Raw genomic sequence first — 54186 nt, 5'->3', positions numbered from 1 at the left:
GCCGCGCGATCGAACGCGCGCGCGGCAACGATCATCGCGTCGAAATGTTCGCGATCGGAGGATAGATGAGCCTTACGCACCTCGATGCCGAAGGTCGGCCGCGCATGGTCGACGTCGGCGACAAGGCCGTCACCGCGCGCCGCGCGGTGGCACAAGCGCGCGTGCGGTTTCCGCCCGACGTCGCCGCGGAACTGTTGCGCACCGGCATGCGCGGCAAGAAGGGCGCGATCGTCGATACCGCGATCGTCGCCGGCACGATGGCGGCCAAGCGCACGCACGAACTGATTCCTTTCTGCCATCCGCTCGCGATCGAGCGTTGCGATTTCACCGTCGAATTCGTGTCGGAAACCGAGCTGGCGATTCGCTGCGAGGTCGCGCTGACGCACAAGACCGGCGTCGAGATGGAAGCGCTGACGGGCGCGAGCGTCGCGGCGCTGACCGTGTACGACATGTGCAAGGCGCTGTCGCACGAGATCGTGATCGCCGAGGTGCGCCTCATCGAGAAAAGCGGCGGACGGCGCGACGTCGGAGCGAAGTCATGAAATTTAAACTCCTGTATTTTGCATCATTGCGCGACCGCGCCGGCCGCGACGCCGAAGCGGTGGAATCGCAGGCGGCCGATCCGCGCGCGTTGTACGCGGAAGTCGACGCGCGCCATGGTCTGGGGCTTGCGCCCGAACGTCTGCGCGTGGCCGTGAACGGGCAGTTCGCGACGTGGGACCGGGCGCTCGCCGACGGCGACGAAGTGGTGTTCCTGCCGCCGGTGTCGGGCGGATGAGCGGCGCCTTCGACCTGAGCGACGCGCCGCTCGACCTTGCGGCGCTCGCGGGCGCGCTCGACAGCGCGAGCGCGGGCGCCTGCGTGACGTTCGAAGGCCGCGTGCGCAATCACAACGAGGGCAAGCCCGTCGTGCGGCTCGCGTATCAGGCGTACGCGGCGCTCGCGCGTGCCGAGGGCGAGCGCATCGTCGCCGAAGCGCATGAACGCTACGCGATCGAGCATGCGGCCTGCGTGCATCGCGTCGGCACGCTCGCGATCGGCGACGTCGCGGTGTGGGTGGGCGCGAGCGCGGCGCATCGCGACGCGGCGTTCGCGGCGTGCCGCTACGTGATCGACGAAATCAAGCGGCGCGTGCCGATCTGGAAGAACGAGTTCTACGCCGACGGCGAGTCGGGCTGGCTGCATCCGGACGGCACGCCGGTCGACGACGGCGCGGCCCGATAGACTTCGCCGGGGCTTGATAGTATTCTCCGCGCCCCTCGGTCTGCTCGCATGGAAGCGCCTGCGTGCCGGGAACGGAGCGATGTCCGAGCGGTTGAAGGAGCACGCCTGGAAAGTGTGTATACGGCTTAACACCGTATCGAGGGTTCGAATCCCTCTCGCTCCGCCAGATTTGCGGTAACGGCTTGAAGCGTCCGCGTCAGGCCTCAAGGTTTATGGTGGTTCCGTCGGTCCCCTCGCGACGATAGCTTGCAAACCCCGCCAGGCCCGGAAGGGAGCAACGGTAGTGAGTGATTCGGGTGCCGGGGTGTGGCTGGCGGAACCGCCGCTTGTTTCGAATGTCCGGCCGATGCAACGCGAGCGGCTCCGATGCTCTCGTCGCCAAAGCGCGGTCCGCGATTTCCCCTCGTTCCGATCGACCGTGTCCGGTGCTGCGAGCGCGCGGCACGCGTCGGTCGCGTGGATGCGCCACGTTCCGGCGCCAGGCCCGGTCGTTGCGTGGCGCCGGGACTTCGCCGTCTGACAGCGCCCGGACGGCATTGACCGACCCGCACCGGATCGCGTTCGGCGAAATGCGCAAGAACCGCGGAAACCCGCTTTCCAACGCCGTCGCAAGAGCGCGTGCACGTCGACGAAGCGGCGAGTTCCGGCATTCGCTCGCTGAACACAAGTCGATGCGGGACCATGGCACAATCGTCGCTTGGTTCGAAGGATCGCGCGATGTCTTATCAGGTTCTTGCGCGCAAGTGGCGCCCGAAGAAATTCAGTGAACTCGTCGGTCAGGAGCACGTCGTGCGGGCGCTCAGCAACGCGCTCGACGGCGGGCGACTGCACCACGCGTTTCTGTTCACCGGCACGCGCGGCGTCGGCAAGACGACGATCGCGCGCATCTTCGCCAAATCGCTCAACTGCGAACGCGGCCAGTCGTCTCAGCCGTGCGGCGAATGCCGCGCGTGCCTGGACATCGACGCCGGCCGCTTCGTCGATCTTCTGGAAATCGACGCCGCGAGCCACACGGGCGTCGACGACGTGCGCGAGATGATCGAAAACGCGCAGTACGCGCCGGCGCGCGGACGCCAGAAGGTCTATCTCATCGACGAAGTGCACATGTTGTCGCGCAACGCGTTCAACGCGCTGCTCAAGACGCTCGAAGAGCCGCCCGAACACGTCAAGTTCCTGCTCGCCACGACCGATCCGCAGAAGCTTCCGGTCACCGTGCTGTCGCGCTGCCTGAAGTTCAATCTCAAGCGCCTGTTGCCCGACCAGATCGGCGGCCAGATGCGCCACATCCTCGATGCCGAAGGCATCGCCTTCGACGCTCCCGCCATCGCGATGCTCGCCAAGGGCGCCGACGGTTCGCTGCGCGACGGCCTGTCGCTGCTCGACCAGGCGATCGCGTACTCCGGCGGCGCCGTGCGCGCCGACGACGTGCGCGCGATGCTCGGCACGATCGAACGCGCGCAGGTCGCGCGTCTCGCCGACGCGATCGTCGCCGGCGACGGCGGCGCGCTGATGGGCGAGGTCGCCAAACTCGCTGAATTCTCGCCGGACTTCGGCATGGTGCTCGACGATCTGGCCGCGCTGCTGCACCGCGTGCAGTTGAAGCAGCTCGTACCGGACTACGCGAGCGACGACGGCGCCGAATCGGCCGATGTCGCGCGCCTGGCGGCCGCGCTCGGCGCCGAAGACGTCGCGTTGTACTACCAGCTGTGCGTCAGCGGCCGGCGCGATCTGCCGCTCGCGCCCACGCCGCGCGCCGGTTTCGAAATGGCGCTGTTGCGCCTGCTCGCGTTCGCGCCGGCAGCCGGCGGCGGTGCCGCGCCGCCCGCGCCGCGCTCGCCGTCCAGGCCGGTCGACATGCCGCCGCCGCCGACGGCGACCCCGACGACGCGCGCAGCGCCAATTGCGGCGCCCGCGCAGGCCGCCGCGACGGCGCCGACGCGCGGGTCGGGCATGCTCGGCGAGGCGCCGGCGCCGTACGGTGCGACGAGCTCGCTGCCGCCCTCGCGCGGGTCGGGCCTGCTGGCCGAAGCGCCCGCGCCGTATCACGCGGCACCGGAGCCTCCGGCGACCGTCGCGGCGCCACTGGAGGCGGCGACCGGTCCGCTCGTCGTCGACGACTGGATGCGCCTGATCGAGCAGGCCGGCCTCAAGGGACCGGTCGGTCAGCTGGCGCAGCATTCGGCGCTGCTCGGCGTCGAAGGCAACGCGCTCAGGCTTGGGTTGAAGCCCGAGCATGACCATCTCAACTCGGCGCCGATGGTGTCGATGCTCGAAGAGCGCATCGGCGCCGCGCTCGGGCGCCCGATCCGCGTGACGTTCGAGAAGACGCGCGCGGGTCTGCAAACGCCGGCCGATCTTGCCGCGCGCGCGCGCAGCGAACAGCAGCAGGAAGCCGAGCGCGCGCTCGAGGCCGATCCGTTCGTGCAGGCGGTCGTGCGCGATCTCGGCGGGCGCATCGTGCCGAATTCGGTGCGGCCGCCGGACGTCTGATTCCACTTTTGAGGGAGTTTTTTTATGCGTGGTCCGTTGGGCAACCTGATGCAGCAAGCGCAGAAGATGCAGGAAAATCTCAAGCGCGCGCAGGAAGAAATCGCGAAGCTCGAAGTCACCGGCAGCGCCGGCGGCGGCCTCGTCAGCGTCACGATGAACGGCCGCCACGAAGTGCGCCGCGTGCAGATCGACCGCAAGCTGATCGCCGACGACGCGGAAATGGCCGAAGACCTCGTCGCCGCCGCATTCAACGACGCGGCGAACAAGCTCGCGGCGCTGACGCAGGAGCGCATGGCCGGCGTCGCCGGCGGTCTGAACCTGCCGCCCGGAATGAATCTGCCGTTCTGACATGTCGACGTCGCCGCTGTTGGCAGAACTGATCGAAGCGCTGCGCTGCCTGCCCGGCGTCGGCGCGAAAAGCGCGCAGCGCATGGCGTTTCATGTGCTCGAACGCGATCGCGCGGGCGCGCGGCGGCTCGCCGAGCGGCTCGCCGCCGCGGTTGAGCGCATCGGCAACTGCCGGCGCTGCCGCGGCTTTTCGGAAACCGAGATCTGCACGTTCTGCGCGAGCGCGGCGCGCGATCGCGGTCTCCTGTGCGTCGTCGAAAGCCCGGTCGACCAGACGGCGGTGGAGCAGGCGACCGGCTACCGGGGGCTGTATTTCGTGCTGCTCGGACGCCTGAGCCCGCTCGACGGCCTCGGCCCGAAGGAACTCGGCATCGACCTTCTGACCGAGCGACTGGCCGAAGGCGAAGTGCGCGAGCTGATCGTCGCGACGAATCCGACGGTCGAGGGCGAGGCGACAGCGCACCTCTTGTCGCAGCTCGCGCGCGATGCCGGCGTTCGCGCGACGCGCCTCGCGCACGGCGTGCCGCTCGGCGGCGAACTCGAATTCATCGACCGCGGCACGCTCGCGCATGCGTTCGGCACGCGGCAGACGCTGCTGTAGATTCCGACGAGATCCCAAGGAACCGCGATGACCGATACGATTTTCGACAAGATCATCCGCCGCGAGATTCCCGCCGACGTCGTGTACGAAGACGACGACGTGCTCGCGTTCAAGGACATCGCGCCGCAGGCGCCGATCCACGTGCTGTTCATTCCCAAGCACGGCGCCGTGCCGACGCTCAACGACCTGACGCCGCAGAACGCCGGCATGGTCGCCAGGCTGTTTCTCGCGGCGTCGTCGTGGGCGCGTGCGCAGGGCTTCGCCGACGACGGCTACCGCTGCGTCATCAACTGCAACGCGCACGGCGGGCAGACGGTATTCCATCTGCACCTGCATCTGCTTGCCGGCAAGCCGCTCAAGTCCGGCTTCGCGTAGCCGATCGAGAATCCGCAACCCGGCATCTGCCGGGTTGTGGAGAACGCTACTTCGTGCGCGGCGGCGGTGCCGGATGCGGATGGTGCGGCCGCACCACGATGATCGGCGGGCCGAACGGGCGATACCAGAACGGATCCCAGCCGAAACCGTAGCCGTAGCCGAAACCGAAGCCCGGATACGGGTCGCTGTAGTAGGCGCGTGCGACGCGTTTTTCCCACAGATAGATCACGTCGGCGTCGACGCGCGGGTAGCGGTAGTCGTATTCGCCGACCTTGCGTTCTTCGGACCCGTCGAGCGTACCGGTGACGGTGACCTCGCGGCCCTTGGTGAACACTTCCGGATCGTAGAAGCCGCTGCGACAGGCCAGGAAGCGTCCGGCGCTCTCGTCGCGGCGGCGCGGCCTCGCGCTGTCGTCGAGTTCGCGGCCGAGAATTTCGAAGCAGCTGCGGTCGGCCGTGGTTTCGACGCGGATGATCTCGCCGCCCCAGCGTACGCGCTCGCCGCCGTTGCTCGCGGCGGCCGGCTTCGTGCTCGCGTATTCGCCTTGCAGCGGCTTGGGAACGGTCGCACACGCGCCCAGCGCGAGCGTGGACGCGGCGACGAGAACGGAAAGCGGACGCATAGGATTACCTCGCAGACTGACCTGAGTGACGTCCCGCAACGGTGTCGATCGCGTGGCGGTCGATCGCCGCTGCACTCGGAGCCATCACGCTCGTACGACGTTGGGGATTATCGGCGCGTCGCGCAAGTCCGGCCAGCCGATGCCGTTCGTTCAGCCGACCCTGAGCGTGGCGACGGCAACGGCGAACGCGCGCGCCGCGGCCGGATCGGGCTGTGCGCTCGCGTAGCGCAGCGCGACGTAGCGCGCGAACACCGCCTCGATCTCGCGCGCCGCCTGCGGAAAGCGCTGACGCAGGCGCTGCAGGTAGGCCTCCGGCCCTTCGGCCTCGTCGCGCGGCGCGCCGGCGCGCGCCAGACGCCGATTGAGCCTGCGATACGCGCGATCGACGGCATCGCCCGGGTCCCGGTCGCGCCGCAGCGCCCACAGCATCGCGAGCGTCACCAGCACGATCGAACCCGCGCCCAGCGCGATCGCCAGACTGCGCCACTGCGCGTGGTCGACGCCGAACTGCGCCAGCAGGTTCTGCTGATGCAGCGCGTTGAACTGCACGACGACCTTGTTCCACAGTTGATTGACGATGTCCCACTGATTGCGCAACGCGAGCAGCCATTCCGGACCGTGCCACGGCGCGTCGGCCGCGTTCGCGGCGCGGCTGCCGAGATTGACGCGCTCGGGGCTGACCGCGGCGGTCGGATCGACGCGCACCCAGCCCTGGCCGTCCTGCCAGATTTCCGACCAGGCGTGCGCGTCGGACTGGCGCACGACCATGTAGCCGCCGAGCGCGTTCCAGTAGCCGCCCTGGTAGCCGACGACGACACGCGCGGGAATGCCCGCCGCGCGCATCAGGAACGTGAACGACGACGAGAAGTGCTCGCAGTAGCCCGAGCGCGTCTCGAACATGAAATCGTCCATCGAGTCGCGGCCGAGCGGCGGCGGGTTGAGCGTGTACGAAAACCGCGCGTTGTACAGCGCGAGCGCGGCCTGCACGATCTCGCGGTCTTCGCCGTAGCGCGAGCGCCACTCGGCGGCGAGCGCGCGCAGGCGCGGGTTGTAGCCGGCGGGCAGCGACAGCGCGAGCTGGCGTTCATGCCGTGCCAGCGTGTCGTGGCGATACCGCAGCGCGGACGACACGCGGTACGGCGTCACGTCCATGACCGGCTTTTCGTTGACCAGCGTGAATTCGGCGTTGCGGTACGCGCCGTTCGGCGCGGCGAGCGGCAGGTCGAGCGCGAACAGCCAGCGCTGCTGCGTCGGTTCGAGCACGATTTCGTACGACAGCGGCGCCGAAAGCGCTTCGAAGCGCGGCGACGCGTCGCGCACCGGCGGCGACGGCATATGCGTCCACTCGGTGCCGTCGAAGTGGTACATCACGAGTCCGCGCCAATAGCGCTGCGTCGGCGGCGGCGGCGCGGGAGCGTCGAACGTGACGCGAAACGCCGGGCTGTCGTCGGCGATCAGTTCGGCGAGGCCGCCGGGCGTCATGGTGTCGCTGATGCCGGTGCGTCCCTGGTCGGGTGAGGGCGCGCCCCACAGCGGTTCGCCCAGGCGCGGCAGAAACAGGAACGCGACGAGCGCGAGCGGCGCGGCGCCGAGCACCGCGAACGCGGCCTGCGGCACGCCGCGGCGCAGGTCGGCGAGCGTCGCCGCCGCCGGCTTGAGCGCAAGGTCGTCGCGCGGTTCGAGCGCGCGCAGCAGGATGATCTGCGGCAGCAGCGCCAGCGCGACGAAGCCGCTCATCACGAGGCTCTGGTCGAACAGCAGCGCGGCCATCAGCACGAAGCACGCGAACGTCACGGCGGCGCGCGCGTCGCGCGGTTTTTCGCTCTCGGTGAACTTGAGCACCAGCATGCCGACCGCGAGCACGCTGCCGGGTTCGCGTCCGAACAGGTTGCCGTACTGCGCGACCACCGCGGCCGGCAGCGCGAGCGTCAACGGCAGCCGCACCCAGATCGGCACCGCGCCGAGATCGGCGCGCCGTGCGCGCTGCAGCCAGCGCGCGCCGAGCACGAACGCCATTGCCGCAATGATCCACAACGGCAGATGCGGCGCGTGCGCGGCGAGCGCGACCAGTATCGCGATCGCGAGCAGATTGAACTGGCGTGCGTCGAGCCTCACGGCAGCAGCGCCAGCGCTTCGAGACAGCGGTGCCGGTGCGCGGTGCCGACGTCGGGCCCGAGCCGTTCGTTCGGCGTCGCCAGCGTATACGGCCGGTGCTGTTCTTCGGCCGCGAGCACCCAGCGCGCGAGCCGCGCGATGCGCGCCTCGTGGTCGAGCCCTTCGAGCGCGGCGAAGTCGAACACGAGTTCGCGGCCGGCGATCTGCTCGGGCTCGCGCACGACCAGGCGGTCCAGACGCGCGCTCGCCTTCCACGCGATCATGCGGCGCGCGTCGGTTTCGCGGTACTCGCGCAGGCTGCCGTACTCGTCGCCGCTTTCGCGCAGATGACGGGGGCCGGCGTCGCGCGCGCTTTCCGGCGGCGGCGGTCCGAACGTTTCCGGACGCGGATACACCAGCAGCCGCACCTGCGGATTGAGCCAGCTCCACGGCCGGAACAGACCGTAGGGCCAGCTCGTCCACAGGCGCACGCGCGGCAGCGCGACGAGGCCGCGGCGCTGTGTCGGCAGACCCACCACGACGCGCGTCGGCGTCGCGCGCGCGGTCGCGAACGCGACGGTCGCGTCTTCCAGTTGCGCGCGCAGCGCTTCGCGCGCGCGGTTGCCGGGATCGAAATGCAGTTCCACCTGCAGCGCGTCGCCGGCGAAAACGGGCGCCGCGTGCACGCCGCGCAGCGTCAAGCCGTCGAGCGCGCGATAGCCGCCGAGCACCGAGAGAAACGCGATCGACCCGAGCAGGCACGTCAGCAGCAGCGCCGGATTGTTGCCGTAGTTCAGCGCGCCGAGCGCCATCACCGAGAGCATCGCGCCGAACACGCCGCCGAACAGCGTCGGCAGCACGTAGATGCGCCGCTGGTGCAGGCGGATCGGCAGCGCTTCGGGCCGGCGCAGGTGCGTCAGCGCCGGCAGCCGGCGTTCGGCGAACGCGACGAGCCGCAGCCGGCGCGCGCGCCACGCGGCGGCGAGCGCCATCAACGCACCGCGACGTCGGTCAGGAGCGCCCGCGCCAGCGTCTCGCGATCGCGGCTGCCGTGGCCCGCCGGCGTCAGGCGATGGCCGGCGACCGGCACGAACACGGCCTGCACGTCTTCGGGCAGGCAGTAGCCGCGTCCCGACAGCACCGCGTGCGCGCGCGCCGCGGCGAGCAGCGCGATGCCGGCGCGCGGCGACAGGCCGACGCGGATTTCCGGATGCGCGCGCGTCGCGCCGATCAGCGCCTGCAGATAGTCGATCAGCGCCGGGCTCGCCAGCACGCTCGCGCTGTGCTTGCGCAGCGCGACGATCTGGTTCGCGTCCATGCACGGCGCGAGCGTCGAGATGAGCTGCTGGCGGTCGGGCGCGGTCAGGAGCGCGCGTTCGGCCTCGCGGCTCGGATAGTCGAGGCTGATGCGCAACATGAAGCGGTCGAGCTGCGAATCGGGCAGCGGGTACGTGCCGGCGAGATCGAGCGGATTCTGCGTCGCGACGACGAAGAACGGCGCCGGCAGCGTGTGGCTGCGGCCGTCGACGGTGACCTGCTGCTCGGCCATGGCCTCGAGCAGCGCGCTCTGCGTCTTCGGCGTCGCGCGGTTGATTTCGTCGGCGAGCAGCAGCTGCGCGAACAGCGGCCCCGGGTGGAATTCGAAGCGGTTGCGGTCGCGTTCGAAGATGCTCACGCCGATAATGTCCGACGGCAGCAGGTCGCTCGTGAACTGGATGCGCTGGAACGAAAGGTCCAGCGTCGCGGCCAGCGCGTGCGCGAGCGTGGTCTTGCCGACGCCGGGCAGGTCTTCGATCAGGAGGTGCCCGCCGGCGAGAATGCTCGCGAACGCGAGCCGGATCTGCGCCGGTTTGCCGAGCACGACGCTGTTGACCTGCGCGACCGCGCGGTCGAGGCTGGTGGAGAGGGCCGCGTCGAGCGTGACGGCGGTGTCGGGCGAGGCATGGGTCATAGGCGAAGGATGCGGCGTGCAGGGTGATCCGAGTGTAGAGCGCAACGATGACGCGCGGCGAGACGCGGCGTTCTCGTTTTGGACGATTTGGGCGGCGTCGCTCGCGATCAAGGTGTGGATCGCCGCGACGCTCGCGCCGTTCGGCGACGAGGCGTTCTACTGGCAGGAGAGCCGCGCGCTCGCGTGGTCGTACACCGACCTGCCGCCGCTGACCGCGTGGCTGATCCGCTTCGGCGAAGCGGTCTGCGGCCACGGCGAGTTCGGCATGCGCAGCGCGTTCCTCGCGCTGGGCGCGGCGATACCGGTGCTCGTGTACCGCCTCGGCGCGCGCACGTTCGGCGAGCGCGCCGGCGCGCTCGCCGGCATCGCGTGGATGCTGCTGCCGCTCGGCGCCACGCTCGGCGCGCTCGCGCTGCCCGACGTGCCGCTGACGTTCGCGACCGTGCTCGCGCTCGGCGCACTCGTGCGCGCGCTGGGACGCGACGGGATCGGACGCGACCGGCCGGCCGACTGGCTGGTGCTGGGCGTCGCGCTCGCACTCGCGTGGCTCAGCCACTACCGCGCCGCGATGTTGCTGCCGGCCGGCCTCGCGGTGCTCGCGGCGAGCGCGTTCGGCCGTCCCGCCTGGCGCCGGCCCGGCCTGTGGCTCGCGCTCGCGCTCGGCGTGGTGGGGCTGGTTCCGCTCGTCGTGTTCAACGCGCGGCACCACTGGTCGGGTGCGACGTTCCAGCTCGTCGACCGGCATCCCTGGCGGTTCCAGCCCGACGCGCTCGTGCAGCCGCTCGAACAGGCGATCGTGTCGACGCCGCTGCTGTACGCGCTGATGCTTTACGCGCTGTGGCGGTGCTGGCGGCGGCGCGGCGAGGCCGCGCACTGGGCCGTGTTCGCGTGGACCGGCATCGTGCTCGTCGGCGGCTACTTCGCGTTCGGCCTGTTCGCCGACGACGTGCGCTTTCGCGTGCACTGGCCGCTGCCGGGCTACGTGCCGGCGCTCGTCGCGCTGCCGGTCGTGCTCGATTTGCGGCGTCGTGGAAACCGGTATTTGTTCGCCGCGGCGCTCGCGCTCGCGGCGGTCGGCAGCGCGGTCGCGCTCGGCTATCTCGCCGCCGCGGCGCAGCCGTCGCTCGCGGGGAAGCTCGCCGACGTCAAGGCGTTTCCGGAAAACTTCGTCGGCTGGCGCGAAGCCGCCGCGCGCACGCGCGTGCATCTCGACGCGCTGCGCGCCGAACACGGCGATGCCGCGCTCGTCGCCGACAATTTCCTGCTCGCGGCGGAACTCGACTTCCGCTACGACGGCGGCGAAACCGTCTACGCGCTCGACCACAAGCTCAACACGAAGCACGGTCGCGCGCCGCAGCTCGCGCTGTGGCGTCGCGACGAGGCGGCGCTCGCCGATGCGCCGGGCCGCGCGGTGCTGCTCGTGGTCGAGGAGTCGGCCGGCCGCGAACGCGACAAGCCGGCGTGGCTCGCGAGCCTGTGCCGCCGCGTCGCCGGACTGACGCCGGTCGAGCGGCTGACGATGTACGGCGGGCGCAAGGTGTTCGCGTGGTATCGCGGGCGGGTGCCGCGGGCAGGCGAGGCATCGTGCGGTACGGAAGTCGACCGGTCTGCGACGCAAACCGGTTCGCCGGAGCCTTAGCCGCCGAGATCCCCGATCGCCTGGTCGACGACAGCCTTGAGCTGCCGTGGCGTCAGATCGGCGCCGCGTGTGCCGCCCTTGAGCGGTTCGTTCGGGTCCGCGTTCGCGAGATCGGCCTGCAGCTGTCGCAGCGCCGTCAGCGCGGACTTGTCGCGCAGTTCGACCAGCGCGTAGACGATCGCAAACTGGATGCCTCGTCGGCTCGTCGGCAGCCGCTGGATCAGCGGCTCGAGCGCACGGGGCGAGCCCGAGGTACCGAGCGATTCGATCGCGCTGAGCTTGACGAGGTCGTCCGGGTCGTCGAGAAGGGCGATGAGTTTGTCGATCGTCGAAGACGGCAGGGGCGCCCCGATGCGGCCAATCGACAGCGCGGCGAAGTTGCGAATCTTCGGCGAAGCGTGTCCCAGCATCGCGTCGAGTTCCGGAAGCGCCTGGGCTGCCCGAAGTTCGCCGAGCGTGGAGGCGATGAGCGCGGCGTCCTCGTCTTTTGCCGTCCGCAACCGCTCGATCAGCACGGGTACCGCACGCGCGTCGCCAAGTTCTTGCGCATTTTGCAGGAACATCGAAAGCCGCCCGCCGCTGGCGTTGCGCAATCCGAGTTCGAGCTGGTGCCAGGCCACCTCCGCGGCGCGCCGTTCGCCGTCGAGCGCGTAGCGGTCGAACGCTTGCTTGACCAGGGTCGGCGATGCGTCGAGATGGCGTCCGTTGTAGCGGTAGCCGCCGTTGTCGTAGGCGGCGAGCGTTACCGCGAGCAGATGGCCGATTCCGCGATAGCGTATCGATCGATCGCCGTCCTCGGAAAAGTACCGCGCGATCGTCTGCGATCCGCCGCAATCGAGCAGGAGGTATTCCTTGGCGTCGAGCATCCCCAGCGGCAGGTGCGTGCGCAACCAACCGTCCTTGGACACCTTGTCCGCGTAGCGTCGCAGTCGCTTCGATTCCTGGACGACCTGATCGAGCGGCAGCCAGTCGTAGCCGGGAACGAAGTGTTCGATACCGTCACGCCATCCGTACATTGCGCGCAACGGCGTCGGAAGCGGGCATGGCAGTTCGCGTTCCAGCGCGTCGATGCGTTCCGGCGACAAGGCTTCGGCGCGTTTGCCGCGCGGATCGAAATGCCGGTCGAGTGCCGCAAGCGTCGCGGCGATGTCGATGACGGTGTCGGAACCGTTGACGTCGAGGGTCGGCTGCACTTGCGGGAACTCCACGGTCGAACCGTCGCACGCCTGCAGCAGCAGCGCGACAACGAGAATCAGGTTTCGCGCGTGCCTCACAGCACCTCCACACCCGCCTCGCGCAACAACCGCGCGAGCGCTATCAGCGGCAATCCCACGAGCGCGCTCGGATCGTCGTTCTCGATGCGTTCGAACAGCGCGATGCCGAGCCCTTCCGACTTGAAGCTGCCGGCGCAGTCGAGCGGGTTTTCGCGTTCGACGTAGCGTTCGATCTCGTGGGCCGTCAGCGCCCGAAACGCCACGCGCGTGACATCGAGCGCTTCGAACACGCGAGCCTCGCTGCCGCGCGCATCGACGAGCGCGAGCGCCGTGAAGAATTCGACGCTCCGGCCGCCGCACGCGGCGAGCTGCGCGCGCGCGTTTTCGACCGTGCCCGGCTTGCCGAGCACGCGATCGTCGAACGCCGCGACCTGGTCCGAGCCGATCACGAGCGCGCCGGGGCTCGTCTGCGCGACGGCATGCGCCTTCGCGCGCGCCAGCCGCGTCGCGAGCGCGCGCGGCGCTTCGCCGTCGAGGCGCGTCTCGTCGACGTGCGGCGCGACCTGGCGAAACCGCGGCGTCAGCCTGCGCAGCAGGTCGGCGCGATAGCGCGACGTCGAACCGAGCACGAGATCGACGTTGTCGAGCGATACCGGCGTCGTCATCGCCCCTGCGCCTCCTGCAGCGCCTGCGTGATGTCGGCCAGCCGGTCGAGCTGCTCGTCCATCGCGCGGTGCGACTGGCGCAGCGCGGCCACCGCGTTGTCGAGTTCGGGCTGGGCCGCGTCGACGGCGTGCTGCTTGATCCACAGCCGGTGCTGCAACAGGTCGCGCAGCGCGGCCTGGACCTTGTCGTCGGCGGTCAGCGCCTCGTCGGCGTCGACGATCATTTCCTCGGGCAGGTCCTGCAGCATGCCGCGCAGCGTCTGCATGCGTTCGCGGCAGGTCAGGAGCTGGCGTTCCAGCGCGTCGGCGCCGTCGAGCAGCGCGCGGATCGCCGTTTCGCGGCGGCGCCAGCGGCGCTCGCGCAGCGCGAACGCGATACCGCCCAGCGACAGCACCGCAGCGATTACAATGAAATACGTCATTCGTTCAGCCTGTACAATGCGCGCAGTCTGCCCGAACGCCCGACCGGGCGTAAACCGCCGCAATACGCGGCAAAACCGCCTAAGTTACGGGCCGGGCGCTGTTTTCGGTTGACTTCCGGGCGCGCGGAACCTATTCTCGCGCGCCCACTCTGCGCTACCGGCCGCGATCGTCACGCGTCCGCGCCCGCTGTTTGGCCGAGAGCGAGGTTGTAGCAATGCAAGCGATTCCTGACACGGTGGACGCCTGGCGCATGGTTACCGCGCGGCGCACGTTCCAGGGCAGCCTGCCGGTCGCCGGCCTCTCGCGTCTCGTCGAAGCCCTCGCGGACCCGACCGGAACGGTCGACTACGACGTGGAATTCGGCCGCGACGAGCTCGGTGTGGCGTTCTTCGCGATCCGTGCGCGAACCGAGTTGCGTTTGACGTGCCAGCGCTCGCTGGAGCCGTTTGCATTGCCCGTCGCGATCGACACCCGTCTGGGGCTGATCGTGCGGGAAGAGGAAGAGGCGGGACTGCCGCCGGGTTACGAGCCGCTGCTGCTCGAATCCGCCGAGTTCAATCCTGCCGACGTGATCGAGGACGAATTGCTGCTGGCCTTGCCGCTGATTGCGGTCAAGCCCGGTCTCGAAGAGTCCGAGGCAAGCTGGTCGACCGGGCCTGACGAAGCGCCCGAACCGGAGCGGGGCAATCCGTTCGCCGTTCTGGATCGACTGAAGAAAAGCGGGTAGGCGCGGCATCGGCCGCTCCGGACGCCCGGACCGAGCAACAGCGTTTTTGGAGAGTTCCCATGGCAGTTCAGAAATCCCGCAAGACCCCGTCGACCCGCGGCATGCGCCGTTCGCACGATGCGCTGACGGCCAAGCAGCTGTCGACCGACCCGACGTCGGGCGAGGTCCACATTCGTCATCACATCACGAAGGACGGCTACTACCGCGGCCGCAAGGTCATCGACACGAAGTCGACGGTTCCGTCCGAAGATTGATCGTTCGGGCCACACGGCCTGACCGATAAGATTCCGGCGCTGCGGCGCCGGAATTCGTTTGCGCCCGCGTGAAGGCGCGGCGCTTGCCCGGCACTCCGCTCGCGCGGAAATTTCCGAGGACACGGCTCTGATCCACTCACGCATCGCGGGCACCGGCAGCTATCTGCCGGAAAAGATCCTGACCAACGCCGATCTGGAAAAACTCGTCGACACGAGCGACGAATGGATCCAGACGCGCACCGGCATCCGCCAGCGCCACGTCGCCGCGGAAGGCCAGACCACGTGCGACCTCGCCGAGCAGGCGGCGCTCGCCGCGCTCGAGGCCGCCGGCGTCAAGGCGTCCGAGATCGATCTTCTGATCGTCGGCACGACCACGCCCGATCTCATCTTTCCGTCGACAGCGTGTCTCCTGCAGCATCGCCTGGGCGCGAACGGCTGCGCCGCGTTCGACGTCAACGCCGCGTGCTCGGGCTTCGTCTACGCGCTGTCCGTCGCCGACAAGTTCATCCGCTCCGGCGCCGCGCGCAAGGCGCTCGTCGTCGGCGCCGAAACGCTCACGCGCATGCTCGACTGGTCCGACCGCGCCACCTGCGTGCTGTTCGGCGACGGCGCCGGCGCCGTGGTGCTCACGGCCGACACCGAGCCCGGCATCATCTCCACGCACCTGCACGCCGACGGCGCGTACAAGGAGCTGTTGTGGAACCCCGTCGGCGTCTCGGTCGGTTTCAAGCCGGAAGAGAAGAACGCCGGCGTGCGCGTGCTGATGGCCGGCAGCGACGTGTTCAAGGTCGCGGTCAAGACGCTCGATGCGGTCGTCGAGGAAACGCTCGCGGCGAACGATCTTTCGAAGTCCGCGATCGACTGGCTGATTCCGCATCAGGCGAACCTGCGCATCATCCAGGCCACCGCCAAGCGCCTCGACATGCCGATGGATCGCGTCATCGTCACGGTCGACAAGCACGGCAACACGTCGTCCGGCTCGGTGCCGCTCGCGCTCGACTACGCGGTGCGCTCGGGCAAGGTGCAGCGCGGCCAGCTTCTGCTGATCGAAGCGTTCGGCGGCGGCTTCACCTGGGGCTCGGCGCTCGTTCGCTACTGAGCCGCGTCGGGTTTCGACAAAAACCAAAAGAATACTATGTCCGATAGTTCACTCGCGTTCGTTTTTCCGGGGCAGGGCTCGCAGTCGGTCGGCATGCTGGCCGAACTCGCGGCGGCCGAACCGCTCGTCGCGCAGACGTTCGAAGAGGCTTCCGCCGGCGTCGGCAAGGATCTGTGGGCGCTCGCGCAGGGCGGTCCCGACGACGAACTCAACCGCACCGAAAACACGCAGCCGGCACTCCTGGCCGCGTCGGTCGCCGTGTGGCGCATCTGGCGCGCGCGCGGCGGCGCCGCGCCGGCGCAGTTCGCCGGCCACAGCCTCGGCGAATATTCCGCGCTCGTGTGCGCCGGCGCGCTGTCGCTGGCCGACGCCGCGGCGCTCGTCGCCGAACGCGGCCGCCTGATGCAGGCCGCGGTGCCGGCCGGCGTCGGCGCGATGGCGGCGATCCTCGGCGGCGACGACGCGACGATCGCGGAAGTCTGCGCCGAAGTCGCCGGCGACGAGATCGTTTCCGCGGCGAACTACAACTCGCCGGGCCAGCTCGTCATTGCCGGCCATGCCGCGGCGGTCGATCGCGCGATCGCGCGCCTCGCCGAACTCGGCGTGAAGAAGGCCGTGAAACTCGCCGTGAGCGTGCCGTCGCATTGCGCGCTGATGACCGATGCGGCCGATCGACTCGCCGAACGCATGGCCTCGCTCGCGTGGTCGCTGCCGGCCATTCCAGTCGTGCAGAACGCCGACGCCGTCGCGCACGACACGCTCGACGCGATCCGCGATGCGCTGAAGCGCCAGCTGTTCCTGCCGGTGCGCTGGACGCAGTGCGTGCAGCGCCTCGCGGCGAACGGCGCGACGCGCGCGGCCGAATGCGGTCCGGGCAAGGTGCTCGGCGGTCTGATCAAACGCATCGACAAGAGCGTCGAATCGCGCGCGCTCGGTGCGCCCGCCGACCTCGAACAAGCGCTCGCCGACTGGCGCCAAGGAGACAACGGATGACCCAGCAGCAACTGCAAGGCGAAATCGCGCTCGTGACCGGCGCCAGCCGCGGCATCGGCGCGGCGATCGCGCAGCGTCTCGCGGCCGAAGGCGCGAAAGTGATCGGCACGGCGACGAGCGCCGCGGGCGCGGCCGCGATCGGCGAGGCGCTCGCCGCGCACGGCGGCGCGGGCCGCGTGCTCGACGTCACCGACGGCGCCGCCGTCGACGCGCTGATCGACGCGATCGGCAAGGAATTCGGCGCGGTCTCGATCCTCGTCAACAACGCCGGCATCACGCGCGACCAGCTGCTGATGCGCATGAAGGACGACGACTGGAACGCGATCCTCGACACCAACCTGAGCTCGGTCTACCGCACGTCCAAAGCGGTGATGCGCGGCATGATGAAGGCGCGCAAGGGGCGCATCGTCAACATCGCCTCGGTGATCGGCGTGACCGGCAATCCCGGTCAGGCGAACTACGCGGCGGCGAAGGCCGGCATCATCGCGTTCTCGAAATCGCTCGCGCGCGAAATCGGTTCGCGCGGCGTGACCGTCAACGTCGTCGCGCCGGGCTTCATCGATACCGACATGACGCGCGCGCTGCCGGAAGAACAGCGCACGGCGCTGCTCGGCCAGATCGCGCTCGGCCGCCTCGGCCAGCCCGACGACATCGCCAACGCGGTGGCGTTCCTGGCGTCGCCGGGCGCGGCGTGGATCACCGGCGAAACCCTGCACGTCAACGGCGGCATGTACATGGCGTGACGGATTCGCGGCGTTCAGGCGGCCGATCGCGGCGTTGAGCCGCGCTGGCGCGGCCTGACGAAACAACAAGTTGCGACAATGCAGGCTTCAAACGCCCGTACCTAGCTGCACCGTCCCGATTCCTCTACAATCCGCGCGGTTTCATGACGCCATGGAAGCGCGGCCGCAGTCAGACGCGGCGCGCCCCGGGGGTGAAGACCGGAGCGGTAATGCGCCACACGCCGGGCGCGAAGATACATTGGCAGGAAGCCACTTCTTTCCTTTTGGATCAATTCCCTGTCGGGAGGTAGTCGCACACATGAGCAGCATCGAAGAACGCGTCAAGAAGATCGTCGTCGAACAACTCGGCGTCAAAGAAGACGAAGTCACCCAGAACGCCTCGTTCGTGGACGATCTCGGCGCCGACTCCCTCGATACCGTAGAGCTGGTGATGGCTCTGGAAGAAGAGTTCGAGTGCGAGATTCCGGACGAAGAGGCCGAGAAGATCACGACCGTGCAGCAGGCGGTCGACTACATCAAGGCGCACGTCAAGGCCTGATGTCGAGTACAACTCGAACGACAAGCTGCGCCGCCACGGCGCAGCTTGCGTTTTGGGATTCCATAGCGTTGCGGCCGCCGCGCGGTTGACGCGGCAACGCCACGCCATCTGCAGATCCGACCACGCCGACCGGCCGCGCGAGCGCGCGCCGCATCGCCATACCAGGGCAGCGCCGGGACGGCCACGCCCGATCCGCCGCGGCGTGCGCGAACGTTCAATTGGAAGTTCACGATGAGCAAGCGACGCGTCGTCATTACCGGTCTTGGCATTTTGAGTCCCGTCGGCAACGACCTCGTCACGGCATGGAACAACGTCGTGTCGGGCGTCAGCGGCATCGGTCCGATCACGCATTTCGACGCCGCGGGCTATTCCACGCGCATCGCCGGCGAAGTGCGCGATTTCGACCCGACGCGCTGGATCGCGCCGAAGGACGTCAAGAAAATGGACCCGTTCATCCACTACGGCGTCGCCGCGTCGCTCGAAGCGATGAAGGATTCGGGCCTCGAAGTCACCGAAGCGAACGCCGAGCGCATCGGCGTTTCCGTCGGCGCCGGCATCGGCGGCATCACGACGATCGAACGCACGAGCCAGCAGCTCGCCGAAGGCGGACCGCGCAAGATTTCGCCGTTCTTCGTGCCGTCGACGATCATCAACATGATTTCCGGCCATCTGTCGATCATGACCGGCATCAAGGGCCCGAACCTCGCGACCGTCACTGCGTGCACGACCGCGACGCACAACATCGGCCTGGCCGCGCGCCTGATCGCGTACGGCGACGCCGACGTGATGGTGGCCGGCGGCGCCGAGTACGCGACGACGGGCACGGCGATCGGCGGCTTCTGCTCGGCGCGCGCGATGTCGCATCGCAACGATGAACCGACGCGCGCGAGCCGTCCGTGGGACAAGGATCGCGACGGCTTCGTGCTGGCCGACGGCGCCGGCGTCGTCGTGCTCGAAGAATACGAACACGCCAAGGCGCGCGGCGCGCGCATCTACGCCGAACTCGCCGGTTTCGGCATGAGCGGCGACGCGTACCACATGACGTCGCCGAGCGAGAACGGCGAGGGCGCGGCGCGCTGCATGGCCAACGCGCTCAAGGATGCCGGCCTCAACCCGACCGACGTGCAGTACATCAACGCGCACGGCACCTCGACGCCGGCCGGCGATCTCGCCGAGACGCAGGCGACGAAGACGTGCTTCGGCGACTACGCGCACAAGGTGATGGTGTCGTCGACGAAGTCGATGACGGGCCATCTGCTCGGCGCCGCGGGCGGCGTGGAAGCGATCTTCAGCGTGCTGGCGATGCATCACGGCGTCGTGCCGCCGACGATCAACCTCGACGAACCGGGCGAGGGCTGCGACCTCGACTACGTGCCGAACACGGCGCGCGACGCGCAGCTCGACATCGTGCTGTCGAACTCGTTCGGGTTCGGCGGGACGAACGGGACGCTGGTGTTCCGGCGGGTTTGACGCTCGTCTGAAGCCCTCTCCCCGAGCCTGCTCGGGGAGAGGGTGGGGTGGCCGCTCCTGTGCATCCTGCACCCGCGGCATTCGTACGTCCATGTACGTCAAGGGGGCGACGCATCGCACTTCCTCGACGTTGACGCAGCACGATGCGCCGCCCCCCTCACCCCGGCCCTCTCCCCCAACGGGGTTGGGGGAGAGGGAGCAACAGGTTCTATGCCCTCGACCCACGTCACCCGCGAACTGCCCGGCAAGCACGACCTTCTCGCGCTCGCCGCGCTCGACCCCGCGCGCTACCCGTGCCTGTTCGAGAGCGTCGCGCACGGCCCGGCGCAGGCGCGCTGGGATATTTTGTGCGCTTTTCCACAAGCGTCGCTCGCGCTCGGGCACGACGGCCGCGTGCGCGATGGCGCGGGCGTCGAACGCGGCGCCGACTTCCTTGCCGCGCTCGATACGCGCTGGAGCGGCGAGCGCGTCGAACCCGAAGCGTCGGAGCTGCCGTTTCGCGGCGGCTGGGCGTTTTTTCTCGCCTACGAACTCGCCGCGCAAGTCGAACCGGTGCTGCGCCTGCCCGACGCGCCCGACACCGCGCTGCCGCGCGCCGTGGCGCTGCGCTGCCCCGTCGCCGTGCTCGTCGATCATGCGCGCGCCGTGACGCTGCTCGTCGCCGAACCCGGCCACGAAGACCTGCTCGACACGGTCGCCGCCGACCTCGCGCGAGCCTGCGCACCGGCGCCGCACGCCGTCGCGCTCGAGCGCATCGACGAGGACGAGCCGCAGCGCTTTCTCGACGGCGTCGCGCGCGTGCTCGAGTACCTCTCCGCGGGCGACGTGTTCCAGGTGAACCTGTCGCGCGAATGGCGCGCGCACCTCGCCGCCGACACCGCGCCCGCGGCGCTGTACGCGAACCTGCGCCGCGCGAATCCGTCGCCGTTTGCCGGACTATTCCAGTGGCGCGACGGCGCGGTGCTGTCGTCGTCGCCCGAACGCCTCGTCGAAGTGCGCGGCGAGCGCGTGCAGACGCGACCGATCGCCGGTACGCGCGCGCGCTTCGCCGGCGACGACGACGCGTCGCTGATGCGCGAACTCGTCGGCCACCCGAAAGAACGCGCAGAGCACGTCATGCTGATCGACCTCGAACGCAACGACCTCGGCCGCATCGCGGTGCCGGGGTCGGTCGAGGTCGACGAACTGATGAGCGTCGAAACCTATGCGCACGTGCACCACATCGTGTCGAACGTACGCGCGCGGCTGCGCGCGGGCGTCACGCCCGGCGCCGTGATCCGCGCGGTGTTTCCGGGCGGCACGATCACCGGCTGCCCGAAGGTGCGCTGCATGCAGATCATCGCCGAGCTTGAACGCTGCGGTCGCGGCGCCTATACCGGTGCGATGGGCTATCTCAATCGCGACGGCGACATGGACTGCAATATTCTGATCCGCACGATCGCGCAGCACGGACGCGACCTGCGCCTGCGCGCCGGCGCCGGCATCGTCGTCGACTCCGACGCGTCGCGCGAACTCGACGAAACGCGCGCGAAGGCCAGGGGCCTGTTGCGCGCGCTCGGGATCGACGCGTGACGACGCGCACGTCCGTCGACGGCCGGCCCGACGGCATGCTGTCGCCGCACGACCGCGGCGTGCTGTACGGCGACGCGCTGTTCGAGACGATGCTGTTCGTCGGCGGCAGCGCGCCGCTGTGGCCGCGCCATCTCACGCGGCTCGCCGACGGCTGCGCGCGCCTGCGCCTGCCGCTGCCGGACCTGGCCGCGCTCGCCGCGGAGTGCGCCGCGCGCAGCGACGGCATCGCGCGTGCGGTGGTACGCGTGACGGTCACGCGCGGCGTCGGCGAGCGCGGCTACGCGCCGCCGCGCGAACCGCGGCCGACCCTGATCGTGACGGCTGCGCCCGCGCCGGTCGTGTCGCCGTCCTGGTACGCCGACGGCGTGCGCCTGTACGAATGCGAGACGCGCTATGCGACGCCGTCGGCGCTCGCGGGCATCAAGCACGCGAACCGGCTCGAACAGGTAATCGCGCGCGCCGAATGGGACGACGCCGACTTCGCCGAAGGCCTGATGTGCGACGCGCACGGCCGTGCGATTTCCGCGACCTCGGCCAATCTTTTTGCGCGCATCGATGGCATGCTCGCGACGCCGTCGGTCGAGCGCTGCGGCGTCGCCGGCGTGGCGCGCGCGCAAGTGCTCTCGGGCGGCGACGTCGTCGTACGCGATATCGGCATCGAAGAATTGCGGAGCGCCGACGAGGTGTTTCTGACGTCGAGCCTGCGCGGCATCGTGCCGGTCGCGGCGATCGGCGCGACGACGTACGCGATCGGGACAACGACGCGTTCGCTGCAGGCGCAGTGGCGCGCACAAGGCTGGATGATCTGATGGGCAAAGCGAAGAAAAAGAACGACAAACCGCGCCGCCGCGGCTGGGGCGCGCTGATCTTCGTACTGCTGCTCGCGGCGTTCGTCGCGGGCCTGTGGTTCTATTCCGAATGGGACCGCTTCACGAACGCGCCGCTCGCGCAGACCGGGGAAGTCACGATCGACGTGCCGCCCGGTTCGTCGTTCAACGCGATCGTGCGCACGGTCAAGCAGGCCGGCCTGTCGCAGGCGCCCGACCTGTACTGGCGCGCGCTGTCCGAGCGCATGCGCGTGACGGGCAAGCTGCACGCCGGCGAATACGCGGTGCCGCCCGGCACGACGCCGCGCACGCTGCTGCAGCGCATGGCCGACGGCGACGTGCTGCAGCATCGCGTTACCATCGTGGAAGGGTGGACATTCAAACAAATGCGCGCGGCGGTCGCGCAGCGCGCCGATCTCGCGCAGACGGTCACCACGCTGTCCGACGACGAACTGATGCAGCGCCTGGGCGCCGGCGGGCAGATGCCGGAAGGCCTCTTCCTGCCCGAGACCTACACGTTCACGCGCGGCGACAGCGACCTCGACATCTACCGGCGCGCGCACGCGGCGATGGCCAAGACGCTCGACGAAGTCTGGGCGACGCGCGCGCCCGACCTGCCGATCGACACGCCGTACGAAGCGCTGACGCTGGCGTCGATCATCGAACGCGAAACCGGCAAGGCGAGCGAGCGGCCGGAGATCGCCGGCGTGTTCGTGCGGCGCCTGAAGATCGGCATGCGTCTGGCCACCGATCCGACCGTGATCTACGGCCTCGGCGCGAGCTTCGACGGCAACCTGCGCCGGCGCGATCTCGAAACCGACACGCCGTACAACACCTACACGCGCGCCGGCCTGCCGCCGACGCCGATCGCGCTGCCGGGCAAGGCCGCGCTCGTCGCCGCGGTGCACCCGAACGAAGGCAAGAGCCTGTACTTCGTCGCGCGCGGCGACGGCTCGCACGAATTCACCGACAATCTCGAAGCGCACAATCGCGCGGTCGCGAAGTTTCAGCTGAGGCGCAATCAATGACGGGATCGGCGCCATGACAGGCAGGTTCATCACGCTCGAAGGCGGCGAAGGCGCGGGCAAGAGCACCGTGCTCGCGACCTTGCGCGAGGCGCTCGAACAGGCCGGCGTCGACGTCGTCGTCACGCGCGAGCCCGGCGCGACGAAGGCCGGCGAAGCGATCCGCCATATCGTGCTGCATCCGGATTTTCACGGCCTGAGCGGCGAAACCGAGCTGCTGCTGATGTTCGCCGCGCGGGCGCAGCTCGTGCACGAGCGCATCCGGCCGGCGCTCGCGGCGGGGCAGTGGGTGCTGTCCGACCGCTACACCGACGCGAGCTACGCGTACCAGGGCGGCGGCCGCGGCCAGCCGGTCGAACGCATCGCCGACCTCGAACGCTGGGCAACCGGCGGCCTGCGGCCCGATCTGACCCTGCTGCTCGACGTGCCGGTCGAGCAGGGCCTCGCGCGCATCGGTACGCGCAGCGACGGCGCCGACCGCATCGAACGCGAGCGCGTCGACTTCTTCGAGCGCGTGCGCGCCGCCTACCGCGCGCGTGCCGAGGGCGATCCCGCGCGCTTTCGCATCGTCGACGCCAGCCGCCCGCTGGCCGACGTGCTCGCCGACGTGCGCCGCATCGCGGCCGAATTCGTCGCCGACCGCACGGAGCGCGCGCGATGACCGACTGGAACAAGTCGCTTTGGCAAAATGTGGTCGAACGCCAGCGCCGCGGCGCGATGCCGCACGCGCTGCTGCTGTCGGGTCCCGCCGGTCTCGGCAAGCGCGCGTTCGCCGCGCGGCTCGCCGCGTTCCTGCTGTGCGAGCAGCGCGGCGACGACGCGTGCGGCCGCTGCCGCGGCTGCCTCCTGGTCAAGGCCGGCAGCCACCCCGACCGCACCGGCGTCGGCATCGAGCTGCGCGACGACGGCAAGCCGCGCACCGAAATCGTCGTCGAACAGATTCGCGTGCTGTCGGGCCGCCTTTCGATGACCGCGCAGTTCGGCGGCTTCCAGGTCGCGACGATCGATCCGGCCGACCTCATGAACACGGCCGCGGCGAACGCGCTGCTCAAGACGCTCGAGGAGCCCGGCGCCGGCACCGTGATGATCCTCGTGAGCGACCAGTCGTCGCGGCTGCCCGCGACGATCCGTTCGCGCTGCCAGCGGCTCGATTTCGCGCTGCCCGACCGTTCTGCCGCGATCGCTTGGCTCAAGAGCGAAGGGCTCAACGACGCCGACACCGCGCTCGACGCCGCGGCCGGCAATCCCGGCGTCGCGCTCGAACTCGCGCGCGGCGACGGCCTGGCGCTGCGCGCCGAAGTCGCCAAGGATCTCGCCGCGCTGTGGGCCGGTCGCGGCAGCTGCGCCGAGGTCGCCAATCGCTGGGCGAAGACCGAGGGCGAACGGCGCCTGTGGTTCGCCGCGCAGCTCGCGTCGGCCGAAGGCGCGGCGAGCGCCGTCGCCGCGCGCGGGCCGCTCGCCTTGACCGCACCGGTCGATTTCAACAAGCTTGCTCCGTGGTTCCGCGAGGCCGGGCGCGTGCGCGAGTTGCTGCGCACGCCGGTCCGCTCGGAACTCCTGATACTCGAACTGTTGCTCAGCTGGCGCGAGCTGGCGCCTCGGAGGTCGTAACGCCATGGTCACTCCCGCAACGGGCGGCGGCATGCCGCGGCAGGGCATCCTCTCGCTCGCGATCAAGGATCGCGGCGCGCTGTACAACGCGTACATGCCGTTCGTACGCGGCGGCGGATTGTTCGTGCCGACCGCCAAGCGCTACACGCTCGGCGACGAGGTGTTCATCCTCCTGACGCTGATGGACGAGAAAGACCGCCTGCCGGTCGCCGGAAAAGTCGTCTGGATCACGCCCGCGGGCGCGCAGGGCAATCGCACGGCCGGCATCGGCGTGCAGTTCAACGAATCGGCCGACGGCGAAACGGCGCGCACGAAGATCGAATCGATTCTCGCCGGCATTCTCGGTTCCGACCGCCCGACGCACACGATGTAATGAAAATCCTCGTACTCGGCGCCGGCGCGACCGGCGCCTACTTCGGCGCCCGCCTGATCGAGTCGGGCAGCGACGTGACGTTTCTGGTGCGGCCCGCGCGCGCCGAACGCCTGCGCGCCGAAGGCCTGCGCGTGGTCAGCGAACACGGCGACTTCGCCGCCCCCGTGTCGACGCTCGTGACGATTCCGCCCGGCGCGTCGTTCGACGTCGTGCTGCTCGCGTGCAAGGCGTACGACCTCGACAGCGCGATCGCCGCGATCGCGCCGGCGATCGGCGCGCGCACGCGCGTCGTGCCGCTGCTCAACGGCATGCGTCATCTCGACGCGCTCGATCTCGCGTTCGGCGCCGAGCGCGTCTGGGGCGGCCTGTGTCACATTCCGGTCACGCTGCAGGACGACGGCGTCGTGCGGCATCTGGGCAAGGTGCATCGCCTGACGTTCGGTGCGCGCCGTGAAGATCCGCGCACCGCCGAGATCGCGCCGGCGCTGCTCGCGATGCCGGTATCGGTGACGCACAGCGAACGCATCGTCGCCGCGATGTGGGAAAAATGGGCATTTCTTTCAACGCTCGCCGCGATGACCTGCGTCATGCGCGGCAGCATCGGGCAGATCGTCGCGACGCCCGACGGCACTGCGCTGATGCGCCGCTGCTACGCCGAAGCACGCAGCGTGGCGCAGGCGTGCGGGCACCCGGTGGGCGACGCGTCGGCCGCCGATTCCGATACGAGCCTCACGGCGGCCAACTCGCCGCTGACGGCGTCGATGCTGCGCGATCTCGAGCGCGGCGCGCGCACCGAGTGCGAGCACATCCTGGGCGATCTCGTCGCGCGCGGCGCGCGCGCCGGGCTCGACCTGCCGCTGCTCGCGACTGCCTGCGCGCATCTGCGCGTGTACGAAGGCGCGCGAACGCTTTAGCCGGGATCGTTCTCTAGACGCAATCCTCGCGCGGCCCCACGCGGCGGCGCAGATCCTCGCAGACGCGCGTCGCCGCCTCGGCACGGCCGGTCGCGCGCAACAGGCCCGCGAGTTTCGCGGTTGCGTCTGGGTTGAGCGGCGCGTCGTCGAGCGCGCGGCGATACCACGATTCCGCGTTGCGCGTATCGCCGCCGTCGCGATAGCGGTCGCCGATCGCGACGCCGAGCGGCGCGAGCCACGGCTGCACGCGCGCGGCCTGCGCCGGATACGCGCGCACCATCGCCGCGTACGCCGCTTCGAAGTACGGCACGGCCTGCGCCGCGTCGCCGGCGATTTCCAGCACGTCGCCGACGTTGATCATGACGCCCCACGACTCGGGATCGCGCGCGAGCGCGTGCCGGTAGGCCGCGAGCGCGGCCGGAAAATCGCGCCGCGCGCTGGCGACGAAGCCGAGCGCCTTGAGCGCCGCCGCGTCGTTCGGCGCGAGCCGCAGAGCGCGCTCGGCGAGCATGGCCGCGCGTTCGAGCTGCGCCTGCGCGAACGGCGAGGCCAGCGCATCGGCGCGCAGCGCGTCGCGCAGCTGCGTGAACTCGACCGAGCCGGGCGGGCCGGGCCAGCGGATCGCGCGCTGCACGAGCGCGTTGGCGAGGCCCGCGTACGCCGGCGCGTATTCGGAATCGCGGCCGATGATGCGTTCGTACAGCTCGATCGCGGCTTCGTTGTCGGTGCGCGTGTACTGCCCGTAGAAATCGTCGGCGCGTGCGACGGTCGCCTTCGCGTCGGCGTGCGGCGCGTAGCCGCCGAGCGCGAGCGGCACGAGCGCGACCGCCGCGACGCCGAGCGCGGCGGCGATGCCCGCCCATACGCCCGCTCGGCGCTTCGGCGCGCGCGCGACGGCCGCGCCGACCGGCGCGATCAGCCGATAGCCGCGCTTGGGAATCGTTTCGACGTAGCGCGGCGATTTCGCATCGTCGCCGAGCGCGCGGCGCAGGCGCGACACGGCGCGGGCGAGGGCGTCGTCGTCGACGACCACGCCGGGCCACACGTCGGCGAGGATCGCTTCGCGCGACACCACGGTGCCGGGTTCGCGCGCGAGCCGCAGCAGGAGGTCCATCAGGCGCGGCTCGATGCGTTCGACGCGGCCGTCGTCGCGGACGAGTTCGCCGGTCGAGCGGCGGGCGCTCCAGGCGCCGATTTTCAGGTCGTCATGCATCGCCATGCCCGTCTGGAGGAAAAAGGAGGATTCCGTCCTTGCCTGTCGTCGCCGTTGAGAGGCCAACTGGCGCCGAACCGTCGGCTCCGACTTTTTCTCAGGGATCATCATGAAAGCCCGAATCCTCGCCGCGCTGTGCGGCACGCTGCTGTCGTTCGCCGCGACCGCCGATACGCCGAAGTCTACGCCGCAAACCTGGCCGGCCGAAGCGATCCGCGCCGATTTCGACGCGCTGTACGACGGCCTCAAGGCGTCGCACTACGACCTGTACGCGCGGCGCGAAAAAGCCGACTACGACGCGCTGTTCGCGAAGATGCGCCGCGGCTTCGACAAACCGCTCGCGCGCGGCGAGATCGAATCGCGGTTCCAGACGTTCGTCGCCTACGGCCGAGTCGCGCATGCGCGCATCGACGCGACCGACGACGCCTACGGCGCGTTTCGCGAAGCCGGCGGCAAGGCGTTTCCGATCGGTATCCGCGTTGTCGGCGGCGTCGTGCGCGTGGCGCAGAACGGCAGCGGCGAGGCGATCGCGATCGGCGACGAGATCGTATCGCTCGACGGCAAGCCGATGCGCGAGTGGATCGCGCGGCTCGGCGCGCACGTCTCGGCCGACAACGACTACATGCTCGGCACCCTGCTCGAAGGGCAGTTCGGGGCGGCGCTGTGGCGCGAGCGCGGCGAGACGGCGCGCTACACGCTCACGATCCGCAAGGCCGACGGCGCGACGCGCACCGTGCGCGTGCCGGCACGGTCGCGCGCGCAGTTCCTCGCGGCGGTCGGGAAGGCGCCGAAGCAACTGGATCTGTCGTGGACCGCGCGCGAGTCGCGCATGCTCGACGGCGGCGTCGCCTATCTGCGCCCCGGGCCGTTCTACAACGCGGTCGAAGGTGCGACGGACATGTGGGACGCCACCGCATTCACGGCCTTCATCGACAGCGCGTTCGAACGGTTCGTCGCGGCCGATGCGAAGAGTCTCGTGATCGACCTGCGCGACAACCCCGGTGGCGACAACTCGTTCAGCGACCGCATGATCGCGTGGTTCGCCGACCGGCCGTGGCGGTTCTGCGGGTCGTTCCGCGTCAAGGTGAGCCAGGGCGCGATCGACACGAACGCGAAACGCGTGCCGCTCGAGAAAGACCCGAACGGCATGTCGCACCGCTACGCCGCGGAATACGGCAGGCGCAAGCTCGGCGACGTGTTCGAATTCGACCTGCCGCAGGCGCACCCGCGCGAGGGCAGGCGGTTTTCGGGAAAGGTATACCTGTTGATCAATCGCCATTCGTACTCGAACACGGCGAACGTGGCGGCGCTCGCGCAGGATTTGAAATTCGCGACGATCCTCGGCGAAGAAACCTCCGATCTCGCCACGACGTACGGCGCGATGGAGCAGTTCGCGCTGCCGCGCACGGGCATCGCCGTCGGCTTTCCGAAGGCGTACATCGTGCGTATCAGCGGCGACGCGACGCCGCGCGGCGTCGTGCCGGACATCGCGATCGCGACGCCGTTGCCGGAGCCGGCAGACGACGTCGTGTTGAAGAAGGCGGTCGCGATCGCGTCAGGCAAGGCTCCGTGACGGCTGCGGCGCGCGAAGGAGTGGCCCGCGCCTGCGTCGGCGACTTTCGCGGATTTCCAGCGTGCATCATTGTACGACAACGCCGCGGCACTGCCGGTGAACCACGTTTTGCCGGTTGCGGTTTTCGGCGCGTCGCGGCTGCTACTGTGCGCGCCGGCCGATCGGGGCCGGTTGAGCGGAGCGAAGCGATGAGCGAGACGACGGATGCCGATATCGCCGGCACGTGGCACGGCAAGGTCGAGATCGGCGATACGGCGGTGCCGATCGTGCTGCGCGTTTCGCACGGCGACGCGGGCCTCGCGGTGCTCGCCGATCTGCTGCAGCTCGGCCGCAGCGGCATCGTCTACGACGGCGCGGCCTACGCGAACGGCACGTTGACGTTCGTCAGCAATTCGCTGGGCGAATACGCCGGCCGCTTCGACGGCGATCGCATCGCCGGCGCGTTCGCGAAGAACGGCAACCGCTATGCGATGACGCTCGCGCGCGGCGAACCCGCGTTCGCCGCGCCGAATCGTCCGCAGTTGCCGAAGCCGCCGTTCGACTACGCGATAGAAGACGCGATCGTCGACGCCGACGGCTGCCGCCTCGCCGGTACGCTCACGATGCCGCGCACGCGACCGCGCGCGGTCGCGCTGCTCGTGACGGGTTCCGGCGCGATGGATCGCGACGAAACGGTGTTCGGCCACAAGCCGTTCTTCGTGCTCGCCGACTATCTGACCCGACGCGGCTACGCGGTGCTGCGCCTCGACGATCGCGGCGTCGGCGCGTCGACCGGCGACCGTTCGACGCTCACTATCGCCGACGAGGCCGACGACATGTCGGCCGCGCTCGACTGGCTCAAGCACCGCGACGATCTGCGCGGCCTGCCGATCGGCCTGATCGGCCACAGCGCCGGCAGCGGCATCGCGCGCATCGTCGCCGCGCGCCGCGCCGATGTCGCGTTCGTCGTGTCGCTCGCGGGCCCCGGCATCGCGTTCGATGCGGCGCTCGCCGACCGCGAATGCCGCCTGATCGCGCAGCGCGGCTGGGCCGACGCGGCCGGCATCGAGCGCCACCGCGCATTCACGCTCGCGATCTACGCCGACCTCGCGGCACGCGCCGACGGTGCGCCGCTCGATGCGGCACAGGTCGACGCGATCGCCGGACGCTTCGACGCGGCGAAAACGGCCGCATCGTTCTTCGTGCCGGCGTGGATCGACCGCTGCAACACGCCGTGGCTGCGCTCGCTGCTGCGCTTCGATCCGGTCGCCACGACGGCACGCGTGGCGGCGCCGGTGCTGGCGGCGAACGGCGAGCGCGACACGCAGGTGCCGGCGGCGCCGAATCTCGCGGCGATCGCGCAGGCGCTCGCGGCCGGCGGCAATGCCGACGTCGAGATCGCGTCGCTGCCGGACCTCAATCACCTTTTCCAGACGTGTACGACCGGCGAAGCGTACGAGTACCCGCAGATCGAGGAGACGTTCGCGCCGCGCGCGCTCGATGTGATCGGCGACTGGCTCGACCGGCGGTTCGGCTTCGCGTGAGCGTCGCGGTTACGGCGCGACCGCGCGGTCGAAGATCCGCGCTGGCGTGTCGAGCGGCGCGGCGTGTCCCGCGGCTTCGAACGCCGACGGCAGCGTGTAGCCCCAGCCGACCGGAACGAAATCGGCGCCGACTGCGCGTGCCGCGTCGGCGTCGCGCAGTTCGTCGCCGACGCACAGCGTGCGCGCTGGCGCGACGCCGGTCGCGCGCATCGCCGCGCGCGTGTGCCGCTTCTTGCCGAACATCGCCGCGCCGCAACCGAAATGGTCGATGCACGCGGCGGCGTCGCCGAGAATGCGCAGGACGTTCGCTTCGCTGTTGGTCGTCACCACGGCGAGCCGCACGCCGGCGTCGCGCAGACGCGAGAGCATCGCGGGCACGCCGTCGAACAGCGCGATCGTGGCGGCCTCGGCGCTCATGCGCCGCCGCGCGTAGCGCGCGATGCCCGGCAGCTGCCACCAGCGCACGCCCATCTTCGCGATCAGCGCGCGCGCCGGCATCGACCGGTGCGCGTCGAACTGCGCGGGATCGAGCGGCCGCAGACCGAACGTCGCTTCGACATCGGGCAGGATGCGCCGGAACCAGCCGAGGGAATCGGCCAGCGTTCCGTCGAAATCGAAGACGACGAGATCGTAGCGCCTCATCGCGATCTCATTCTCCGCCCAGCTCGATTTCCTCGATGCCGAGATAGCGGTTGATCGCGTGCACCGCGTCGGCCAGCAGCGCCTGCGCGGGCGCCGCGTACAGCGCGCCGCGGTCGAGCTGTTCCATCCAGCCGAACAGCGACAGGCGCAGCTGCTCGTCGGTGCGCACGCGCTGGTGCACGTCGTCGAGGATGCGCGCGTACTCGTTCGGCGTGGGGCTCGCGCCGATCGTCGCGAACAGCGCGCCGAGCGCGGCCATGAATTCGCCGGCGCTCGCGTCGAGCCCGAAGTCTTCCGGGCGGAATTCCTGGTAGGCGCGGCTCGCGTCGGCATGCACGCGGAAGCTGACTTTCGCGAGCGAGTGGTACAGCGCGTCCTCGGAGATCAGCACGAGCAGCAGGTGGTTCGGATTCGCAACGACCGTACCCTGCGCGGACGTCCATTCGCCGGTCTGCACGAAGTGGTACAGGCGGATGTGGTCGGCGAAGCCGGCGGCCTGCAACTGGTCGAGGATGAGAATCGTGCGTGCGCCCTCGGAGTAGGCGCAGGCTTCGGTCATCGCGCGTTCGAACACCGGCAGCGGCGCTTCGAGCGCCTGGTCGGGCGGCGCGTCGGGCGCGACCATGACCGGCGCCTGCGGCGGTTCGGGCGAGGTGAAGTCGTGGTAGAGGATGTGCGGATAGTCGAGCGCGTGCGCCAGCGCGTTGGCGAGCGCGGTCTTGCGCCGGCCGGCCGTGCCCGCGACGTTGAGGCAGCGCAGATGATCGAGCGGCGCTTCGAACAGGCAGCGCAGCGGATAGTCGTAGTCGTCGTTCGATTCGAAGCCGAAGTCGGCGAGTTTTTTGCGGAGGGTCATGCGGTGCCCTGTCCCGGGAGTATGTCGAACAAAATTCCGGATGGATTTCGTCGCGAGACAAGGCGCGGCGAGGAGTCGTACTGGTAGTACGGCGACGAGCCGCAACGCAGTATCGCGGCGAAAGACGCCGGAATTGTTCGATGATACTTCCGGGACAGGGTACCCACGTAGCGCAAAGACGGCCGGCGTTGCGCCGGCCGTCCGGATGCATCGCGATTACGCCGCGGCTTTCGCGTCGTCGCTCTTGCGCGGACCGTCGACGAGCGCCTGGCGCACGCCGGCGATCACGAGGTCGACTTCCGCGCTCGTGATGTTGAAGTGCGGGGTGAAGCGCAGCGAGTTGGCGCCGCCGTGGATCACGCCGTAGCCGTGCTCGCGCATGTATTCCTCGGTGCTGTTCGCGCCGTAGCACTTGAACGCGTTCGACAGCTCGCACGAGAACAGCAGGCCCGTGCCCTGCACCTTGGTGATGTAGCCCGGCAGCTCGGCCTTGAGCGCTTCGAGCTTGGCGAGGAACTCCTTGCCGCGCACCGCGATGTTCTCGCGCACGGCCGGCGTGAGCAGGTTCAGCACCGCGCAGGCGACGTCCATCGCGCGCGGGTTCGTCGTCATCGTGTTGCCGTAGATGCCGCGCTTGTACAGCGCCGAGGCGCGCTCGCTCACCGCGAGCACCGACAGCGGATACTGGCCGGCGTTGAGCGCCTTCGAATAGGTTTCCATGTCCGGCGGCGCGAGCTTCTCGAAGCCCGGATAGTCGACGATCGACAGTACGCCGTGCGCGCGCAGGCCGGCCTGGATCGAGTCGACGAGGAACAGCGAGCCGTGGGCCTGCGTCAGCTCGCGCGCGGCGGCGTAGAACTCCGGCGTCACCGCGCGGCCCGGATCGCCTTCGCCCATGACGGGTTCGAGGAACATCGCCTCGATGAACCAGCCGTGGCGGTCGGCGTCGGCGAACGCCTGGCGCAACTGTTCCACATTGTACGGCTCGACCGTGATCAGGCTCGTTTCGTCGCGGAAGCTCGCGAGGTGCTGCGTGTAGGTCTTGCGCGAAGAATCGGAATAGACGGCCGGACGCTCGGTGCGGCCGTGGAACGCGCCCTTGACCGCGAGGCGCTTGATCGTGCGGCCCGCGTAGCGGCCGCCGGCGTCGGTCATGAGCTTGGCGTTGACGTCGGCGATGCGGCAGGCGAGCGACACCGATTCCGAACCGGAGTTGAGGCACAGGAAATGCGTGTACGGGCAACCGCCGCGGCCGGCGCCGATCGCCGCGCGCAGCGCCGTGGAAAACTTCAGCTGCGCGACGTTCGGCGTCATCACGTTCGCCATCACCTGCGGACGGCTCATCGCTTCGATCACGGCCGGCGGCGCGTGGCCGAAGCCGAGCATGCCGTAGCCGCCCGAATCGTGCAGCACGGCGCCCTTGAGCGTGACGACCCACGGGCCGCTCGCGGCGAGCGCGACGTACGGGTTCACGGCGTCTTCGGCGTAGAAGTTCACGTAGTCGGCCTGCACGCGGCGCATCTGCTCGGCTTCGTCGAGCGCGAGGAGATCCGGAAACGCGGCGCGGATTTCGGCGAAGCGTTCGTGCGCGAGGTCGATCGCGGCGACGAGTTCGGGAGAGGTCGCGGCATGGCGCGCGATCGTGGCATCGTCGAGGCCGACGGTGCGGGCGGCGCCGCCGGCGTTGCGCAGAAGCGCGAGTTTGTCGATCAGCTGCATGGCGTCTCCGCGAAGCTTGGGCGGCGCGCGGTTGCGCGCACCGGAGGAAAGGTGTGGTGCGCCATTTTAGCCCGTCGATTGGTCGCGCCCTGGGGCCGCTCGCGGTTCGGGCGATGGGGCCAATCGCGTCTGTCGGTGACGAATGTCAGATGCCAGTGCTGACGGCGGCGACTGTGGCCGCCGCGACGGCGCGCCTAACGTAGCGTCACGTTCAAACGGGAGGGGCCGATGTCCACCGATACTGTTGCGCAACTGGCCGGCGTGAGCAAGCGCCTGGGCGCCGTGCAGGCCCTCGACGGGGTCGATCTGTCGATCCGCCGCGGCGAGGTCTACGCGCTGCTCGGCCCGAACGGCGCGGGCAAGACCACCGCGATCTCCACGATGCTGGGCCTCGTCGCGCCGGACGCGGGGCTGGCGCGGCTGTTCGGCGCCGATCCGGCCGATCTTGCGGCGCGCCGCCGCATCGGCGTGATGCTGCAGACCGCGAAGCTGCCCGACACGCTGACCGTCGGCGAACTGCTCGCGCTCGTGCGCAGCTACTACCCGGAACCGCGCAGCGTCGCCGATGTCGCCGCCCTCGCGGGGCTCTCGGACCTGCTCGATCGCCGCTACGGCAAGCTCTCGGGCGGGCAGCAGCGGCGCGCGCAGTTCGCGCTCGCGCTGTGCGGCCGGCCCGAGCTCTTGTTTCTCGACGAGCCGACCGTCGGCATGGACACGCAATCGCGCGAGCATTTCTGGAAAGCGGTACGCGACCTCGTCGCGCACGGTTGCGCGGTAGTGCTGACGACGCACTATCTCGAAGAGGCCGAAGCGCTCGCCGACCGCATCGGCGTGCTCGCGCGCGGCCGGCTCGTCGCCGAAGGCGGCATCGAGGCGATCCGCGCGCGCGTCGGCCAGCGCCAGATTCGCTGCATCACGCGGCTGACCGAAGCCTGCGTGCAGGCGTGGCCCGACGTGCGCGCAGTCGAGCGCCAGGGCGAGTGGCTGCACATCTTCACGGCGAAGCCCGAGCCGGTGCTGCGCGAATTGTTGTGGGCCGACACCGACGTGCGCGAACTCGAAGTGCGCCGTGCGGGGCTGGCCGAAGCCTTGAACGAAATCACCCGGGAGGCTGCGTGATGACGACCGCGACGTTCGACGCGATCGCGCGCCGCAGCCTCGCTTTCGAGGCGCGCGCCGAATTCCTGCGCATGCTGCGTTCGCCAAGCTTCGTGCTGCCGACGCTGCTGTTTCCGCCGATGTTCTATCTGCTGTTCGGCGTCATCATGAACATCGGCCGCGGCAGCTTCCAGGCGCCGCACTACCTCATGGCCACGTACTGCGTCTTCGGCGTGATCTCGCCGGGCCTGTTCGGCTTCGGCGTCACCGTCGCGATGGAGCGCGAGCAGGGGCTGCTCATGCTCAAGCGCGCGCTGCCGATGCCGTCGCACAACTATCTCGCGGCGAAGCTCGCGATGGCGCTCGTCTTCGCCGCGACGATCGTCACGACTCTCGCCGTGCTCGGCTACTTCGCCGGCGGCGTGCGTCTGGAAGCGGGGCAGTGGATACAACTCGCCCTGGTCGCGATTCTCGGCGTCGCGCCGTTCTGCGCGCTCGGCCTCCTCGTCGGCACGCTCACGAGCGGACAGGGATCGACCGCGGTCGCCAATCTCATCTACCTGCCGATGGCGCTCCTGTCCGGTCTGTGGCTGCCGCTGTTCCTGCTGCCCAAGGTGATCCAGGCGATCGCCCCGGTGTGGCCCGCCTGGCATCTGGGCCAGCTCGCGCTCGCGGCGATCGGGCAACCCTCGGCCGGAAGCGCGCTCGGACACGTCGCCTATCTCGCGGCGTTCACGGCGGTCGTGTTCGCGATCGCGTCGCGGCGGCTCGCGCGCGGATGACGCCGGGCACGCATCCGCGGCTCTTCGCCTGGCGCGCGCGGCTCGTGCCGGACGATCTCGGCCTCGGCTGGATGCCGTTCTGGACGCTCGGCTACCTGTGTTTTCTCGCGATGCCGCTGTTCGTGCCGGGGCTCGGACGCCCCGGCTGGTTGTGGCCGACACTGCTCGCGGCCGTCGTCTTCCTGCCCGTGTATTTTCGCAGCTACCGGGCCAGCGGCCGCGAGCTCGTGCTGCTGCTCGTCGCGATGTGGACGCTCGCGGTGCTGCTCGCGCCCTACAACCTGCTCGCGAACACGTTCGTCGTCTACGCGTGCGGTACCGCGCCGTGGCTCGGATCGCTGCGCCGCGGCGCGATCGTCGCCGCCGTGCTCGTGCTCGGCTACGGGCTGTACGCGCTCGATCGCGGCGGCGGCGCGATCGCCGCGGCGATCACGCTGTTCGTCGGCGCGGCGAGCTTCGCCAGCAACTGGCTGGTGCGCGAAAACCTGCGCAAGCAGACCGCGCTGCGCCTGTCGCACGACGAAGTGCGCCGTCTCGCCGCGACCGCCGAGCGCGAACGCATCGGGCGCGACCTGCACGATCTTCTCGGCCACACGCTGTCGCTGATCGCGATCAAGACGGAACTGGCCACACGCGTGTGGGATCGCGACGGCGGCGCCGCGCGGCGCGAAGTGGAAGAAGTCGAACGCATCGCGCGCGACGCGCTCGCGCAGGTGCGCCGCGCGGTGTCGGGCATCCGCGCGGCCGGCGTCGCGGCCGAACTCGCGTCGGCGCGGCTGCTGCTCGAATCGTCGGCGATCGTATTTCGCTACGACGCGGACCTTGCCGGGCTGCCGCCGAACATCGAGACGACGATCGCGCTCGCCGTACGCGAGGCGGTGACGAACATCCAGCGGCATGCGCGCGCGAGCCGCGCGAGCGTGTCGGTGCGGCGCGAAGCCGGCGAGCTCGTCGTCGTCGTGGCCGACGACGGCCGCGGCGGCGACATCGTGCCGGGCAACGGTCTTGCCGGCATGCGCGAACGCCTCGTCGGCATCGGCGCGATGCTCGCGATCGACTCGGTGCGCGGGCGCGGCACGACGCTGACGATCCGCGTGCCGCTGCCCGGCGACGGAGCGCCCGGCACTGCGACGGAGGTAGCAAAGTGAACGTATGCACAAATGGGCGGCGCGGCCGTGCGCTGCGCCTGTCTCCGGGACAGCGCGTCGCGACACGCTTTCGCTCAAGCCTCGCCTTGAGCAACGGCGCCGCGCCCGATACCCTGCGCGCACCGATCCATGGCGTAACGGGATAGCGATGATTCGAGTGCTGCTGGCGGAAGATCAGGCGATGGTGCGCGGGGCGCTCTCCGCGCTGCTCAAACTCGAGTCGGATATCGATGTCATCGCCACCGCCGCGGACGGCGCCGAAGCCTGGCGCCTCGTGCAGAGCAACGTTCCCGACGTCGTCGTCACCGACATCGAAATGCCGGGCCTGACCGGACTGGAACTCGCGCAGCGCATTCGCGAGCACGAGATCGCGTGCAAGGTCGTCATCGTCACGACGTTCGCGCGCCCCGGCTATCTGCGCCGCGCGCTCGAAGCCGGCGTGGTCGGCTATCTGCTCAAGGACGCGCCGGCCGAACAACTCGCCGAAGCGCTGCGCAAGGTGCATCGCGGCGGCCGCGTGATCGATCCGCAGCTCGCCGTCGATGCGTGGAGCGAAGCCGATCCGCTGAACGACCGAGAACGCCAGGTGCTGCGTCTCGCGGGCGAGGGGCAGTCCGCCGGCGAGATCGCGCAGGCACTGCATCTGTCGCAGGGGACGGTGCGCAACTATCTGTCCGAGGCGATCGGCAAGCTCGGCGTCGGCAATCGCATCGAGGCGTATCGCCTCGCGCGCCAGAAGGGCTGGCTGTAGCCGCGCCGATTTCACGCCTCTCGCTGCGCGCGTTCGCCGCACTGACGATCGCGTTCGCGCTGGCTGCGTGCGCCGGCGAGCGCCGCGCGCTGCCCCACGAGGCGTACGTCTGGCAGCGCGTCTGGGATGCGCCGCTCGTGCGATCGATCGCCGATTCGCGCGACGTCGTCGCCGGTCTGCGCGTGCTCGCGCTGCAGCGCGACGCGCACGGCCGCGGCATCGAACCGCAGGCGGATCTCGCGGCGCTCGCGGCCGACGCACGGCCGGTCGTCGCCGTCGTGCGCATCGACGGCCGCATCGATCTGCACGACGACGCGGCGGACGTCGCGCGCGTCGTCGAACTCGCGCGGCGCTGGCGCGATGCGGGCGTCGCGGTCGCCGGCATCGAGATCGACCACGACTGCGCGACCGCGCGGCTCGACGCCTACGCCGGCTGGCTCGCGCGGCTGCGCGCGGCGTTGCCCGCGGCGACGCGAGTGTCGATCACGGCGCTGCCGGCGTGGCGCGCCGCGCCGGCGCTCGCGCGCGTGATCGGCGCGGTCGACGAAACGGTGCTGCAGGTGCATGCCGTCGCCGATCCGTCGCGCGGCCTGTTCGATCGCACGCAGGCGCGCGGCTGGATCGATGCCTGGGCAAAACGCAGTGCGGACAAACCGTTCCGCGTCGCGCTGCCCGCCTACGGCGCGGCGCTGCGCCTGGACGCCGACGGCGGCGTGCTCGCGGTCGAAAGCGAACAGCCGCTCGCGACGGCGGCTGCCGAGGTGCGCGAGATCGCGGTCGATCCGCGCGACGTCGCCTCGCTCGTGCGCGAACTCGAAGTGCGGCGGCCGGCGACGCTCGCGGGCATCGTCTGGTTTCGGCTGCCGCGCGACGGCGACCGCCGCGCGTGGAGAATGTCGACATTGCGCGCCGTGATCGCGGGAGCGCCGCTCGCGGCGAACCTGCGCATCGCGCTGCGTCCGAGCGGCGGCGCGTTCGACGTCGTCGCGACGAACGACGGCACGCTCGACGCCGAACTGCCGCCGGCGCTGCGCGTCGCCGCGGCGTGCACGGGCGACGGCATTGCCGGCTATCGGTACGAACCGGGCGCGCGCGTGCAGTTCTTTCGCCGCGACACGCATGCGACACTGCGGGCCGGCGGCGAGCGCGTGCTCGGCTGGTTGCGATGCGGATCGACGGAGGCAGGGGATGTCGGGATCGAAGTGCAATAACGAACGTCGCCGCGTGCGGCCCGTGCTGCTCGCTGCAGCGCTCGCGTTCGCGGCGCTGCCGGCGTTCGCGTGCGGCCCCGACTTTCCGCCGGAACTGTTGAGCGATCGCAACGCGACGATGCTCGGCCTCGCCGACGGCACGTTCGACTTCGAAGCGTCGCGCCTCGGCGCGAAACCCGCGTTCGCGTTCAAGCCCGCCGAGAATCCGTGGGAAGCGCCTGGCGCGTCTCGCATCGATCTCGAAACGAAGGAACTGGGCGAAACCGGCTACGCGAAGGTCGAAGCGATGCGGCTGTCGATGGACGACGCGGCGGCGTGGGCCGCCGGCGAAGGCCTGCCGGCCGACGTGCGCCTGTACGCGGCCGGCGCGCGCGCTTTCCATGCGGGCGACGAGGCGATCGCGTACAAGCGCTTCGGCGCGGTGCTCGCGTTGCCCGACGCCGAACGCGCGCGGCGCGGCGTGTGGGCGCAGTTCATGCTCGGCCGTCTCGATCGTGCATCGATCGGCGGTGCGGGATCGAGTCGCGAACAATCGGCGCAGCGTGCCGCGTCGGCGGAAAAGGCGTTCCAGGCGGTGCGCACCGCGGTGCTGGCCGGCGCCGCCGATCCGCTCGGCCTCGCTGTCGCGAGCTACGGCGAAGAAGCCGCGATCCATCTTGGCGCCGGCGACACCGCCGCCGCCGTGTCGCTGTACGCGCAGCAGGCCGCGCTCGGCTCGCCGTCGGGGCGCGCGTCGCTGCTCTTCGTCGCGCGCGACGTGTTCGCCGACGAGGTAAAACTCGCGCAGGCGCTGCAAAATCCCGTTCTGCAATCGTTGCTTGCGGCCTATGTGTACACGCGCAGCGATGAATTCGGCTCGGAGTTCCGGCCGCCCGCGAGCGCGCTCGAGCGCTACTACGCGGCGGTCGAGGCGGCCGATCCGACGACGCTCGCGGGCGCCGACCGCATCGCCGCGGCGGCGTATCGCGCCGGACGCTTCGATCTCGCCGGCAAGCTCGCCGCGCGCAGCGAATCGCCGCTCGCGCTATGGGTGCGCGCGAAGCTCGCGCTGCGCGGCGGCGACACGAAAACCGCGGCCGACGCCTATGCGCAGGCGTCGCGCGCGTTCCCGCGCGACGAAAACTGGGACGCGAGCGAGTATGGCTTCGCGTTTCGCCCGGGCTGCCGCGTCGACGGCGAACGCGCGGTGCTCGCGCTCAATCGCGGCGACTACGTCGAGGCGCTGCGCCTGCTGCACGGCGCCGGCGACTACTGGGCCGACGCCGCCTACGTCGCCGAGCGCGTGCTGTCGCTCGACGAGCTGAAAACCTTCGTCGACGCCGAAGTGCCGGAGCCCGCGACCGAGCCGAAGCCCGACGAGTACGGCTATGTCGCGTCGCCGCCGAATCGCCTGCTGCGCCAGCTGCTCGGCCGGCGCCTGATGCGCGAGGGGCGTTATCCGGATGCGATCGGCTACTTCCGGCCCGACCTGCGGGACGCCGCGACGAAGTACGCGAACGCGCGCGTCGAAGCGGGCAAGCGCCGCGGCATCGAGCGCGCGGAGCAGCTGTTCGCCGCGGCCGTGCTCGCGCGCCGTTCGGGCATGGAACTGATCGGCGCCGAACTCGCACCCGACGGCGCGATCTACGGCGGCGCGTACGAGTGGCCGTCGATCGACTACGCGAAAGCCGACCGCGCGTTCGTCACCGACGCGGAAGTCGCGCGCTATGCGTCGACCGCGATCGTGCCGGACGTGCGCTATCACTACCGGCGCGTCGCGGCCGACTTGGCGAACCAGGCGGCCGATCTGGTGCCGCCGCGTTCGCAGGCGTTCGCCGCGATGCTGTGCAGCGCGACCGGCTGGCTGATCAATCGCGACTACGACCTTGCCCGCACGTACTACCTGCGCTACGTGAAGCAGGGGCCGTACGTGGCCTGGGCCGCGCGTTTCGGCAACGACTGCCCGGCGCCCGATTTTCCCGGCGCGACGAAGCGCGAACGCGCCGAGCAGATCGCCTGGGCGAAGAAACAGGTGCGCAAGGCCGCGCCGTGGGCGGCGCTCGTGATGCTCGCGGCGGGGATCGGGATCATCGTGTGGCGGCGGCGCAGACGCGCCGCGGCGTAGCGATCGGCTGTCAGGTCAGACAAACGACGAGTCCGGCACGTTGTTCGACCGCTGCGGCGATAAACGCCTTGGTCGATTGGAAATACTCGAGGCAGTAGCCGAGCGCGTCGTCCTCGTTCGGATCGCGGTTCCAGATCACGCTGGGATAGATATCGAGCGCGGTCATTTCCGCAGGATTGAACCGGCTGCGCAGCACAGCGTCGTCAACGGAGCGTAGTGCGGCGTCGATCGCGCCAACCTGTTCAGGCGTGAATACGCGAGCGCCGTCATAACCGACGCGCGAATGGTTGACTTCGGTACCTCCGGCAAGAATGAAGTTCAACGGCTCGTCGCCGCCGTCCGCGGTTCCGGTCAGCAGGTAGTGAATGCCGTGCCATGCTTTGTCCATGTCGGTCTCACGGACCTCGTCGGAGCCGAGTTCGAAGTCGACCGGTGCACGCGCCTCGATTTTTCGGCCGAACAGACGTGCGAAGAAGCCTACCTTGGCGCCGCGAGCCGCCTCGTACGCGTCGGGGTCGTGCCGAGCGATGACTTTCAGGATCAGCGGCGGGTCGGCAAGTACCTTGCGAATATTTTCCGCGCCCAGCGTAAACATAGCGACACAAAGTCCCACAGCGTTCTCCTGGCTTGCGCCTGCATGACGAGCGCTCAAGCGCCGAATCAAGGATAATCGCAGACCCGCCGGACCGTAGCAGGCCGCGCCGGACTTCTCCCTCTCCCCCGCGCTCGCGCGGGGAGAGGGCCGGGGTGAGGGGGTGACGCTGACGTCTGCGTCGAGCACAACGAAGCGCGACGCGTCGCCCCCTCACCCAACCCTCTCCCCCAAGCGCGCTTGGGGGAGAGGGCTAAAGATGCCCCTTGTCCCTCTGTGAAAAAATCCGATTTTAGCTTCGACCTCCCGACCGACCTCATCGCGCAGACGCCGCTGCCCGAACGTTCGGCCAGCCGCCTGCTCGTCGTCGACGCGGTGCGCGATACGCTCGCCGACCGCCGTTTCGCCGATCTGGCCGACCTCGTCGATCCCGGCGACCTGCTCGTGTTCAACGATACGCGCGTGCTGCCGGCGCGCCTGCACGGCCGCAAGGAAACCGGCGGCGCCGTCGAGATCCTGATCGAGCGCGTCACCGGTCCGCACGACGCACGCGCGCAGCTCGGCGTCAGCAAGAAACCGCGTCCCGGCGCGCGCATCGAACTCGCCGACGGCAGCCACGCGATCGTGCGCGGCCGGGACGGCCAGTTCTTCGACCTGCATTTCGACACGGCCGAACCGCTCGAAAAACTGCTCGCGCGTCTCGGGCACATGCCGCTGCCGCCGTACATCGCGCGCGATGCCGAGGCCGCCGACGACGAACGCTACCAGACCGTGTTCGCCGCGCGGCCCGGCGCGGTCGCCGCGCCGACCGCGGGCCTGCACTTCGACCAGCCGCTGCTCGACCGCCTCGCCGCCCGCGGCGTCGATTTCGGCTACGTCACGCTGCACGTCGGCGCCGGCACGTTCCAGCCGATACGCAGCGAAAGCCTGCGCGATCACGTGATGCATCGCGAATGGCTCAACGTCGGCGCCGAACTCGTCGAGAAGATGCGCCGCGCACGCGCGGCCGGCAAGCGCGTGATCGCGGTCGGCACGACCGTCGTGCGCGCGCTCGAAAGCGCCAAGCGCGACGGCGTCGTGCAGCCGTTCGCCGGCGAGACGCAGATCTTCATCTTCCCGGGCTACCGCATCGACAGCGTCGATGCGCTCGTGACGAATTTCCACCTGCCCGAATCGACGCTGCTGATGCTCGTGTCGGCGTACGCCGGCCGCGAACGCATGCTCGGCGCGTACCGTCACGCGGTCGCGCAGCGCTACCGGTTCTTCTCCTACGGCGACGCGATGCTGATCGTGCCGCCGCTCGCGAACGCGACGATGTGACGACGATGCAATTTGAACTTATCCGCAACGACGGTGCCGCGCGCCGCGGCCGCCTGACGTTCGCGCGCGGCGCGATCGAAACGCCGGCGTTCATGCCGGTCGGCACCTACGGCTCGGTCAAGGCGATGCTGCCGCGCGATCTCAAGGAGATCGGCGCGCAGATCATCCTCGGCAATACGTTTCATCTGTTCCTGCGGCCCGGCCTCGACGTGATCGGCGAGTTCGGCGGCCTGCACGGCTTCATCGGCTGGGACAGGCCCATCCTCACCGACTCGGGCGGCTTCCAGGTGTTCTCGCTCGCGCACAAGCGCAAGATCACCGAGGACGGCGTGACGTTCGCCTCGCCGATCGACGGCTCGAAGGTGTTCCTGAGCCCCGAGGAGTCGATGCGCATCCAGCGCGTGCTGAACTCCGACATCGTCATGATCTTCGACGAATGCACGCCGTATCCGGCGACGCCGAAGCAGGCGAGCGATTCGATGGAACTCTCCCTGCGCTGGGCCGAGCGTTCGAAGCGCGCGCACGAGGGCAATGCCAACGCGTTGTTCGGCATCGTGCAGGGCGGCGTCTATCCGGACCTGCGCGCGCGCTCGGCGCAAGGCCTGCAGCAGATCAGTTTCGACGGCTACGCGGTCGGCGGCCTCGCGGTCGGCGAACCGGAGGCCGAACGCAATCACACGCTCGAGGCGACCGTGCCGCTCTTGCCGGCCGACCGGCCGCGCTATCTGATGGGCGTCGGGCGGCCGGAAGACATCGTCGAGGCGGTGCGCCGCGGCATCGACATGTTCGACTGCGTGATGCCGACGCGCAACGCGCGCAACGGCCACATCTTCACGCGCTCGGGCGTGCTGCGCGTGCGCAACGCGCAGTACCAGCGCGATACGCGGCCGCTCGACGAAGCCTGCGGCTGCTACACGTGCGCCAACGGTTTTTCGCGCGCGTACCTGCGGCATCTCGACAAGTGCAACGAGATCCTCGCCTCGCAGCTCGCGACGATCCACAACCTCTACTACTACCAGTGGCTGATGGCCGGTCTGCGCGACGCGATCGCGGCCGGCACGCTCGAGAGCTACGTGCACGAGTTTTACGCGATGCGCGCGTGACGGCATCGACGGCGCGCGGATCGCGCCGTCGCATAAACTACGCGTTCCACAACGGACGGGGGGCGTCCATGAGTTATGTGCTGCAGATCTGGGAGCTGCCGCAAGGCAGCGGCTGGCCGACGACCGTGCGCGAAGCGAGCGCGCTCGTCATGGGACTGCACGGTCCGACGCCGGGCCAGAACCCGAAGTTTCTCGAATTCGCGCGGCGGCTGACCGCGCGCTATCCGTGCATCACGACGCCGGACGAAGACCTTCCCGAAGGCGCGGAACTCGTCTGGACCGACGGACCGCTCGACGGCATCACCGACGAAGCGGTCTACGGCATCGGCATCGACACCGACACGCTCGTCGACGTGCGACCGTTCGTGATCACGACCGCGCTGTCGCTCGGCCTCAACGTCGAGGACGATCAGGCCGGCGAATACTTTCTCGCGAACGGCGGCGTGCTCAGCGTCGACATCGAGATCCGCCGCCGCGACGCGGCCGCCGCGGCGGCGGCCGGGCAGCCCGCCGCGCCGGCGCTGCCGAGCCGCGAGGAACTGTCCGAGCGCATCGTCGCCGACATCGGGCCGCTGCTCGAACGGCACGGCCTCGCGCGCGCGCCGCAGGACGACGCGATCGGCGGCATCTACGTCGCGCGCGGCTACGAGAAGTCGACGCCGGCCGGCCGTCACAAGATCTCGCTCAACGCGATCAGCGACGGCAAGAAGACCTGCAGGATCACGCTCGACTGGACCTGTTGGCACTACGCGACGTCGGCGCTGCGCAAGCACATCAAGTTCGACGGCGTCGTGCCCGCCGACGCGCCGGACTTCGGCGCCGGCGTCGTGCGCCTGCATCGCTGGATCGACGACCGCGACGGCGTGCTGACGCCGGACGGCCCGGACGGCAAGGACCGCGTCTATGCCGTGCCGCACCGCGACGACATCGGGCGCTGCACGTCGCATCTCGCGCGGCAGATCGAAAAGCGTCTGCTGCCGATGATCGCGCAGTTCGAAACCGTCGAGGACTTCGACCGGCTCGCCAATCCCGACCCGGTGACCGACTCGCCGTTCTTCGACCGCTACTACGACGGCGGCGCGATCCACATCGCCGCCGCATACCTTGCCGGCAATCCGCGGCTCGCCGCGCTGTGCGACGAGTTCTGGAACAACACGCAGCAGGAGGCGATGTTCATGGAAGGCCAGCGCCTGCACCTGCGCAAGTGCATCGCGTGGGTGCGCGCGAACCCGAAACGCTGATCAGCGCGACGGTTCGATCAGTGCGATGCAGTCGACCGGGCAAGGCACGAGACAAAGGCCGCAACCGGTGCATTCGTCGGAAAGTACCGAATGCATCGTTTGCGGCGCGCCGAGGATCGCGTCGGTCGGGCACACCTGGATGCATTTCGTGCAGCCGATGCACACGGCCTCGTCGATCAGCGCGACCGTGCGCGGCGCTTCGACGCCGTGCGCGGGATCGAGCGGCTTTTCGGCGCGCCCGAGCAGCGCGGCCAGCGCGCGAATGCCGGCGGCGCCGCCGGGCGGACATTGGTTGATGTCGGCGTCGCCCGCGGCGATCGCGTCCGCGTAGGGGCGGCAGCCGGCGTAGCGGCACTGGCCGCACTGCGTCTGCGGCAAGAGCGCGTCGATGCGTTCGGCGAGCGGCCGCGGATCGGGCGCGGGCACGCGCGCGGCGGCTCGGCGCAACGCGAATCCGAATACGGCGGCCAAGCCCGCGAGCAGCGCGACGATCTCGATCATGGCGCGGGCGCGACGCCGGCGAAGCCCATGAACGCGAGCGCCATGAAGCCGGCGGTCAACAGATCGAGCGGCGCGCCGCGGAACGCGTGCGGCACGTCGTCGTGCGCGAAGCGCCGGCGCATCGCCGCGAGCATCGTCAGGACGAGCGCGTAGCCCGCGCCGCTGCCGAATGCGACGACGAGCGTCGCCGCGTAGCCTCGGCCGGGACGCAGCGCGATCAGCGCACCGCCGATCACCGCGGCATTGCCGGCGACGGCGAGCCAGCGTCCCCGCATGATCGCTTCGAGCGGCGCGAACGCGCGCGCGACGAGTTGCGCGACGAGCGCCACGGCCGCCGCGACGACGAGCACGAGCGCCGCGCCCTGCAGCGCCACGAGTTCGCCGAACGGCAACACGCGCGCGAGCGGCTGGTACAGCGCCGCGACGAGCGTGACGGCGAGCGCGCACAGCGTGCCGAACACGGACGCGCCGCCGACGTCGTCGACGCGCGCGCGGTCGAATCCGAGCATCGCGATCAGCGCCGCGTTGTTGACCAGCGCGGCGCCGACGAGCAGAGCGACGATGTCGCTCACGTCGTTTACTTGACCGGCATGCCGGCCGCGGCGCCGGCGTCGACGTCGAGCAGGAACAGGTCCGCGCCGCCGGAGCCTGCCGACAGGACCATGCCCTGCGACACGCCGAAGCGCATCTTGCGCGGCGCGAGATTCGCGATGAACACGACGTGGCGGCCGACGAGCTTTTCGGGCTCGCCGTATGCGGCGCGGATGCCCGAGAAGATCTGGCGCGTGCCGAGATCGCCGGCGTCGAGTTCGAAGCGCAGCAGCTTGTCCGAGCCGTCGACGAATTCGCACGCGAGCACCTTGCCGATGCGCAGGTCGAGTTTCGCGAAGTCGTCGATCGCGATGTCGGGCAGCGCGTTCGTGGCAGCCGGGGCGGCGACCGGCGAGGCGGCGGCCGGTGCGGCCGGTTTCGCGGCCGGCGTCGCGGCGGCGGCGTCGGTCGGTTGCAGGCTTTCCTTGGAGGCTTCGATCATGGCTTCGATGTGCTTGGGGTCCACGCGCGTCATGAGCGGCGTGAACGCGTTGATGGTGTGGGAGACGAGCGGCGCTTCGATGTCGGTCCAGCGCGCGATCGGCGCGCCGAGAAACGCTTCGGCATCGACGGCGGTGCGCGCGAGCACGGGCTTCAGGCACGCCGCGAGCACGCGGAACAGGTTCAGGCCCTGGCTGCACACGGCGAGCAGTTCGGCGTCGGCGCCTTCCTGCTTGGCGATCACCCACGGTTTCCTGTCGTCGATGTAGCGGTTCGCTTCGTCGGCGAGCGCCATCGTCTGGCGGATCGCGCGGCTGAACTCGCCTTCGTCGAACGATGCCTGCACTTCGCGCGCGCCGTCGACGAAACGCGCGTACATCGCCGGTTCCGGCAGTTCGGCCGCGAGCTTGCCGTCGAAGCGCTTCGTCACGAAGCCGGCGCAGCGGCTGGCGATGTTGACGAACTTGCCGACGAGATCGGCGTTCACGCGCGCGACGAAGTCGTCGAAGTTGAGGTCGAGGTCGTCGACGCCCGCGCCGGTCTTCGCGGCGTAGTAGTAGCGCAGGCAGTCGGGATCGAGGCCCGCGTCGAGATAAGCGCGCGCCTGGATGAACGTGCCGCGCGACTTGGACATCTTCGCGCCGTTGACCGTGAGATAGCCGTTGACGTGCAGCGCGGTCGGCGCGCGCAGGCCGGCGCCGTGCAGCACCGCGGGCCAGAACAGGCCGTGGAAATTGATGATGTCCTTGCCGATGAAGTGATGCAGCTCGGTCGTCGAGTCGGACTTCAGGTATTCGTCGAAGTCGATGCCGCGGCGGTCGCACAGCGTCTTGAAGCTCGCGAGGTAGCCGATCGGCGCGTCGAGCCACACGTAGAAGAACTTGCCCGGCGCGTCGGGAATCTCGAAGCCGAAATACGGCGCGTCGCGCGAAATGTCCCAGTCGCGCAGGCCGCCCTCGGCGTCGAGCCATTCCGCGAGCTTCGCCTTGACGCCCGAATGCGCGACCGGTCCCGCCAGCCACTGCCGCAGGAAATCAGTAAATTTACCGAGTTGGAAAAAGTAATGTTCCGACTCGCGCAGCACCGGCGGCGCGCCGGAGACGACCGAGCGCGGATTTTTCAGGTCGGTCGGCGCGTACGTCGCGCCGCAGTTCTCGCAGTTGTCGCCGTACTGGTCGGGCGTGCCGCAGTTCGGGCACGTGCCCTGGATGTAGCGGTCGGGCAGGAACATGTCCTTGACCGGGTCGTACAGCTGCTGGATCGAGCGGCGCGCGATCGCGCCGTTGTCGCGCAGGCGGCGGTAGATCATTTCGGTCAGCAGGCGATTGTTCTCGCCGTGCGTGGAGTCGTAGTTGTCCCACGCGACGCCGAAGTCGGCGAAGTCGCGCTCGTGGCTCTCCTGCATCTGCGCGATGAACGCTTCGGCGCTGAGGCCCTTCTTCTCGGCGGCGAGCATGATCGGCGTGCCGTGCGTGTCGTCGGCGCAGACCATCACGACCTCGTTGCCGGCCATGCGCTGCGCGCGGCACCACATGTCGGTCTGCAGATAGCCGACGAGGTGTCCGAGGTGCAGGTGTCCGTTCGCGTAGGGCAGGGCGCAGGTGACGAGAAGGCGACGCGTCGAGGTCATCCGGGAGCTTTCCGATTCGGCTGTTGCGGCGCCGCATTATGGCATGCGGCACCGCGTTGCCGGATCGGCCGCCGCGCGTTCGCCCGTGCGCGCGGAGCCCGTCGAGGCGGCGTTACAGGTTCTGGCAGCCGCCGCTGATCAGGCCCGGCTGCACCTGGGCCTGCAGATTGAGACAGGCTTCGACGCGTTCCGGGCCGGTCAGCCGCATCGACGCGCGAATGCCTTCCTCGATGCCGCGGATCGCGGCCTTGCGCACGTCGTGCGAAACCGCGCCGCTGTTCAGGCACTGGCGCGCCTTCTCGGCGAACACGTCGCATTCGGGCGTGCCGAGGCGGCGGAACGGCTGCACGTCGCCTTGCCTGGGTTCCGGCGCGGCGGCCTGCACGGCTTCGAGCGGGCCGACGGGCGCCGCGGGCCTCGGCGCCGTGAGGGGCTGCGCCGGTTGCGCGGGCTTCGGCGCTTCGGCGACCTTCGCCGTTTCCGGCGGCGCATTGCTGCCGCAGGCGGCGAGCAGCGCGAGAAAGGCGAACGGTGCAATGCGAGCGATGTATCGGGTCATGAATCCGGTCCTGTGAGCGGGGGCGGAGAAGGGCGCGAAGCATGCCGGCGGTGCGGGGTGCTTGCAACGCGTCTTGCCGTGGATGCAGCCCGGCCGGGCTGCGGTGACGGGCCTTTGACTCTACAATCCGCGGCGAAAGTTCCGCGTGCCGTCGTTAAGTTGATGTTTTTGCGGAACGCTTGCGATCGCCCGCGCTTGCGGTACCGGTTGGCCCCCTTGACTTCACCGGGTTCGAACGGCGACAAGTCCCGCTTGACCAACGAGCTTACGCATCCAACCAGGAAGCAAGATGTCCCAGGAAATTGAAGGCCTGGCGCGGGCGGCATTGTCCCGCATCCAGGATCCGCACACCGGCGCCGACCTCGTCGCATCGGGCGCGGTGCGCGGCGTCGGCGTCGACGGCGCGCGCGTGTCGGTCGACATCCAGCTCGGCTATCCCGCGCAGTCGTGGCGCGAAACGCTCGCCGCCGAGGTCAAGCGCGTGCTCGAAGCCGAACCGGCGATCGAAGCGGCTGCCGTCAGCGTCGGCTTTCGCGTGTTTTCGCACCAGGTGCAGAAAGAGCTGTCGCCGCTGCGCGAAGTGCGCAACGTCATCGCCGTGGCGTCGGGCAAGGGCGGCGTCGGCAAATCGACGACCGCGGTCAATCTCGCGCTCGCGCTCGTCGCCGAAGGCGCGAAGGTCGGCGTGCTCGACGCCGACGTCTACGGACCGTCGCTGCCGCTCCTGACCGCCACGAGCGGCAAGCCCGAAAGCCCGGACGGCCAGAATTTCCTGCCCAAGCGCAACCACGGCCTGCAGGTCATGAGCATCGGCTACATGATCGAAGACGACACGCCGGTGATCTGGCGCGGCCCGATGGTCACGCAGGCGCTGATGCAGCTCGCCACGAACACGCTGTGGGAGGACCTCGACTATCTCGTGATCGACTTTCCGCCCGGCACCGGCGACATCGCGCTGACGCTCGCGCAGCGCATTCCGATGACCGGCGCGGTAATCGTCACGACGCCGCAGGACGTCGCGCTGATCGACGCGCGCAAGGCGCTGCGCATGTTCGAGAAAGTCGAAGTGCCGCTGCTCGGCATCGTCGAGAACATGTCGACGCACGTGTGCACGAACTGCGGCCACGAGGAGCCCATCTTCGGCAGCGGCGGCGGCGAGCGCATGGCGCAGCAGTACGGCGTCGCGCTGCTCGGCTCGCTGCCGCTCGACATCCGCGTGCGGCGCGAGTCGGACGCCGGCACGCCGATCGTCGTCGCCGAACCCGATTCCGACCTCGCCGCGCGCTACCGGCAGATCGCGCGCAACGCGGCCGGCCGGCTGTCGCTGCAGGCGAAGAACAAAGCCATCCAGTTTCCGAAAATCGTGATCCAGAGCAGCTGACCTCATGAGCATCAAAGCCGACAAGTGGATTCGCCGCATGGCCGAAAGCCACGGCATGATCGAACCGTTCGAACCCGGCCAGATCAGGCAGAACGCCTCGGGCGGGCGCCTGATCTCGTACGGCACGTCGAGCTACGGCTACGACGTGCGCTGCGCCGACGAGTTCAAGGTGTTCACGAATATCAATTCCACCATTGTGGACCCGAAGGCGTTCGACCCGAAAAGCTTCGTCGACATCAAGAGCGAGGTGTGCATCATCCCGCCCAATTCGTTCGCGCTCGCGCGCACGGTCGAATACTTCCGCATCCCGCGGAAGGTGCTGACGGTGTGCCTGGGCAAGTCGACGTACGCGCGCTGCGGCATCATCGTCAACGTCACGCCGCTCGAACCCGAATGGGAAGGGCACGTCACGCTCGAGTTCTCGAACACGACGCCGCTGCCGGCGCGCATCTACGCGAACGAAGGCGTCGCGCAGATGCTGTTCTTCGAATCCGACGAGGAATGCGACGTCAGCTACGCCGATCGCGGCGGAAAATACCAGGGCCAGCGCGGCGTTACCCTGCCTCGCACATAGCCGATTCATGCCGGCGCCAAGCGACAGTGATACGCTTCGCGGCCTTCCGACTTCAACTCAACGCGGAACTGACACCGATGCAACGACTCGACCTGCGCCGTGCGGCGCGCGCCATCGCCTTTGCCGTTTTCGCCGCCGTCGTCGTCGCCGCGTGCGGCGGACGCGCCCGCCCCGACACCGTTGCCGCGCCCGACGTGCCGGCCGCGTACGACATGACGGTCATCGCCGACAAGGACGGGCAGTTCGAAGTCCAGGGCGCCACGCTCTCGGAAGAAGATTTCAAGGGTGCGCTGCGCTATCGCCGCGACCGCAACGACCCCGTCAAGACGATCCTGCTCAAGCGCGGCGAAAAGCAGAAGGTCACCGACGCGCATATTGCAGGACTTGCGCGTATCGGCCTCGAACTTCGCGTGCGCACGTTTCTGCAGGAAAAAGAAGGTAAGGAAATCCAGGAAATCCGCACGACCGCGGTGCAGTAAACGACCGGCCCGCAGGCTTCGCCGAGCGGCTACTCCATTCAGGGATCCACCACCATGAAACGCATTCTTTTCGCGCTGTTCGCCGTGCTGTTCAGTCTGAGCGCGTTCGCCGCGCGCGACATCAAGGACGGCAACGCCTACGTCAAGCCGTCGGGTGAAGACAAGTTCCTGTTCGACGGCAATCCGCTCGGCAAGAACATGCTGATGAGCTCCCTGCAGGAACTCAAGGACGCCGGCAAGGTGACCGGCGTCGTGCTGCGCAACGCCGACAAGGCGAACGGCGAACAGCGCCGCCTGCTCAAGGTCATCGCCGACTATCTGAAGATCAACGCGTTCGTCGAGGACGGCAAGGAACTGAAGCCGCTCGGCGAGTGACGCCGCGTCGTGCCGTCGCCGGTCGCCGAGGGTTCCGGGCGATGCGGCGGCGGCACGAGCGGCGCCGTATTCGCCGTCAACGTTTGCAACTTTTTGCCGGTGCGCCTGTCGCACCCCTGGTATGACCGCTCGACTCTCGCTTTCGCTGACTGCCTGCGGCCTTGCCGCGTTCGCCGCCACGGCCGTCGCCGGTCCGATCGACTGGGTGAGCCGCAAGCTCGGCCGCGACCCCGCACCGCCGAAAACCGGCGTCGTCAAAGTCCGCGATCCGGGGCCCATCGCCCTCCTGCCCGAACAGCCGATGCGCTTTCCGATCGACGATGCGTCGCCGGAGGCCGAGCTGCCGCGCGGACGCAGCTACTACCGCCGTGTGGAACTGCCCAAGCCGGTCGAAAACGCGATGGTCGACGTGCGCGTCGTGGCGCAGGACGCGCCGGACGGCCGCGGCCGCACCGTGTTCAAGCCGCTGTTCTACGTGCTCGACGACGAAGGCAACGTGCGCGAGACGGTCAGCGTCGACAAGCTCGCGCTCGACATCCGCCCGTTCCAGCCGACCGAGCTGCAAGGGTGCGCGAAAGTGAAGAATCTGCAGCGATTTCTCGTCGCCACGACCGAGAAGGACGTCGGTGCCGCGTTCGAGTCCGGCGCGCGCGACAAGGTCAGTGCGCCGACAAAGGGCGGCTTCTACTACTCGACCGACGCGGTCAAGGTGAAGCTGCCGTACGCCGCGACCGGCGAACTGGTGCTGACGGTCAGTGCCAAACCGTCCGAGCGCACCTGCGGCGAAAAACCGAAAGCCTGAGCGCGCGAAACCCCCGCAACGCAAGCTGGGCCGCGTTGTGACGCGGTTCCGGCTTTTTGCTGCGCTGCAAAAAGGGCGGCTTGATTCGTTTTGTAAAAGAATGTTTATACTTCCGACCGCGTGGTTCTGGCCGGGGGAGGCTCGGCGGGCGACGCACTTGGTCCACCAGCAGTGAGGGGAAACAATGCGTACCGGTACAGTGAAGTGGTTCAACGATGCCAAGGGCTTCGGGTTTATCGCGCCGGAAGACGGCGGCGAGGACGTGTTCGTGCACTACTCGGCCATCAACTCCAAGGGCTTTCGCAGCCTGCAGGAAGGTCAGCGCGTAGTCTTCGAAGTCACGCAGGGTCCGAAGGGCTCGCAGGCGTCCGGCGTTCAGCCGGCACAGTAAGCGCAAGACCGAGCCGGGGGTTCGAGAAAGGCCTCGCGAAAGCGGGGCCTTTTTTTGTCCGGCGATTCGCCGCGAAGCGTTGCAAAAAGTGCGATTTCAGTCCGATGCGCGCAGCACCGACAACGCGAACGGCGCCGCGTGCGCGAGCGGCACGCAGCGACGCGCCTGCACGGCCAGCGGTCCGGCCGACTCGGCGCACAGCGCGATCAGATGTCCCGGCGCCGCGAACTGCGAAAAACGCCAGCGTTGCGGCGCGTCGTCGACATCGGCGTGCGTCCACAGGCTTACGCCCGCCGCGTGCGGAAAACGAAAGCCGAAGCGGTCGAGCGGCAGCGACAGACCCATGCCGCGCGCCTTGATGTACGACTCCTTGAGCGTCCAGTACTCGAAGAAGCGCCGCTGCCGCCGCTCGACAGGCTGCGTGCGCAACTCGTCGGCTTCCTCGCGCGCGAAGTAGCGATCGGCGAGATCGTCGACCGCGACGCGCGATTCGACGCCTTCGGTGTCGACGCCGAGCGCGCCGCCGCGTGCGACCGCGAGCACGACGAGGTTGCCGGCGTGCGATACGTTGAACGCCAGATCGGGCGGCGCGTCGGCGAGCGCGGGCTTGCCGTAGGCGTTCGCGACGAACGCGAGCCGCGCGGCCGGCACCGACGCGTACTGCGACAGCGCCGTGCGCACGAGCGCGCGCGTGACGAGATAGCGATGGCGATCCTTCTCGAACACGAAGCGCTGCTGCTGCTCGCGTTCGGTCGGGCTCATCAGCGTGCGGTAGGCGTCGAGCAGCGACGGATCGTGCGCGTCGTCGAGAAACGTCAGCCAGATGTCGATCGATGCGTGGTCGATCGATGCGGGGTCGATCGATGCGGCAGGGTCGGGCTGAGCGTCGTCGCGTATCGTCGTCATCGTGGGCGGGAACCCGTAAGTTGCCCATAGTGTCGCATGTCGTGATCCCTGCGCCCCTCGTTTCGCGTATGCACATCGCCGGCCCCGGCGACTTTGTGGAGACGTCATGTTTGCAGCATTTTTCATCGCCGCGGCGCTTGCCGCGCAGCCGGCCGAGCCGGCCGACTGCGCCGCGCTGTTCGCGCAGCGCTTTCCGGCCGACCTCGCGTTGTCGTACGAGGCGTTCGACCAGACGCAGGACAGCGGCTTTCGCGTACTCGCGGCGCGGCGCTGCGATCGCGAGGCGGCCGATCTCATCGTCGAATACATCGTCGCGAACAAGGCGGAGCAGCGTTCGCTGCGCTGGCACGTCGCGCAGTTGCGCGCGACGCACGGCGACGCGCCGCGCGCGATCGCGTACGCGAGAAGCGTGCTCGTCGACAAGGAAGATTTTGCGGCCTCGCCGCTGCGCTGGAACGACTACGTGCTCGCGACGATCGCGTTTCTCGAACGCGACCGGGCCGCGCTCGTGCGGCATCGCGACAAGGTGGCCGAAGGCGCTGCGGCGCATGCGGGCAACGCCTTGAACCTGAAACTGCTCGACAAGCTCGTGGCGGGCTTCGGGTCGAGCTATGCGCAAGCCACGGCGGCGCCGGACTGACTCGCGGCCTGTGCGAAAGCGAATTGTTGCAGCTGCAACAATGAGACGAACGCGGCAGGTGAGAGGATGCGTACTCTTGTGGCAGCATCGGCCGGACTGCCGCCGGCGAGCGTGTCGTTCGCCGGCGCTCACGGCAAGGAGGCGTTCGTGCGTTCGACGCGATCGGCTTGCGCATTCGCTGGTGGCTGGCTGCTGTGCGCGTGGCTCGCGGGCGCGCTGTCGGCCGCCGCCGCGCAGGAATCGCCGGA

General features: G+C 69.4%; 59 protein-coding genes, 1 tRNA gene and 1 other RNA gene (2 of these 61 cut by a window edge). 44 read left to right on the top strand and 17 right to left on the bottom strand.

What is annotated here, in order from left to right; translation table 11 throughout:
* The 10 genes from moaA to OD750_RS22685 form a co-directional block, all read left to right on the top strand.
* A protein-coding gene (gene moaA, locus OD750_RS22730) for a GTP 3',8-cyclase MoaA (protein ID WP_263544393.1) crosses the window boundary here: on the top strand, nucleotides 1–65 show its end. It extends 958 nt beyond the left edge of the window; the window shows 65 of its 1023 coding nt (coding positions 959–1023); the start codon falls outside the window, past its left edge; its stop codon occupies nucleotides 63–65.
* Nucleotides 66–542, top strand: a complete 477-nt coding sequence (gene moaC, locus OD750_RS22725; protein WP_263544369.1) for a cyclic pyranopterin monophosphate synthase MoaC — start codon at nucleotides 66–68, stop codon at nucleotides 540–542.
* Nucleotides 539–778: a MoaD/ThiS family protein gene (locus OD750_RS22720; protein WP_263544368.1), complete on the top strand. Its 240-nt coding sequence runs from the start codon at nucleotides 539–541 to the stop codon at nucleotides 776–778. Before moaC ends, OD750_RS22720 begins: the two co-directional genes overlap by 4 nt.
* On the top strand, nucleotides 775–1224 hold the full coding sequence (locus tag OD750_RS22715) for a molybdenum cofactor biosynthesis protein MoaE (protein ID WP_263544367.1): 450 nt from the start codon (nucleotides 775–777) through the stop codon (nucleotides 1222–1224). Before OD750_RS22720 ends, OD750_RS22715 begins: the two co-directional genes overlap by 4 nt.
* A 73-nt stretch (nucleotides 1225–1297) precedes the next feature.
* Nucleotides 1298–1390, top strand: a tRNA-Ser gene (locus tag OD750_RS22710).
* Nucleotides 1391–1446: 56 nt separating this feature from the next.
* Nucleotides 1447–1543, top strand: an RNA gene (gene ffs, locus OD750_RS22705) — signal recognition particle sRNA small type.
* A gap of 398 nt (nucleotides 1544–1941) precedes the next feature.
* On the top strand, nucleotides 1942–3714 hold the full coding sequence (dnaX, locus tag OD750_RS22700) for a DNA polymerase III subunit gamma/tau (protein ID WP_263544366.1): 1773 nt from the start codon (nucleotides 1942–1944) through the stop codon (nucleotides 3712–3714).
* Between the two features lie 24 nt (nucleotides 3715–3738).
* Entirely contained in the window at nucleotides 3739–4062 is a 324-nt protein-coding gene (locus tag OD750_RS22695) for a YbaB/EbfC family nucleoid-associated protein (protein WP_263544365.1), read from the top strand.
* A gap of 1 nt (nucleotide 4063) precedes the next feature.
* Nucleotides 4064–4663: a recombination mediator RecR gene (recR, locus tag OD750_RS22690; RefSeq protein ID WP_263544364.1), complete on the top strand. Its 600-nt coding sequence runs from the start codon at nucleotides 4064–4066 to the stop codon at nucleotides 4661–4663.
* Between the two features lie 27 nt (nucleotides 4664–4690).
* Nucleotides 4691–5038: a histidine triad nucleotide-binding protein gene (locus OD750_RS22685; protein WP_263544363.1), complete on the top strand. Its 348-nt coding sequence runs from the start codon at nucleotides 4691–4693 to the stop codon at nucleotides 5036–5038.
* A 46-nt stretch (nucleotides 5039–5084) separates the two neighbouring features.
* Here OD750_RS22685 and OD750_RS22680 read toward each other — a convergent pair whose 3' ends face one another.
* The 4 genes from OD750_RS22680 to OD750_RS22665 form a co-directional block, all read right to left on the bottom strand.
* Entirely contained in the window at nucleotides 5085–5660 is a 576-nt protein-coding gene (locus OD750_RS22680; protein ID WP_263544362.1) for a Slp family lipoprotein, read from the bottom strand.
* Nucleotides 5661–5810: 150 nt separating this feature from the next.
* A complete protein-coding gene (locus tag OD750_RS22675; RefSeq protein WP_263544361.1) occupies nucleotides 5811–7775 on the bottom strand; it encodes a transglutaminase TgpA family protein in 1965 nt (654 codons plus the stop codon).
* The gene (locus tag OD750_RS22670) at nucleotides 7772–8746 is read right to left on the bottom strand and encodes a DUF58 domain-containing protein (RefSeq protein ID WP_263544360.1); all 975 of its coding nucleotides are present in this window, start codon (nucleotides 8744–8746) and stop codon (nucleotides 7772–7774) included. The genes OD750_RS22675 and OD750_RS22670 overlap by 4 nt, the downstream gene beginning before the upstream one ends.
* Nucleotides 8746–9705 carry an AAA family ATPase gene (locus OD750_RS22665; protein WP_263544359.1) on the bottom strand — a complete coding sequence of 320 codons (960 nt, stop codon included), beginning with the start codon at nucleotides 9703–9705 and terminating at the stop codon, nucleotides 8746–8748. Before OD750_RS22665 ends, OD750_RS22670 begins: the two co-directional genes overlap by 1 nt.
* A 16-nt stretch (nucleotides 9706–9721) precedes the next feature.
* On the opposite strand from OD750_RS22665, the gene OD750_RS22660 reads away from it, so the two are divergent.
* Entirely contained in the window at nucleotides 9722–11344 is a 1623-nt protein-coding gene (locus tag OD750_RS22660; RefSeq protein WP_263544358.1) for an ArnT family glycosyltransferase, read from the top strand.
* Here OD750_RS22660 and OD750_RS22655 read toward each other — a convergent pair.
* The 3 genes from OD750_RS22655 to OD750_RS22645 are packed head-to-tail and all read right to left on the bottom strand — an operon-like array spanning nucleotide 11341 to nucleotide 13645.
* Nucleotides 11341–12618 (bottom strand): HEAT repeat domain-containing protein, encoded by a 1278-nt coding sequence (locus tag OD750_RS22655; RefSeq protein WP_263544357.1) that lies wholly within the window; start codon nucleotides 12616–12618, stop codon nucleotides 11341–11343. The genes OD750_RS22660 and OD750_RS22655 overlap by 4 nt on opposite strands.
* Nucleotides 12615–13223 (bottom strand): Maf family protein, encoded by a 609-nt coding sequence (locus OD750_RS22650; protein WP_263544356.1) that lies wholly within the window; start codon nucleotides 13221–13223, stop codon nucleotides 12615–12617. The genes OD750_RS22655 and OD750_RS22650 overlap by 4 nt, the downstream gene beginning before the upstream one ends.
* Nucleotides 13220–13645, bottom strand: coding sequence for a hypothetical protein (locus tag OD750_RS22645; RefSeq protein ID WP_263544355.1), 426 nt, complete (start codon nucleotides 13643–13645; stop codon nucleotides 13220–13222). Before OD750_RS22645 ends, OD750_RS22650 begins: the two co-directional genes overlap by 4 nt.
* A gap of 215 nt (nucleotides 13646–13860) precedes the next feature.
* Here OD750_RS22645 and OD750_RS22640 point away from each other — a divergent pair, with 215 nt between their 5' ends.
* The 14 genes from OD750_RS22640 (at nucleotide 13861) to panE (ending at nucleotide 25792) form a co-directional block, all read left to right on the top strand.
* Nucleotides 13861–14373, top strand: coding sequence for a YceD family protein (locus OD750_RS22640; protein ID WP_263544354.1), 513 nt, complete (start codon nucleotides 13861–13863; stop codon nucleotides 14371–14373).
* 59 nt (nucleotides 14374–14432) lie between these two features.
* Nucleotides 14433–14627, top strand: a complete 195-nt coding sequence (gene rpmF / locus OD750_RS22635; RefSeq protein WP_263544353.1) for a 50S ribosomal protein L32 — start codon at nucleotides 14433–14435, stop codon at nucleotides 14625–14627.
* 127 nt (nucleotides 14628–14754) lie between these two features.
* The gene (locus tag OD750_RS22630) at nucleotides 14755–15726 is read left to right on the top strand and encodes a beta-ketoacyl-ACP synthase III (RefSeq protein ID WP_272842149.1); all 972 of its coding nucleotides are present in this window, start codon (nucleotides 14755–14757) and stop codon (nucleotides 15724–15726) included.
* A 36-nt stretch (nucleotides 15727–15762) separates the two neighbouring features.
* On the top strand, nucleotides 15763–16719 hold the full coding sequence (gene fabD / locus OD750_RS22625) for an ACP S-malonyltransferase (protein ID WP_263544352.1): 957 nt from the start codon (nucleotides 15763–15765) through the stop codon (nucleotides 16717–16719).
* Nucleotides 16716–17462 carry a 3-oxoacyl-ACP reductase FabG gene (gene fabG / locus OD750_RS22620; protein ID WP_263544351.1) on the top strand — a complete coding sequence of 249 codons (747 nt, stop codon included), beginning with the start codon at nucleotides 16716–16718 and terminating at the stop codon, nucleotides 17460–17462. Before fabD ends, fabG begins: the two co-directional genes overlap by 4 nt.
* 298 nt (nucleotides 17463–17760) lie before the next feature.
* Nucleotides 17761–18000, top strand: a complete 240-nt coding sequence (gene acpP / locus OD750_RS22615; RefSeq protein ID WP_133820841.1) for an acyl carrier protein — start codon at nucleotides 17761–17763, stop codon at nucleotides 17998–18000.
* A gap of 231 nt (nucleotides 18001–18231) precedes the next feature.
* Nucleotides 18232–19470 (top strand): beta-ketoacyl-ACP synthase II, encoded by a 1239-nt coding sequence (fabF, locus tag OD750_RS22610; RefSeq protein WP_263544350.1) that lies wholly within the window; start codon nucleotides 18232–18234, stop codon nucleotides 19468–19470.
* Between the two features lie 210 nt (nucleotides 19471–19680).
* Complete coding sequence (locus OD750_RS22605) at nucleotides 19681–21042, top strand: aminodeoxychorismate synthase component I (protein WP_263544349.1); 1362 nt, start codon at nucleotides 19681–19683, stop codon at nucleotides 21040–21042.
* Complete coding sequence (pabC, locus tag OD750_RS22600; RefSeq protein ID WP_263544348.1) at nucleotides 21039–21851, top strand: aminodeoxychorismate lyase; 813 nt, start codon at nucleotides 21039–21041, stop codon at nucleotides 21849–21851. The genes OD750_RS22605 and pabC overlap by 4 nt, the downstream gene beginning before the upstream one ends.
* A complete protein-coding gene (gene mltG, locus OD750_RS22595; protein WP_263544347.1) occupies nucleotides 21851–22897 on the top strand; it encodes an endolytic transglycosylase MltG in 1047 nt (348 codons plus the stop codon). Before pabC ends, mltG begins: the two co-directional genes overlap by 1 nt.
* Before the next feature lie 13 nt (nucleotides 22898–22910).
* The gene (gene tmk, locus OD750_RS22590; RefSeq protein WP_263544346.1) at nucleotides 22911–23555 is read left to right on the top strand and encodes a dTMP kinase; all 645 of its coding nucleotides are present in this window, start codon (nucleotides 22911–22913) and stop codon (nucleotides 23553–23555) included.
* A complete protein-coding gene (gene holB, locus OD750_RS22585) occupies nucleotides 23552–24505 on the top strand; it encodes a DNA polymerase III subunit delta' (RefSeq protein WP_263544345.1) in 954 nt (317 codons plus the stop codon). The genes tmk and holB overlap by 4 nt, the downstream gene beginning before the upstream one ends.
* 31 nt (nucleotides 24506–24536) lie before the next feature.
* Nucleotides 24537–24878, top strand: coding sequence for a PilZ domain-containing protein (locus OD750_RS22580; RefSeq protein ID WP_263544391.1), 342 nt, complete (start codon nucleotides 24537–24539; stop codon nucleotides 24876–24878).
* Nucleotides 24878–25792 carry a 2-dehydropantoate 2-reductase gene (gene panE / locus OD750_RS22575; protein WP_263544344.1) on the top strand — a complete coding sequence of 305 codons (915 nt, stop codon included), beginning with the start codon at nucleotides 24878–24880 and terminating at the stop codon, nucleotides 25790–25792. The genes OD750_RS22580 and panE overlap by 1 nt, the downstream gene beginning before the upstream one ends.
* Before the next feature lie 13 nt (nucleotides 25793–25805).
* Here the strand turns inward: panE and OD750_RS22570 are convergent, their stop codons facing one another.
* Entirely contained in the window at nucleotides 25806–27011 is a 1206-nt protein-coding gene (locus OD750_RS22570) for a winged helix-turn-helix domain-containing protein (protein WP_263544343.1), read from the bottom strand.
* A 103-nt stretch (nucleotides 27012–27114) separates the two neighbouring features.
* Between OD750_RS22570 and OD750_RS22565 the strand changes: the two genes are divergently transcribed.
* Nucleotides 27115–28578 (top strand): S41 family peptidase, encoded by a 1464-nt coding sequence (locus tag OD750_RS22565; RefSeq protein WP_263544342.1) that lies wholly within the window; start codon nucleotides 27115–27117, stop codon nucleotides 28576–28578.
* Nucleotides 28579–28766: 188 nt separating this feature from the next.
* Nucleotides 28767–30101: an alpha/beta hydrolase gene (locus OD750_RS22560; RefSeq protein WP_263544341.1), complete on the top strand. Its 1335-nt coding sequence runs from the start codon at nucleotides 28767–28769 to the stop codon at nucleotides 30099–30101.
* A gap of 9 nt (nucleotides 30102–30110) precedes the next feature.
* Here the strand turns inward: OD750_RS22560 and OD750_RS22555 are convergent, their stop codons facing one another.
* The 3 genes from OD750_RS22555 to OD750_RS22545 form a co-directional block, all read right to left on the bottom strand.
* Nucleotides 30111–30743 carry an HAD hydrolase-like protein gene (locus tag OD750_RS22555; protein WP_263544340.1) on the bottom strand — a complete coding sequence of 211 codons (633 nt, stop codon included), beginning with the start codon at nucleotides 30741–30743 and terminating at the stop codon, nucleotides 30111–30113.
* A 7-nt stretch (nucleotides 30744–30750) separates the two neighbouring features.
* Nucleotides 30751–31599: a hypothetical protein gene (locus OD750_RS22550; protein WP_263544339.1), complete on the bottom strand. Its 849-nt coding sequence runs from the start codon at nucleotides 31597–31599 to the stop codon at nucleotides 30751–30753.
* Between the two features lie 216 nt (nucleotides 31600–31815).
* Nucleotides 31816–33318 carry an aminotransferase class III-fold pyridoxal phosphate-dependent enzyme gene (locus OD750_RS22545; RefSeq protein ID WP_263544338.1) on the bottom strand — a complete coding sequence of 501 codons (1503 nt, stop codon included), beginning with the start codon at nucleotides 33316–33318 and terminating at the stop codon, nucleotides 31816–31818.
* 228 nt (nucleotides 33319–33546) lie between these two features.
* Between OD750_RS22545 and OD750_RS22540 the strand changes: the two genes are divergently transcribed.
* The 6 genes from OD750_RS22540 (at nucleotide 33547) to OD750_RS22515 (ending at nucleotide 40412) form a co-directional block, all read left to right on the top strand.
* A complete protein-coding gene (locus tag OD750_RS22540) occupies nucleotides 33547–34437 on the top strand; it encodes an ABC transporter ATP-binding protein (protein WP_263544337.1) in 891 nt (296 codons plus the stop codon).
* The gene (locus OD750_RS22535; protein WP_263544336.1) at nucleotides 34437–35198 is read left to right on the top strand and encodes an ABC transporter permease; all 762 of its coding nucleotides are present in this window, start codon (nucleotides 34437–34439) and stop codon (nucleotides 35196–35198) included. The genes OD750_RS22540 and OD750_RS22535 overlap by 1 nt, the downstream gene beginning before the upstream one ends.
* Nucleotides 35195–36346, top strand: coding sequence for a sensor histidine kinase (locus OD750_RS22530; RefSeq protein ID WP_263544335.1), 1152 nt, complete (start codon nucleotides 35195–35197; stop codon nucleotides 36344–36346). The genes OD750_RS22535 and OD750_RS22530 overlap by 4 nt, the downstream gene beginning before the upstream one ends.
* A 148-nt stretch (nucleotides 36347–36494) precedes the next feature.
* Nucleotides 36495–37097, top strand: coding sequence for a response regulator transcription factor (locus OD750_RS22525; RefSeq protein ID WP_263544334.1), 603 nt, complete (start codon nucleotides 36495–36497; stop codon nucleotides 37095–37097).
* A gap of 137 nt (nucleotides 37098–37234) precedes the next feature.
* A complete protein-coding gene (locus OD750_RS22520; RefSeq protein WP_263544333.1) occupies nucleotides 37235–38308 on the top strand; it encodes a DUF3142 domain-containing protein in 1074 nt (357 codons plus the stop codon).
* 22 nt (nucleotides 38309–38330) lie between these two features.
* Nucleotides 38331–40412, top strand: coding sequence for a hypothetical protein (locus tag OD750_RS22515; protein ID WP_263544332.1), 2082 nt, complete (start codon nucleotides 38331–38333; stop codon nucleotides 40410–40412).
* Nucleotides 40413–40422: 10 nt separating this feature from the next.
* Here OD750_RS22515 and OD750_RS22510 read toward each other — a convergent pair whose 3' ends face one another.
* Nucleotides 40423–41025, bottom strand: coding sequence for a YfbM family protein (locus tag OD750_RS22510; protein WP_272842120.1), 603 nt, complete (start codon nucleotides 41023–41025; stop codon nucleotides 40423–40425).
* Between the two features lie 255 nt (nucleotides 41026–41280).
* On the opposite strand from OD750_RS22510, the gene queA reads away from it, so the two are divergent.
* The 3 genes from queA (at nucleotide 41281) to OD750_RS22495 (ending at nucleotide 44668) form a co-directional block, all read left to right on the top strand.
* Nucleotides 41281–42324 (top strand): tRNA preQ1(34) S-adenosylmethionine ribosyltransferase-isomerase QueA, encoded by a 1044-nt coding sequence (queA, locus tag OD750_RS22505; protein WP_263544330.1) that lies wholly within the window; start codon nucleotides 41281–41283, stop codon nucleotides 42322–42324.
* Nucleotides 42325–42329: 5 nt separating this feature from the next.
* Complete coding sequence (gene tgt / locus OD750_RS22500; RefSeq protein ID WP_425508256.1) at nucleotides 42330–43427, top strand: tRNA guanosine(34) transglycosylase Tgt; 1098 nt, start codon at nucleotides 42330–42332, stop codon at nucleotides 43425–43427.
* Between the two features lie 68 nt (nucleotides 43428–43495).
* Nucleotides 43496–44668: a hypothetical protein gene (locus tag OD750_RS22495; protein WP_263544328.1), complete on the top strand. Its 1173-nt coding sequence runs from the start codon at nucleotides 43496–43498 to the stop codon at nucleotides 44666–44668.
* Here OD750_RS22495 and rsxB read toward each other — a convergent pair whose 3' ends face one another.
* The 4 genes from rsxB to OD750_RS22475 all read right to left on the bottom strand — a co-directional run bounded on the left by rsxB (nucleotide 44669) and on the right by OD750_RS22475 (nucleotide 48390).
* Nucleotides 44669–45169, bottom strand: a complete 501-nt coding sequence (gene rsxB, locus OD750_RS22490; RefSeq protein ID WP_336407575.1) for an electron transport complex subunit RsxB — start codon at nucleotides 45167–45169, stop codon at nucleotides 44669–44671.
* Complete coding sequence (locus OD750_RS22485) at nucleotides 45166–45741, bottom strand: Rnf-Nqr domain containing protein (protein ID WP_263544327.1); 576 nt, start codon at nucleotides 45739–45741, stop codon at nucleotides 45166–45168. Before OD750_RS22485 ends, rsxB begins: the two co-directional genes overlap by 4 nt.
* A gap of 5 nt (nucleotides 45742–45746) precedes the next feature.
* A complete protein-coding gene (metG, locus tag OD750_RS22480) occupies nucleotides 45747–47831 on the bottom strand; it encodes a methionine--tRNA ligase (protein ID WP_263544326.1) in 2085 nt (694 codons plus the stop codon).
* Nucleotides 47832–47943: 112 nt separating this feature from the next.
* Nucleotides 47944–48390, bottom strand: a complete 447-nt coding sequence (locus OD750_RS22475; protein ID WP_263544325.1) for a hypothetical protein — start codon at nucleotides 48388–48390, stop codon at nucleotides 47944–47946.
* Between the two features lie 289 nt (nucleotides 48391–48679).
* Between OD750_RS22475 and apbC the strand changes: the two genes are divergently transcribed.
* The 6 genes from apbC (at nucleotide 48680) to OD750_RS22445 (ending at nucleotide 52392) form a co-directional block, all read left to right on the top strand.
* Entirely contained in the window at nucleotides 48680–49771 is a 1092-nt protein-coding gene (gene apbC, locus OD750_RS22470; RefSeq protein WP_263544324.1) for an iron-sulfur cluster carrier protein ApbC, read from the top strand.
* A 4-nt stretch (nucleotides 49772–49775) separates the two neighbouring features.
* Entirely contained in the window at nucleotides 49776–50345 is a 570-nt protein-coding gene (gene dcd / locus OD750_RS22465; RefSeq protein WP_263544323.1) for a dCTP deaminase, read from the top strand.
* Nucleotides 50346–50422: 77 nt separating this feature from the next.
* On the top strand, nucleotides 50423–50824 hold the full coding sequence (locus tag OD750_RS22460; protein ID WP_263544322.1) for a hypothetical protein: 402 nt from the start codon (nucleotides 50423–50425) through the stop codon (nucleotides 50822–50824).
* A gap of 54 nt (nucleotides 50825–50878) precedes the next feature.
* Nucleotides 50879–51199: a hypothetical protein gene (locus OD750_RS22455; protein ID WP_263544321.1), complete on the top strand. Its 321-nt coding sequence runs from the start codon at nucleotides 50879–50881 to the stop codon at nucleotides 51197–51199.
* Between the two features lie 121 nt (nucleotides 51200–51320).
* A complete protein-coding gene (locus tag OD750_RS22450) occupies nucleotides 51321–52001 on the top strand; it encodes a hypothetical protein (protein ID WP_263544320.1) in 681 nt (226 codons plus the stop codon).
* A gap of 184 nt (nucleotides 52002–52185) precedes the next feature.
* The gene (locus OD750_RS22445; protein ID WP_263544319.1) at nucleotides 52186–52392 is read left to right on the top strand and encodes a cold-shock protein; all 207 of its coding nucleotides are present in this window, start codon (nucleotides 52186–52188) and stop codon (nucleotides 52390–52392) included.
* Nucleotides 52393–52488: 96 nt separating this feature from the next.
* Here OD750_RS22445 and OD750_RS22440 read toward each other — a convergent pair whose 3' ends face one another.
* Nucleotides 52489–53298 carry a 4'-phosphopantetheinyl transferase family protein gene (locus OD750_RS22440; protein ID WP_263544318.1) on the bottom strand — a complete coding sequence of 270 codons (810 nt, stop codon included), beginning with the start codon at nucleotides 53296–53298 and terminating at the stop codon, nucleotides 52489–52491.
* Nucleotides 53299–53404: 106 nt separating this feature from the next.
* On the opposite strand from OD750_RS22440, the gene OD750_RS22435 reads away from it, so the two are divergent.
* Nucleotides 53405–53938 carry a hypothetical protein gene (locus tag OD750_RS22435; RefSeq protein WP_263544317.1) on the top strand — a complete coding sequence of 178 codons (534 nt, stop codon included), beginning with the start codon at nucleotides 53405–53407 and terminating at the stop codon, nucleotides 53936–53938.
* Nucleotides 53939–54004: 66 nt separating this feature from the next.
* Nucleotides 54005–54186 carry the 5' portion of a hypothetical protein gene (locus OD750_RS22430; RefSeq protein WP_263544316.1) on the top strand. 1078 nt of this gene lie beyond the right edge of the window, so 182 of the gene's 1260 nt are visible here — the first part of the coding sequence; the start codon lies at nucleotides 54005–54007; its stop codon lies beyond the right edge, outside the window.

The sequence above is a fragment of the Tahibacter soli genome (genome assembly GCF_025717065.2).
GTDB classification, from domain to species: domain Bacteria; phylum Pseudomonadota; class Gammaproteobacteria; order Xanthomonadales; family Rhodanobacteraceae; genus Tahibacter; species Tahibacter soli.
This window is presented reverse-complemented; position numbering and strand designations above follow the sequence as displayed.

Excerpts from the sequence above, each read along its gene's own strand:
- moaC (WP_263544369.1), top strand. The coding sequence starts at position 66 with ATGAGCCTTACGCACCTCGATGCCGAAGGTCGGCCGCGCATGGTCGAC.
- OD750_RS22720 (WP_263544368.1), top strand. The coding sequence starts at position 539 with ATGAAATTTAAACTCCTGTATTTTGCATCATTGCGCGACCGCGCCGGC.
- OD750_RS22715 (WP_263544367.1), top strand. The coding sequence starts at position 775 with ATGAGCGGCGCCTTCGACCTGAGCGACGCGCCGCTCGACCTTGCGGCG.
- dnaX (WP_263544366.1), top strand. The coding sequence starts at position 1,942 with ATGTCTTATCAGGTTCTTGCGCGCAAGTGGCGCCCGAAGAAATTCAGT.
- OD750_RS22695 (WP_263544365.1), top strand. The coding sequence starts at position 3,739 with ATGCGTGGTCCGTTGGGCAACCTGATGCAGCAAGCGCAGAAGATGCAG.
- recR (WP_263544364.1), top strand. The coding sequence starts at position 4,064 with ATGTCGACGTCGCCGCTGTTGGCAGAACTGATCGAAGCGCTGCGCTGC.
- OD750_RS22685 (WP_263544363.1), top strand. The coding sequence starts at position 4,691 with ATGACCGATACGATTTTCGACAAGATCATCCGCCGCGAGATTCCCGCC.
- OD750_RS22680 (WP_263544362.1), bottom strand. The coding sequence starts at position 5,660 with ATGCGTCCGCTTTCCGTTCTCGTCGCCGCGTCCACGCTCGCGCTGGGC.
- OD750_RS22670 (WP_263544360.1), bottom strand. The coding sequence starts at position 8,746 with ATGGCGCTCGCCGCCGCGTGGCGCGCGCGCCGGCTGCGGCTCGTCGCG.
- OD750_RS22665 (WP_263544359.1), bottom strand. The coding sequence starts at position 9,705 with ATGACCCATGCCTCGCCCGACACCGCCGTCACGCTCGACGCGGCCCTC.
- OD750_RS22650 (WP_263544356.1), bottom strand. The coding sequence starts at position 13,223 with ATGACGACGCCGGTATCGCTCGACAACGTCGATCTCGTGCTCGGTTCG.
- OD750_RS22645 (WP_263544355.1), bottom strand. The coding sequence starts at position 13,645 with ATGACGTATTTCATTGTAATCGCTGCGGTGCTGTCGCTGGGCGGTATC.
- OD750_RS22640 (WP_263544354.1), top strand. The coding sequence starts at position 13,861 with ATGCAAGCGATTCCTGACACGGTGGACGCCTGGCGCATGGTTACCGCG.
- rpmF (WP_263544353.1), top strand. The coding sequence starts at position 14,433 with ATGGCAGTTCAGAAATCCCGCAAGACCCCGTCGACCCGCGGCATGCGC.
- fabD (WP_263544352.1), top strand. The coding sequence starts at position 15,763 with ATGTCCGATAGTTCACTCGCGTTCGTTTTTCCGGGGCAGGGCTCGCAG.
- fabG (WP_263544351.1), top strand. The coding sequence starts at position 16,716 with ATGACCCAGCAGCAACTGCAAGGCGAAATCGCGCTCGTGACCGGCGCC.
- acpP (WP_133820841.1), top strand. The coding sequence starts at position 17,761 with ATGAGCAGCATCGAAGAACGCGTCAAGAAGATCGTCGTCGAACAACTC.
- fabF (WP_263544350.1), top strand. The coding sequence starts at position 18,232 with ATGAGCAAGCGACGCGTCGTCATTACCGGTCTTGGCATTTTGAGTCCC.
- OD750_RS22605 (WP_263544349.1), top strand. The coding sequence starts at position 19,681 with ATGCCCTCGACCCACGTCACCCGCGAACTGCCCGGCAAGCACGACCTT.
- mltG (WP_263544347.1), top strand. The coding sequence starts at position 21,851 with ATGGGCAAAGCGAAGAAAAAGAACGACAAACCGCGCCGCCGCGGCTGG.
- tmk (WP_263544346.1), top strand. The coding sequence starts at position 22,911 with ATGACAGGCAGGTTCATCACGCTCGAAGGCGGCGAAGGCGCGGGCAAG.
- holB (WP_263544345.1), top strand. The coding sequence starts at position 23,552 with ATGACCGACTGGAACAAGTCGCTTTGGCAAAATGTGGTCGAACGCCAG.
- OD750_RS22580 (WP_263544391.1), top strand. The coding sequence starts at position 24,537 with ATGCCGCGGCAGGGCATCCTCTCGCTCGCGATCAAGGATCGCGGCGCG.
- panE (WP_263544344.1), top strand. The coding sequence starts at position 24,878 with ATGAAAATCCTCGTACTCGGCGCCGGCGCGACCGGCGCCTACTTCGGC.
- OD750_RS22570 (WP_263544343.1), bottom strand. The coding sequence starts at position 27,011 with ATGGCGATGCATGACGACCTGAAAATCGGCGCCTGGAGCGCCCGCCGC.
- OD750_RS22565 (WP_263544342.1), top strand. The coding sequence starts at position 27,115 with ATGAAAGCCCGAATCCTCGCCGCGCTGTGCGGCACGCTGCTGTCGTTC.
- OD750_RS22560 (WP_263544341.1), top strand. The coding sequence starts at position 28,767 with ATGAGCGAGACGACGGATGCCGATATCGCCGGCACGTGGCACGGCAAG.
- OD750_RS22555 (WP_263544340.1), bottom strand. The coding sequence starts at position 30,743 with ATGAGGCGCTACGATCTCGTCGTCTTCGATTTCGACGGAACGCTGGCC.
- OD750_RS22550 (WP_263544339.1), bottom strand. The coding sequence starts at position 31,599 with ATGACCCTCCGCAAAAAACTCGCCGACTTCGGCTTCGAATCGAACGAC.
- OD750_RS22545 (WP_263544338.1), bottom strand. The coding sequence starts at position 33,318 with ATGCAGCTGATCGACAAACTCGCGCTTCTGCGCAACGCCGGCGGCGCC.
- OD750_RS22540 (WP_263544337.1), top strand. The coding sequence starts at position 33,547 with ATGTCCACCGATACTGTTGCGCAACTGGCCGGCGTGAGCAAGCGCCTG.
- OD750_RS22535 (WP_263544336.1), top strand. The coding sequence starts at position 34,437 with ATGACGACCGCGACGTTCGACGCGATCGCGCGCCGCAGCCTCGCTTTC.
- OD750_RS22530 (WP_263544335.1), top strand. The coding sequence starts at position 35,195 with ATGACGCCGGGCACGCATCCGCGGCTCTTCGCCTGGCGCGCGCGGCTC.
- OD750_RS22525 (WP_263544334.1), top strand. The coding sequence starts at position 36,495 with ATGATTCGAGTGCTGCTGGCGGAAGATCAGGCGATGGTGCGCGGGGCG.
- tgt (WP_425508256.1), top strand. The coding sequence starts at position 42,330 with ATGCAATTTGAACTTATCCGCAACGACGGTGCCGCGCGCCGCGGCCGC.
- OD750_RS22495 (WP_263544328.1), top strand. The coding sequence starts at position 43,496 with ATGAGTTATGTGCTGCAGATCTGGGAGCTGCCGCAAGGCAGCGGCTGG.
- rsxB (WP_336407575.1), bottom strand. The coding sequence starts at position 45,169 with ATGATCGAGATCGTCGCGCTGCTCGCGGGCTTGGCCGCCGTATTCGGA.
- metG (WP_263544326.1), bottom strand. The coding sequence starts at position 47,831 with ATGACCTCGACGCGTCGCCTTCTCGTCACCTGCGCCCTGCCCTACGCG.
- OD750_RS22475 (WP_263544325.1), bottom strand. The coding sequence starts at position 48,390 with ATGACCCGATACATCGCTCGCATTGCACCGTTCGCCTTTCTCGCGCTG.
- apbC (WP_263544324.1), top strand. The coding sequence starts at position 48,680 with ATGTCCCAGGAAATTGAAGGCCTGGCGCGGGCGGCATTGTCCCGCATC.
- dcd (WP_263544323.1), top strand. The coding sequence starts at position 49,776 with ATGAGCATCAAAGCCGACAAGTGGATTCGCCGCATGGCCGAAAGCCAC.
- OD750_RS22460 (WP_263544322.1), top strand. The coding sequence starts at position 50,423 with ATGCAACGACTCGACCTGCGCCGTGCGGCGCGCGCCATCGCCTTTGCC.
- OD750_RS22455 (WP_263544321.1), top strand. The coding sequence starts at position 50,879 with ATGAAACGCATTCTTTTCGCGCTGTTCGCCGTGCTGTTCAGTCTGAGC.
- OD750_RS22450 (WP_263544320.1), top strand. The coding sequence starts at position 51,321 with ATGACCGCTCGACTCTCGCTTTCGCTGACTGCCTGCGGCCTTGCCGCG.
- OD750_RS22445 (WP_263544319.1), top strand. The coding sequence starts at position 52,186 with ATGCGTACCGGTACAGTGAAGTGGTTCAACGATGCCAAGGGCTTCGGG.
- OD750_RS22440 (WP_263544318.1), bottom strand. The coding sequence starts at position 53,298 with ATGACGACGATACGCGACGACGCTCAGCCCGACCCTGCCGCATCGATC.
- OD750_RS22435 (WP_263544317.1), top strand. The coding sequence starts at position 53,405 with ATGTTTGCAGCATTTTTCATCGCCGCGGCGCTTGCCGCGCAGCCGGCC.